We start from the raw sequence: 55,796 nt of genomic DNA on the forward strand, positions 1-55,796 counted from the left end.
AATAGAGAAAATGCCGCCGACCATTTCCACCGCCGAACTGTCGTAGTACCCCAGGCTTTCGTTGCGGGTGGAAAATCCGCCGAGCGACACGGTGGAAATGCCGTGGCACAGCGCATCGAACCACGGCATGCCCGCCAGACGAAAGGCGACGGTACAGGCCAACCCCAGCCCAAGGTAGATCAACCACAGGTTTTTCGAGGTATCGGCCAGGCGTGGCGTCAGGCGTTCCTCCTTGAACGGGCCGGGCATTTCCGACTGGTAAAGTTTGGCGCCGCCGATGCCCAGCAGCGGCAGCACGGCTACGGCCAACACGATAACCCCGAGGCCGCCGATAAAATTGAGCTGGGAGCGGTAATAGAGGAACGATTTGGGCACGTTCGAGACGTCATTCAGCACCGAGGCGCCGGTGGTGGTGATGCCGGAGACTCCCTCAAACATCGCGTCGACCAGCCGGACGTTCAGCGTGTCATCCAGCCACAGCGGCAGGGCGCTGATCGCGGAAAACAGCAGCCAAAACATCACGATGATCAGAAAACCGTCCTGGGTGCGCAGCTGCACTTTCGACTGCCGGGTGCTGAACCAGCCCAATCCGCCGAGCGTGGCGGCCACCACCAGGGTATAGAAAAATGAGAAGGCGCTTTTTTCTTTATACAACAGCCCCATCAGCAGGGGCGGGATCATTGAAAGGCTGTAAAGAAGGACCAAAAAGCTGCAAAGATGAATAACGACCAGGATCTGTTTGGTTCTGACCATACTGTTGCTCGGAATGCCTGCCGACAATGCGTCAATTTATTGAAGTGTATCAAGCATAAAGCAGGCGATATAAAAATAACGTAAAAATTCATATCGCCTAATAAGTATGGCGGGGCGTTATTCCAGCAGGTTGTTGACCGTACGGCGCACATAGTGCGTCATCTGCGCCAGATCGTCCGGCGACACCGGGCCGCCGCCGGCGCGCACCACCTGCTGTTCGATCTGGGTAATTTCCTGCTCGACCTTGTTGGCGATCTGCACTTTGACTATTTTGTCCACCGAAGACAGCAGCACCTTCAAGACCACTTTCAGCGCGATGTTCTCGCAGAACGAGTCGTAGTGATGAACCGGCGGCGGCGGGGCCGGAGCCGGCTCGGGCGCGCGCGGAGCCAGAGCCTTGAAGCTGTCTACATTTTCAATAATAAGATCCATGTCTCTTATTAGTTCATCAAAATCTTTAGACACTGACTTATTCCCTTCGCTGTGCGCAAAAAACAGAACGCCCGTCCTCAGGCTGAAAGCGGATGAGCGACGGGCAGAACGAATTCGGGCCTGGCCTTCAGACGCTGAATGGCCGGGGGAGGGGCATTCTAACCTTGCGGCGGGTCGGCAACAAGATGGGGCCGTGCGAATGCGCGGCCCTTTGAATCACAGGCGCAGGAGGGGGCTTAACTTTTCAGCTTGGCGGTGATTTTTGCCACGTGCTCGCCCTGATAGCGGGCAATGGTCAGCTCTTCGTTGCTCGGCTGGCGCGAGCCGTCGGCGCCGGCGATGGTGGTGGCGCCATACGGGGTGCCGCCGCGCACCTGCGAAACGTCAAACAGCTCTGGCGTCGCATAGCCGATCGGCACGATGATGAAACCGTGGTGCGCCAGCGTGGTCCAGGTGGAACTGATGGTGTGTTCCTGGCCGCCGCCGGTGCCGGTGGAGGAGAAGACGCTGCCTACCTTGCCGTACAGCGCGCCGGAAGCCCACAGACCGCCGGTCTGATCGAGGAAGGTGCGCATCTGCCCGGCCATATTGCCGAAGCGGGTCGGCGTGCCGAAGATAATGCCGTCATAGTTCGCCAGCTCTTGCGGGGTGGCGACCGGCGCCTGTTGATGTTGTTTGCCCCCGGCTTTGGCGAAGGCCTCCGGCGTCATGGTTTCCGGCACGCGTTTAATCGTCACGTCCACGCCGTTAACCCGATTCGCGCCTTCGGCCACCGCCTGCGCCAGGCTTTCGATATGGCCGTACATTGAGTAATAAAGCACCAACACTTTCGTCATGTTCCTTACTCCCGCTCAGATGATTAACAAAAACCCTTGATAAGCATAGAAGCGAATGACGAACTTGGTTTTGTTGGATGGCGGATTCAGGGCAAGCGCCGCAGCTTGTGCGCCAGCCGCTGTTCCTGCCAGCGTGCCGGCGGGCGGTCAGAAGGCGACGTTGCGGATAAAGCGCAGGGGCAGGTTGCCGTGGTTGGCGTAAGCGTAGCGTTGATCGCTGTTGAAGGTTTGTGCGGCGCCGGCGCTGAGCGTCAGCGTGCCTTGTTCCAGCTCCAGCGTCAGGGTACCGGCAATCACGTAGATCATTTCGCTCCAGCCTTCGGCGTCCGGGGCAGAGTCATAGCGCTCGCCCGGCATCAGCGTCCATTCCCACAGCTCGGCCCGTTGCCGCGCCGGCACGCTGGCGGCGAACAGCGCCTGGCTGCCCGGCTGCGCGCCTTGCCAGGCCAACTCGCCCACCAGATGGCTGCCGCGCGCTTCCGGCGCCTGGATAAGATCGGTGAAAGAAATCGCCAGGGCGGCGGCGATCTTGTCGAGCACCGCCAGGCTGACGTTGCGATCGCCGGCCTCGATGCCCGCCAGCATGCGGCGGCTGACGCCGGAAAGCTCGGCCAGCGCCATCTGGCTCAGGCCCGCCCGTTGGCGGTAGCCGCGCAGATTGCTGCTCAGGTATTGCAGCACCTTGGGGGGATCGGTTTTTGCGTTATGCGCCGTATTGCTCATCGCCGGACTTTATCTCATACTGGCAGGATCTGTGCATTATATTGCACTCAGCAGGAAGGGCAAGCCGGTGTCAGCAGCAAAAAAATCCTTTATTTCCGCCGTGGTTCCGCAAATCAGGTTGCCGGAAGCGGTGTTGATTTTCATCACCATGATCTGGGGCGGCACCTTTTTGGCGGTGCATCACGCGATGCAGGTCAGCGGGCCGTTCTTTTTCGTCGGCCTGCGTTTCGCCACCGCCACGCTGGCGCTGACGCTGTTTTCGCTGCGCGTGCTGCGCGGCCTGACCCGGTATGAACTGAAGGCGGGCGTGCTGATCGGGCTGGCGATCATGTTCGGTTACAGCATGCAAACCGTCGGCCTGCAGACCATCACCAGCAGCCAATCGGCGTTTATCACCGCCATGTACGTGCCGATCGTGCCTCTGTTGCAATGGCTGGTGCTGGGGCGCTTCCCCGGCATCATGTCGTGGATCGGCATTCTGCTGGCCTTCACCGGCCTGATGCTGCTGGCGGCGCCGAGCAGCACCGACATGACGCTGAGCCTCGGTGAAATTCTGACGCTGGCCGGCACCCTGGGCATGGCGGCAGAGATCATTCTGATCGGCGCCTTCGCCGGCAAGGTCAATATCCGCCGAGTGACCATTGTGCAGCTGGCGACCGCCTCGCTGGCCTCCTTTTTGATGATGGCGCCGACCGGCGAGTCGCCGCCGCCGTATTCGGATTACCTGCTGTACAGCGCCATTGGGCTGGGGCTGGCCAGCGCCTTGATTCAGCTGACCATGAACTGGGCGCAGCGCAGCGTTTCGCCGACGCGCGCCACGGTGATTTACGCCGGCGAACCGGTCTGGGCGGGCATCGTCGGGCGGTTGGCCGGCGAGCGTTTACCGGGCGTGGCGTTATTGGGGGGCGCGTTGATTGTAATCGGGGTGGTGGTCAGCGAGCTGCGCGTGCGGCGCAGGGATAAAGCGGCGGTGGCGACGGAAGCGGATTAGCGCAGAGACATAGAAAGCAGGAAGGGGCGGAGATATCCGCCCCTTTTGCATCACGCGGTTTTCTTCTTGCGCAGGAACACGTAAGACAGGCCGAGCACGATGAACCACAGCGGGGTGACGATCAGCGCCTGGCGGGTGTCTTCGCGCAGCGACAGCAGCACCAGCACGAACACGAAGAACGCCATGCACACCCAGCACATCAGCTTGCCGGCCGGCATCTTGTAGATCGATTTCTGGTGCAGCGCCGGGCGCTGTTTACGGTAGACCAGGTACGAGCACAGGATGATGGTCCAGACGAACATGAACAGAATCGCCGATACGGTGGTCACCAGGGTGAAGACCGTCATCACGTTCGGGATCAGGTAAATCAGCACCACGCCGCCCAGCAGGCAGATGCAGGAGAAGGTGAGGCCGTTGGCCGGCACCGCGCGCTTGGAAAGATTGGCGAACGATTTCGGCGCGTCGCCTTCCTGCGCCAGCCCGAACAGCATGCGGCTGGTGGAGAATACGCCGCTGTTGGCGGAAGAGGCGGCTGAGGTCAGCACCACAAAGTTGATCACGCTGGCCGCGGCCGGCAGGCCGATCAGCACGAACAGCTCAACGAACGGGCTCTTGTCCGGCACCACGGAGCTCCACGGCGTCACCGACATGATGACGATCAGGGCGAACACGTAGAACATGATGATGCGGATCGGAATCGAGTTGATGGCGCGCGGCAGCGATTTCTCCGGATCCTTGGTTTCCGCGGCGGTGGTGCCCACCAGCTCAATGCCGACGAAGGCGAATACCGCAATCTGGAAGCCGGCGAAGAAGCCGCTGATGCCTTTCGGGAACATGCCGCCGTCATTCCACAAATGGGTGAATGAGGCCACGGTGCCGGTCGGCGATTGGAACTGCATGGCGATCATCACCAGCCCGGCGACGATCAGCCCGACGATGGCGACGATTTTGATCATCGCAAACCAGAACTCCATTTCACCGAACATTTTCACCGTCGCCAGGTTAAGGCCGAGCAGCAACAGCACGCACAGCAGCGAAGCGATCCACTGCGACAGCTCGGGGAACCAGAACTGGGCGTAGGCGGTGATCGCCACGACGTCGGCGATGCCGGTGACCACCCAGCAGAACCAGTAGGTCCAGCCGGTGAAGAAACCGGCCCACGGGCCGAGCAGGTCCGCGGCGAAATCGCTGAACGATTTGTATTCCAGGTTGGACAGCAGCAGCTCGCCCATGGCGCGCATCACGAAGAACAGCATAAAGCCGATGATCATGTACACGAAGATGATCGAAGGGCCGGCCAGACTGATGGTTTTACCGGAGCCCATAAACAGACCGGTGCCGATGGCGCCGCCGATGGCGATCAGTTGAATATGTCGGTTAGTGAGGTTTCGCCGTAGATGATCTTCTGAAGCGGGCGTCGCGTCAGTCGCTATTTTAGAGTGATCTACCATCTGATGATGTCCTGTTTTACCTGTCATTAGTGAAGTCGCGAGCTCTGAAGTGGCTCTTTTTTATACATTTATCCGGTTGGTCCGGCTTTAGTAAGGTAGTGCAATAACGCCACCTTTGTGCAACATGTTTACAACATTTATACACGGGATAAAAGTCGATCAATCTTTACACGGAGGAGGCAAATCGGACGTTCAGGGAGCGGAAGATTACTCTTCAAAAGGTGGGATTAATAGACCTTATGCGGCTTATCTCGTTGATTAAACAAAGGGTTGTAAAATTCGCATGAGAAAAAGTAATGGGTGTAAGCGTTCGACAGCGGCGCCGGCGAGGAAGACAGTTTAGCGCGTTGAGTTGTTCGATCAGTCGCTAGAGCCGTTGACTCTTAATCAATGGGGCGCAGGTTCGACCCCTGTACGACCCGCCAACCAAATCAGCGTGTTACGCTCGGACTTTTCTCTGTTTGTTTCCTCATTGCGCCGTTTTAAGCGCGCATTCTGCAAAAAAATTCGCATTTTTCGACTGATGTTCAGAAAGGTGATCTGGCGCAAACTGCGATGTTGCACCGCAGTTTATACGGCAAGAGAGGCTGTGCGCTGGCGCAACGTCGGCGCATGGGCCGAACATTTGCCCAAGAATCTTTCAGGTCAAGATACGGGGAATACATGCGCAGCCGACATCAAGATCAGCGCCCAGGCGGCAGCCGAGAGCGCGGCGGTGGCATAGACGCGCCCCAGCGGCAGTTTCAGCATGCCGGCCATCAGCGGTACGGTATAGCGCATCACCGCCAGAAAACGCGAGGCGAACAGCAGCGGCAGCCCTCTCTTTTGCAAGGCGCGCTGGGCTTTGCGCAGCGGCGCGTGAAAGCGTGCCGGCAGCCGGCGGCGTAGATCGCGGCGGCATAGCAGCGCGCCGCAGTGGAACGACAAGATCGATCCCAGCGCGGCGCCGAGGGCGATGGCCGCCCAAACGGCGCCGAGGGGCAGCGCGTGCTTGCCCGCAACGATGCCCATCAGCAGCGTGACCGAAGCGGGCGGCAGGATGGAGGAAACGAAGATCACGGATTTACCCAGCGCAAACAGGAAAATCAGCAGCAGCAACATCTCCGGCTCCGGACTGTATTTGGCGATAATGTGCGTCAATTCATCCATTTAACACCTGCGGGCGAGGGGACTGAGTGCCAGTGTCCCATCCGCAGGTTCAATAAGGGTTAAATAACGCGCCGCTATCCGGCAATCTCTGCGTCTTGCTTGCTCACCTCGGCGCGCCGGTTTCTGAGCGCCCACAACAGCGCGGCGCACAGCAGCGAGAAAGCGGCCAGCACCAGCGGCCCGGCATGCGGGCTGTGAAAACGCTGTTCCGCCTCGGTGCGGATCAGCGGGGCTAAAAAGCTGAACGCGGCGCCGAGCGTAGTGCAAAAGCCGATGCCGGCCGCCAGCGCCGGGCCGGTGAGCACCTGAGCGGGAAACGTCCAGAAAATCGGCTGTACCGCCAGGAAACTGACTGCGCAACAGCTCAGGGCGACGATAGCGAGCAAAGGGCCGGCATAGGAAGAGACCACCAATCCCAGCGCCGCCGCGATCATGCAGCCGACGGCGATCGGTAATCTTCTGGCGGTGTTTCTGTCGGCAAAGCGCGGCAGGAAATAGACGCCCAGCGCAGAGAACGCCCAGGGAATGGCGGCCACCAGCGAGGCCTTGAAGCCGAGATGGGTGCCCATCAGCGAGGCGACCTGCGACGGCAGGAAAAACATCAGGCCGTACACGCCGATTTGCAGGGTGCCGTAGATCAGCGCCAGATGCCAAACTTTGCCGCTTCTCATCGCCGCTTTGACGCTGCTGGTTTCGGTTTGCTGCTGTTCGGCGGCCAACTGTGCCACCAGCGCCGCACGCTCTTCCTCGGTCAGAAAGCGGGCCTGCTGCGGGCTATCGTCGAGATAGAAAAAGGCGAAGACGCCGAGGGCGACGGCCGGCAGCCCCTCCAGCACGAACATCCAGAACCAGCCGGGTTTGCCCAGCACGCCGTGCATCTCCAGCAAGGCTCCCGACAGCGGCGAGCCGAGCGTCAGGGCCGCCGGCACGCCAAGCACGAAAATGCCGATCACCGAGGCGCGCACCTTATTGGGAAAATAGATCGACGCGAGCAGCAGGATGCCGGGGTAAAAGCCGGCTTCGGCGATCCCCAGCAGAAAGCGCAAGACGATAAACTGCTGTTCGTTGGTCACCAGCCCGGTACAGGCCGACAGCGCCCCCCACAGCGCGGTGGTGGCGCTGAGCCAGCGTTTGGCGCCCCAGCGGTTCATCAGCAGGTTGGCCGGGATGCCGAACAGCGCATAGGCGGCAAAAAATATCCCGGCGCCCAGGGCAAAGGCGGATTGCGATAGCGCGATATCGATGGCCATCGCGTCCTTGGCAAAGCCGACGTTAACCCTGTCGATAAAGGCGATGAAGTACATGGCGAACATCAAGGGCACCAGTCTGCGCCAGGTTTTGCGGATGGCGGCGTTGAGCGCTGGAGCGGCATAGGTGGCGTGATTCACTGGCGATAACCTCTCTTCTGAGAATGACAAACGTCGGTCACAGGACCGTCCTGATGCCGTTGCCCGCAACACGGCGGTAACCATGGATTTTTTCGTGAGCCTTAAAGGTCTAAAGGTCTAAAGGACTAATGGTCAGGCCTTTGGGGGCGAAAAAAACGCCGCGTATCGAGTCGGCAGATTGGTGCAGACATCACCACGGTGAATGGTGTGTTGCTTTCTTGTTAATTAAAAGTTCACACAGGGCTATGGCGCGTTCAAGCGCTTTGATCGCGATCTGTGTGCGCTATCACCGAATTGGCAACCCGGTGGTAGACCCGGAGAAAGACGCTTTCATCTCGTGAGGGGGGGATATAAGGTGAAACGCGGCAAAACAAAATACAGGAGCGCTACATGCTGAAGGTCATCGCTGAAGATTTTATCCACCCGGAACACATTGCAACCGTTATGCCATGGTATCGCGAGCTGGTGGAGAAAACCCGGCAGGAACCTTTGTGCATCAGTTATGAGCTGTGTATCGACCAGCAGGATCCCGGGCATTTTATTTTTATCGAAAGCTGGCCGGATCGCGCCGCCCTGGATGCGCATTGCCAGACCGAGCATTTCACCCGGCTGGTGCCCCAGATCAACCAGCATCAGCGCAAGCCTTGCACCTTCCTGTTTATGCAGGTATTTCCTGAAACAGGTGATAAATAGGCGAAAAAATCCCCGCAGGGGGCGGGGTCAATGGCTTCTCACTACTATCTTGTTGTGATTAAAAAATAGGCTGATAATGATTTTCATTCTCTAAGAATGCTCTTAAATAAATCAGCCTGGTGAATGATTCGCCGCCGGCTTTTCGCTGACTGTTTTAATGGCGCGCAACATACGGCGGCGTATCAGCCCGCTGACCAGGCGAATCGCATACCAATAGGGGGTAAACCGCCGCCGGCTGGCGTCGTCGGGGCAGAAGATGCGCGTTTCCGTCACCAGGCGGCAGCGGCCGTCCGGCAGAGGGCTCACGACATAACCCAGCGCCAGTTTGGCGACGCCGGGCTTAACGAAGGCCAGAAAGCCCGCCCCGTCAGCGACCTGCTCCAGACCGTATTCAGCCTGCCAAAAGCGGCCGATCAGGCCATAGACCAACGCGCTGTCATCTTGCTCAAGCAGGCAAAAGTTATGCAGGCCAAACGGCGGCGGGCTGGGTTTATTGCGTGGCATCAGCCGCGCGGGCAATTCGCGCAGCGCTATCATGCTGCGGAAAAAACGGTCGTGCTTGGGATCGTAAGCGGCCACGGCCGCCAGGATCCGCGCCTGTGGCGCGGCGATGGCGATCGCATGCCGCTCCGAGAACTGGTATTGCCCAAGGTATTTATTCAGCAGCGTCATGCTTTGCATTCTCCCGCCATTCGCTTTGCAGCAGAGCGAAACCGAATTCGTCGCCCCACGCGCCTTTGAAAAACACGTTTTGCCGCCAATGGGCCTCGCGCCGAAAACCCAGTTTGCCGAACAGCGTGGCGGCGGCAAGATTACGCGCGTCCACCACCGCAGTAATACGGTGCTTCGCCAGCGGCCCGAACAGCAGGGCGATGACGGCGTTCAGCGCCTCGCGCGCCAGCCCTTGACGCTGGTGGCTGGGCGCGAAGGTCACGCCCAGTTCAGCCTGGCGCCCCTCATCGAAGAAATGCACCGCGATATCGCCGAGCAACGCGCCGTCCTCGCGGCGTTCGACCGCCAGTTGAAACCAGCTGTCGTCACGGTTGAATTCGAGCCGCCGTTGCTGTGCGAAAAAGGCCTGCGCATCGGCGGCGCTGTAGTCGCTCCAGCTTTGGTAGCGCGCCACGTCCGGGTGGCTGCGGTAGGCGGTAAAGTCGGGCAGATCGTCGGCGGTGAACGGGCGCAGGCGAAGTCTGGGGGTCAGCAGAGGAAAATGGCGCATTGTTTTTCCTTATCAGCGCATTAGGGCTAACGGCAGTGTAGCCCAGCGCCAAGAGGCGGGCTGCGTAAAATGAGCGGTGGCGGAAAAGCGGGAAATGCCGGTTCAGGCGAACCGGCGGGAGAATTATCGGCGAGCGGCAGCCTGGCGCAGGCGCTCGACCGGGCCTTGTTGAAAAGCGAATGAGGGGGCTTCTTGCCGTGCCAGCCCCTGGCCCACGATGGCCTTCACCGTTTGGCTGGCGGCAAGATCTTTTGCGGCGATCTGTTCGGCGATGCGCAGCGCCTCTTCCCGGGCCGCCCCCTCGCTGATACGGGAAATGGCGCCGTGTGACAGCGCCTCCCGTGCGCTGACGGTTCTGCCGGTCAGCAGCCAGTCGAGTGCGACATAGGGGGAAATGCGCGTCGGCAAGCGCGCGCATCCGCCTTGTGCGGCGACTAACCCGAGCCCGGTTTCGGGGAAACTGAAGCGCGCGTTCTGGCCGGCGACGATCAGATCGCACGCCAGCGCCAGCTCAAAGCCGCCTCCGTACGCGATGCCGTCAACGGCGGCGATGATCACCTTGGCGATCTGCGCATGGATCAGCCCGCCAAACCCCTCCGGCGTGACGATGGGCAGTTCGCCCTGACGGAAGGCGTCGACATCCATGCCGGCGGAAAATACCGCCGGTTGACCGGCCAGAACGATCGCGCGCACCGAGTCATCGTTATCCGCCTGCCGCAGGTAAGTGCGGATCAGCTCGGCCATCTGCAGGTTGATGGCGTTCTTTTTTTCCGGCCGATTGAGGGTGATGACCGCAACCTGCTCGCCATGGCGCTCATAAAGCACCGGGAGGGCTTTACTCATTGCCGGTCTCTCCCCGGAAAAACAGCAGTGTCAGCAGCAGGGCGATGGCGCCGAGCGGCAGCGAAAACAGCGGCAGGTAATAGGCCGGCAGCGCGTAGAGCGTCAGGCCGCCCAGCATGCCGCCCGCCGCGATGCCGGCGTACAGCACCGAGCTGTTGAGCGACACGGTCAGCGCGCCAAAGCGTTTCGACAGCGACAACAGGTGATGCTGGATCGGCACCAGGTACATCCAGCCGGTGATGCCCCAGACCAGAAAGATGGCCAGCACCCACCAGGCGGAAGTGACATAAAAGGCCAGCAGGAACAGGGATAGCGTCTGGATCGCCACGGAAAACAGCAGCACGAACTTGCTGCCGAGGGCATCGGTTAACGCGCCGGAGGCAAAGTTGCCGATCACCGCGCCAATGCCGAACACCAGCAGCGCGAGGGGCAGGATCGCCTGCGGGCCGAACTGGGTGTTTTTCAGCAATACGCTGACGTAGCTATAGACGATGTGTTCCGAGCAAACGGCGAAAAAGGTGATCAGCAGCGTGGTCAGCACCGCCTTTTGCCGCAGCGGGGCGAGCCGCTCTTTCAGCGAATGCTTGCCCGGCGGCGCGATGGCGCGCAGCGCCAACGACAGGCCCAGCAGCGCAATCGCCCCCAGCAGGGCGATGAACAGGAAGATTTCACGCCAGCCGATCAGTTTGGCGAGAAAGGTACCGAACGGAATGCCGAGCGCAATAGCCAACGTCATGCCGCCATAGACGATGGAAATGGCCAGGCCGCGGCGTTTTTCCGCCACCAGCCCCACCGCGGCGGCGGCGGCCTGCGGCGTGTAACAGGCTGCTCCCAATGCGGCCAGCACTCTGCCGAGCGAGATCTGCAGGTAGCTGGTGGCCCAGGCGCAGGCCAGGTTGCCGGCGATGAACAGCACCAGCGCCAGCTGCAGGATATGCTTGCGGTTGACGTTGCCCAGCAGCCAGGCGGTCAGCGGCGCGAACAGCATATAAGCCAGTGCGAATACCGATATCAACTGCCCCGCTTGCGCGGGGCTGACGGCAAAGGTGTCGGAAATGTCGCTGAGTACGCCGGCGACGATAAAGGCGTCGGTGCCGATGGCGAACGTGCCGGTCGCCATCAGACAGAGCGTGACCAGATGGCCGTTATAATCCGCTAACGTCATCCCGCCCTCCGCAGATCGTTCGCCGCCCAGACCCGCCCCAGCGCGGCCAGGAACGTCTCCACGTCGGCATGGGAGTGCGCCGAGGTCGGCGTCACCCGCAGCCGCTCGCTGCCTGCGGGCACCGTCGGCGCATTGACCGGTTGCACGTAAATATCATGCTCATCGAGCAGCACTTTGCTGATGTGTTTGTTGCGGTGCGGATCGCCGACCCGCAGCGGCAGGATATGGCTGTCGGCCGACACCAGCGGGATGCCGGCGGCGCGCAGGCCGGTTTTCAGGTGATCGACGATCGCCAGCAGGTGCTTGCGCTGGGTGTCATGCTCGAGGTTGTATTTAAAACTGGCCAGCGCGGCGGCCACCACCGGCGCCGGCGACGAGGTGCTGAAGACGAATGCCGGGGCCCAGCTGCGCACCGCCTCCACCACCGAGCGGGGCGCGGCGATATAACCGCCCGCCGCACCGTAAGATTTGCCGAACCCACCCTGAATAATGGTGATTTTATCCAGCAGGCCCAGCTGTTCGGCGTAGCCCAGCCCCCGTTCGCCATAGACGCCGGCGGAGTGGATCTCGTCGAGATAGGTCAGCGCCTGATATTGCTCCGCCAGCGCCACGATCTGCGCCAGCGGGGCGAAGTCACCGTCCATGGAATACAGCGACTCGAAGGCGATCAGCTTTGGCCGCGCCGGATCGGCGGCCTGCAGCAGTTCGGCAAGGTGTGCCACGTCGTTGTGGCGGAAGATCTTTTTCTCCGCTTTGCTGTAGCGGATACCGTAAATCATCGAGGCGTGATTCAGCTCGTCGGAGAACACGATCAGATCGGGAATGGCGTCGCACAGGGTGGACAAGGTGGCGTCGTTGGCGCCGAAACCGGTGGTGAACAGCAGCGCCGACTCTTTGCCGTAGGCGCTGGCCAACAGCGTTTCCAGCTCACTGTGGTAGACCGAGGTGCCGGAAATGCTGCGGGCGCCGCAGGTGCCCAGCCCGACCCGGTTAACCGCTTCGGTGGTGGCCAGCAGCACTTTGGGGTGGTGGCTCATCGCCAGATAGTCGTTCGAGCACCAGACGTTGAGGCGGCGCTCACCGTGGTGCCCGTGGCTGGTGGCCCAGGGTTTGTCCTGCACGCCGCGTTCAAGGTTGAGGAACTCGCGAAAACGCCCCTGTTTTTTGGTTTCCGCCAGCTTTTCTTCAAGAATGTTCAGTACGCTCATCGTATGTTCCTTGTGTTAAACGGCTTTAAGGTTTAATGACAGCCCCTGACCGACGCCGACGCACATCGTCACCAATGCGTTGCCGGCCTGCCGATCGCGTAGTTCCAGCGCCGCCGACAGCACCAGGCGCGCGCCGGACATCCCCAGCGGGTGACCGAGCGCGATGGCGCCGCCGTTCGGGTTGACCCGCGCGTCGTGGGCGTCGATGCGCCAGTGTTTCAGCGCCGCCAGAACCTGTGAGGCGAAGGCTTCGTTAATCTCGATGATGTCGAAGTCGTTCAAGGTGAACCCGCCGCGCTGCAGCAAGCGCTCGGTGGAGGCGATCGGCCCCAGCCCCATCAGCGCCGGTTCAACGCCGGCGGCCGCGCTGTCGCCGATCTCCGCCAGCGGTTGCCACCCTTGGCGTTTCACGTAGCGCCCGGAAGCCAGCAGCAGCGCGGCGGCGCCGTCGTTGATGCCGGAAGCGTTGCCCGCCGTGACCGAACCGCCGGCGGAGAACGCCGGTTTCAGCGCCTGCAGCTGCTGCAGCGTGCTGAGGCGCGGGAACTCATCCTGCGCGAATGTACGCGTGGTCTTGCGATCCGCCGGCACGTCCACAGGCGTGATTTCCCGCGCCAGCCGGCCGCTGTCGATCGCCCGGCGGGCCTTTTGCTGCGAGGCCAGCGCGAACAGATCCTGCTCCTCGCGCGAGATGTGCTGCCGTTGAGCCACGTTTTCCGCCGTGATGCCGAGCGGATCGCTGCCGTAGCGCTCCGCCAGCCGCGGGTTAACAAAGCGCCATCCCAGCGTGGTGTCATACAGCTTCACCCCCTTGTCGAACGGCGTGTCGCCCTTGCTCAGCACATAGGGCGCGCGGCTCATGCTTTCCACGCCGCCGGCCAGAATCAGTTCGCTAAGGCCGCTGCGGATTTTCGCCGCGGCGTAAATCACCGCATCCAACCCAGAGGCGCAAAGGCGGTTGAGGGTGATGGCCGGCACCGACGGCTCCAGCCCGGAAAGCAGCGCCGCCATGCGGGCGACGTTGCGGTTGTCCTCGCCGGCCTGGTTGGCGCAGCCCAGCACCACTTCGTCCAGCTTCGCTTCCGCCGCCGGATGGCGCTGCAGCAGACTGCGAATGATCGTTGCCGCCATGTCGTCGGGGCGGGTATGCGCCAGGCTGCCGCCATAGGCGCCAATCGCCGTGCGCGTGCCGTCGATCAGATAAACGCCGTCATCGTTAATGCTCATCATGGATCCTTAAGGCGTGGTCGTCAGCGCCGGTTGCGCGGCGTGCAGAAGGGTGTAATGCGGCGCATAGCGTGCCGCGTGCAGCAGCTGCGCCAGGTTGCTCAGCGTCGTCCTGACGTTTTTCTCCCCCAGGCTATCGAGCCAGCCGAAAATGCCGTCGGCGTAGTTAACGCCGGCGACGGCGGCGACATCGATGTCTTCCCGGCTGCAGATGCCGCTTTCCACCATGATCACCGACTCGTTGATCAGGCTGCTGAGGACGCGGGCGACGATCAGCGCCGGGGAGTCCTTGATAAATTCAACCTGCGGGATTGCCGTGTGCAGCAGGCGTAAAAACAGCGCCTTATTGGCCGCAGAGGCGTGGCGGTTGTGCGCTGCCACCAGATACGCCGTGTCGGCGTAATTCAGGGCGACATCGACCACAAAGGCATCCGCCGCCGTCTGCTCCGCCAACTGGCTCGCCGTGCGGCCATCGGTGACGCTGACGGTGAAAGCCTCATTGATCTGGACGGCCGGCCCCAGGCCCGGTAAGGCCGGCCGTTGCTCCACGCGCAGCCGTGGCCACTGAAGCGCGGCCCGCTGTTGCAACAGGGTAAAAAAAGGGTGTTCGCCGTAAACGCGCAGCGTCTCGACGTCTGCATCGGTGGCGGCCGTTACCGGTAAGGCGTTTTCTTCGGCGGCAAAATAGGAGCGGCCGTTCTTTTTCCCCAACAGACCGGCATCGACCAGCGAACGCTGCAGATGGCCGGGGGTATAGCGCGGATCGTATTGCATGTCCTGCCAGATTTGCCGGCTGACCTGATAGTTGATGTCCTGGCCGATAAAATCGGTCAGCTCGAGCGGCCCCATGCGAAAGTGCCCGCCGGCCTTGAGGGCGCGGTCGATCTGCGGCGCGCGCGCCACGTGTTCTTCCAACAGGCGGAACCCTTCCAGGTAGTAGGGGCGGGCCATGCGGTTGACGATAAACCCCGGCGTGGCCTGGCAGACGACATCGCGTTTCCCCAACGCGGCTACCAGCTGACGGCAACGTTCGGTGGTGGCGCGTGCGGTAAAGTAGGCCGGGATGATTTCAATCAGTTTCATCAGCGGCGCGGGATTGAAAAAGTGCAAACCGATAAACCGCTCGCTGTGCGTCACCGCGGTTGCCAGCTTGTTAAGCGACAGTGAGGAGGTATTGGTGGCGATCAGCGTGTCGGGCTTGACCGCCGCGGCGATGGCCGCCAGCACCTCAAGTTTGGTTTGCTCTTGCTCGGCGATGGTTTCTATCACCAGATCGCTGTCGGCGATAGTCTCAAACACCGAGGTGAACACCAGATTGGCCAGCACTGCGCCTTTATCCTGCAGCGCGATCTTGCCCTGTTCGACTTTCTTGTTCAGGTCTTGCGCGATATATTCGCGAGCCTGATTGAGGGTATTGCCGTTGCGATTATAAAGCACCGTGCGAATGCCTTTTTGCGCGAAAAGATAAGCGATGCCTCTGCCCATCGTTCCCGCGCCGATAATCGCAGCCGATTGAATTGCCGCATTACTTTCTGCCATAGAAAATCCCCGTCACTGTATGCCATGCGAAATTCGCAAATGCTTATTATCTCTTTGGATTTACGGCGGCACCGGGTGCCTGTCTGGAAAGTAATTGGCGGTGCCCTGGCTGTCTAACGGTAGAAATGACAGGTTTACGCGCCGAGGATATTATGCTATTCGCGTAGTTTTCCTGTGCGGCGCAATAAAAAGGCTTATTTTAAGGGGAATAGCTTTTTTCGTTATAGCGTTGGTATTTTTTATTATATGAAACGGCTACTGACGCCGGACGGCGATATTCTATAGTGAGTCTGACCTATCGATAAATCGGCATCGCTATCTGGAGAACCTGCGTTATGGATACCCGCACTCAACGGCTCATGGCGGAGGTGATTGGCAGCCTGGCCGATCGCGAACGTTTTCTGACGCAGCTGGGGCCCTGCGCTGAGGCGTTGGGGTTTGATTATTTCTCCTACATCGTGTTTTCCTGTTATCCGGCCAGCCGCCCCAAAATGCTGATCGAAGGGAATTTTTCAGCGAACTATCTCGAAGATTATCGGCGGCAGCGGGTGTATTTGCAGGATCCGGTTATTGAGCGCGCTCACCATTCCACGCTGCAGTTTCAGTGGGACGAAAGCTTTTATCACGAGCGGCCGCTGCTTTGGCGGCATATGGCGCAGTTCGGCCTGTGCGCCGGTTGGTCGCAGTCAGTCAAGGATTGCTATGGCCGGCTGGGGATCCTGACGTTTGCCGGCAAAGCGCTACCCGAGCAAACGCCGCAAGCGCGGGCGGCAAATGAAACCTTCTTCCTTTGGCTGGCGCAAACCGCCCATAAAACGCTGCGTGAAGCCTTGATCTCGGTGAACGACGATGCGATAAAATATGTGCTGACGCTGCGCGAAAAAGACATCCTACGCTGGTGCAGCGAAGGGAAAACGGCGGAAGAGATCGCGCTGTTGATGGGGGTGAGCGAGCGCACGGTCAATTTCCATATCGGCAACTCGATTAAAAAACTTTCTGTCGCTAATAAAACCGCCGCCACCGCCAAAGCGGTTTATTTGCAGCTGATTTAATCTTGAGTAATAAATAATTAAGTCCCTATCCGTTATCGGCGTGATGTTTATATTTTGTTAAATTAAGAGCTGTCCTTATTCAGTATTTACCCCCCGATCACAAAAGCGTGATAAAGCGATTCACCGCCGCCGTGCGCGGCAGTATTCTGTAGGCACCCGGTTTACATAGAAAGGACGTGATATGTACAAGACTATTTTAGTGCCGATCGATATTGAAGAGGATCTGTTGACTGAGCATGCGCTGAAGCATGTGGAATATTTGGCGAAGCTGTCCGGCGCTAAAGTGCATTTCTTCCATGCGCTACCGGATGCCTCGGCTTTTGTTACTGCCTATTCGTTCGGTCTCAAGGAGTTTGAGAATCAGGCGGAAGTGAAGGCGGTGGATAAACTGAAGAAAATCATGTCGGAAATCGATCTGCCGTTGGATCGCCTCAATTACACCGTCAGCTTCGGCTCTGCACGCGATCAGGTGTTGGAACTGGCGGAAGAGATCGACGCCGATCTGATCATCATCGGTTCGCGTCGCCCGAGCGTGAAAACCTATCTGCTGGGATCTAACGCCGCCGCTATCGTTCGCCATGCCAATATTTCGGTAATGGTGGTCAGATAATCCGTCTTAAGCCCACCGTTTTCGGGCGCGTTCTGCGGTTGCCGGCCGGCAGCAGAGCGTGCCTGGCGCTTTATTGCCATCTCAGCCTGAGCTGCTACGATTTTAGCTGACGTTTTTACGCCAACCGGGTCACCGGCTTTGCGCATATTCTTCATTTCAGCCAGAAGAGGGGCAGCTATGCCATTAGAAGTCGATGGGATTATCAGAGGCGATCGGGGCAGTGAACCGAGCCGTTGGCAGCATGCGTCAACCAAGCCGCTTATTACGCTGACCTGGCATCACACCATTCCCTGGAACTGTTTGCGTAATGTCTGGAATGGACTGGTGGCGGGGCAGCATTGGGACGCGCTGGACGAGTTTATGAACCTGATCGGTGTGCCAAACCGCGCCGAGGTGCTCAAACAGATCAAAAATAAAAATCTGCAGGATCGCGATGGATTACACACTCTGGTGACCTGGCAAGGATGGAATATCGTCGAGGGGCCAGGTAACGAATATCGCGCGCAGGGGGACGATCCCGGCGAAAACTTCGACGGTTGGTCGGGTAAGGGAATGAGCAATAATCAGCAAGCGACGCTGCAGCAGGTCAACGTGTTGTATCAGGTGATGGCGCCGTTGGGAAGCCGGGCGCTGGATGCCGCCAGACAGGCGCCGCCCATTACCGCTGAGGAAGCGGGCGTCTTGCAACGGACGATTAAACAGACCCGCCCAACGTTGCGAGGAAAGGAACCGATCCGGTGGCAAGAAGATATGTGGCATCAGGTGCAGCCGGGTAAAGAGGCGAAACACTTTGCCCGCTGGGACACCAAACCGGTGTGGCGCAAGCGCCTGCACAGCGATCTGGCTCAGGCAGGATAAGCCTTTCCCCGCGCCGGGTTGCCGGCGCGGGGCATTAACCCGGCGCTAATCGCACAGCGCCACGATTTCGTCGTACAACGTCCTGGGGATTTCCACGCCGTATTGCTCGCTCTGGCGCCGCTGCCGATAACGGCGTTCGCCGGGAATGCGTGCGCCTTGCGCCTGCATATCGGCAAACATCGCCTCTGCTCCGGCGAAATATTTCGCCTTATCCGCACCGAGAAAACGCTCGGGATCCAACGCGATGATCAGCTCACCGCCGTAAGGCGACGAACCGGTGCCGTCGTCATAGGCCAGCGATTCCTTGCTGGTCATATCGCCGATCAGCGGCCCGGCCAACAACTCCACCATCGCTGCCAGCGCCGAGCCCTTATGCCCGCCGAAGGTCAGCATTGCCCCCTCCAGCACGCTGGCGGCATCGGTGGACGGATTGCCCGCCTTATCAATGCCCCAGCCTTCAGGCAGCGGGGTGCCGGCGCGGCGATGCAGTTCGATTTCGCCGCGCGCCGCCGCGCTGGTGGCCATGTCGAACAAAAACGGCGGCCGATCCGCACGCGGCCAGCCGAAAGCGATGGGGTTGGTGCCGAACAGCGGTCGCGAACCGCCGGCCGGCGTCACCCACGCGTGGCTGGGCGTGCAGGCCAAGGCCACCAACCCCTGTTCGGTTAGCGGTTCGATGTCGGCCCACAGCGCGGAGAAATGCACGCAGCGGTTGATCGCCAGCGCGGCGATGCCATTGGCGCGCACCTTCTCGATAAAGACCGGCAGAGCGGTGCGGTAGGCCAGCAGGGAAAACGCGCCGCCGGCGTCGGCGCGCAAGATGGCCGGCGCCTGGTCGAACAACCTGGGCATCGCATCGGCAGAGACCTTGCCTGCTCGCAGCGATCGCACGCAGCCCAACAGCCGGTATAGCCCGTGAGAAGCGCAGCCGTCGCGTTCACCCTGGGTGACATTTTGCGCCACCGCCTCGGCATGCGCCGGATTGAAACCGTTGCTGCGCAGCGTACGCAACGCCAGTTGATAAGCCTGTTCCAGCGACAGCACGTGCATGGATGTCATTTCGATGTCCTCCCCGAGTTCATTCTTCTTCATCGCCGATAAAATTGGCCTGGGGTAAACAGGTATAGGCGCCCCAGTAGTAAATCGCCAGCGCAATCACCGCCATGGTGAGGGTGTCCCACGGGTGGGCAATAGCGCCGATGCCGCCAAAGCTGCTGAGATAGGAAAGCCCGATCACCAGCGCATAGAAGACGATCAGCCACAGCGAGGACCAAATTTGCTGCCGGAGGCTAACGGCATGGGTCGGCACCTGATTCTTGAACAGGATGTAGATGAAGAACATCAGGATCTGCAAGCCGAGCAGCCAGGAGACGGTGTCCCAGCCGGACCAGAAGACGATCAGCGCCGAAATGATAAACGACAGCGGGCCGAGCACGCAGAAACCGCGCACCCGGAACGGACGCGGCATATCGGGCGCATTGCGCCGCAGCCCGGCGGCGGTGACCGGGGCGATGGCGTAGCTCAGCACCAGGGCGGCGGACACCACGCCGATCAGCTTTTCCCACGACGGGAACGGCAGCGTCCAGAATACCGAGAGAGCGAAGGTCAACCACAGCGCCGGGCGGGGGATGCCGGAGTCGCCATCCACCCGGGTGAACAGTTTGAAGAAGGTGCCGGCGCGCGCCCAACCGTAGATCACGCGAGGCGTGGCGTTCATATAGATGTTGCCGGTGCCGCTCGGCGAAACGATCGCGTCGCTGACCACCAGAAACGCCAGCCATCCCATGCCGAGCGTGATGGCGATGTCGCGGAACGGCAGAGAGAACTGTTGGCTGATGCCGGCCCAGCCGCCGCCCAGCATCTCGCTGGGGATACTGCCGAGAAACGCTATCTGCAGCAGCACATAGATGATGGTGGACAGCACCACCGACAGGATCAGCGCGATGGGAATGGTGCGCTGCGGCCGTTGCACCTCGCTGGCGACCGAAATGATCGGCGTCAGGCCGAGGTAGGCAAAGATGATGCCGCCGGCGGAAATGGCGGCCTCAACGCCGGCGGAACCGAAGGGGGCAAAGCCCTGGCTGTGCAGGTTTTCCGGTTTGAAAAAGCTGAACAACACCACGATCACCAGCAGCGGCACCAGAAACTTCAGCACGCTAATCAGGTTATTGGATTTGGCGAAGGTTTTGACGCTGTAATAGTTGAGCGCGAAGAAAAAGCACAGCAGCGCCAACTGCACCAGCCAGCCGACCGGGGTCGGGTCGCCGGAACCCGGCTGGCTGAGGAACGGGAACCAGGCGGCGGCGTACTGCCGGGCGGCGACGACTTCGATGGCGATCAGGCTGGAGAAGGCGATCAGCGTGATAAATCCCAGCAGATAACCCATCAGTTCGCCGTGTGAGAATACCGGATAGCGAATGATGCCGCCGGCGCGCGGCAGGGCGGCGCCCAGCTCGCAGTAGACGATGCCGAGCAGCAGCACCGCCAGGCCGCCGATCAGCCAGGAATAGATGCCGGCCGGGCCGGCGATGGAGGAGACATGGCTGGCGGCGAACAGCCAGCCGGAGCCGAAGATGGCGCCCAGACCGATGAACGTCAGATCGGTGAGCGTAAGCTGCTTCTTGAATTTGCCTTGGGTTGTCATGGTATTACCCTTTTGTTATTGAGTGGCAGGCAGATGCGGCCGGGCTAATTTTGGGCAGGTGAAACCAGGGGATCTCGGGTGTAAACGCCGTTCACCAGCCGTAGCAGGTTGAGCGGGTTGGCGTCCTGCAGCGCCGGCGGCAACAGCGCTGCGGGCGTGTTTTGCAAACAGACCGGCCGCAGGAAACGCTCGATGGCCAGCGTGCCTACCGAGGTGCCGCGCGCGTCGCTGGTGGCCGGATAAGGGCCGCCGTGCACCATGGCGTCGCACACTTCCACCCCGGTCGGATACCCGTTGAACAGCACCCGACCGGCTTTGCGCGCCAACAGCGACGTCAGCCCGGCGGCCATCGCGAGATCGTCATCGTCCGCCAGCAGCGTGGCGGTCAACTGGCCTTGCAATGCCGCCAGCGCCGCATGCAGCTGCGCTTCGTCATCCATCGCCACCAGGATGCTGACCGGGCCGAAGACCTCTTGTTGCAGCAGCGGGTCGGCCTGCAGCAGCAGCGCCCCCTCCGCCTGATAAAGCTGCGCCGCCGCGCGAAGAGCGGGCGTTTCGCTGCGGCCTGCCAGACGCCGCATACCCGGGTGGGCATCGAGGGCCGCCAGCCCGTGACGGTAGTGCTCCAGCGTGCCGGCATTTAGCATCGGCTGCGGCTCGGCGGCGTTGACCAGGGCGCTCATCGTTTCGGTCAGCCGCTCGAAGGCGGCGCCGCGCAGCGCGACGATCACGCCGGGCTTGGTGCAGAACTGACCGCAGCCGAGCGTGAAGGAAGAGACCAATTCCTGTGCGATGAGCTGCTCGCGCCGCGCCAGCGCCTTGGGCAGGATCACTACCGGGTTGATGCTCGACATTTCGGCGAAGACCGGGATAGGTTGAGGGCGTTGCGTCGCCAGATCGAAGAGCGCCCGGCCACCTTGCAGCGAGCCGGTGAATCCCACCGCCTGAATCGCCGGATGTTGGACCAAATCGGCCCCCACGCGGTTGCCGAAGATCATGTTGAAGACGCCGGCGGGCATCCCGGTGCGTTCCCGTGCGCGCTCGATCGCCTGAGCGGTCAGCTCCGCGGTGATCATATGGCCGCTGTGCGCCTTGAACACGATCGGGCAGCCGGCGGCGAGCGCGGCGGCGGTGTCGCCGCCCGCGGTGGAAAACGCCAGCGGGAAGTTGCTGGCGCCGAAGACCGCCACCGGGCCGAGCGCCGTGCGGTATTGACGCAGATCGGGGCGCGGCAGGGGGGAACGCTGCGGCAGCGCGCAGTCGATGCGCACGCCCTCGACGTCGCCGCGCCGCAGCAGCGTGGCGAACAGCCGCATCTGGCCGCTGGTTCTGGCGCGTTCGCCGCTCAACCGCGCCTGGGGCAAGGCCGTTTCCTGCATGGCGAAGGCGAAGAAAACATCATCCAACGCGTCTATCTCCTCGGCGATGGCGTCGAGAAAGTTAGCGCGTTGTTCCGCGCTGAGCTGCGAATAGGGCGCAAAAGCCGCGGCGGCGGCTTCGGCGGCGGCGGCGGTTTCTGCCGCCGTGGCCTGGTGGAAGCGGTAGCCGGTCGGCTGACCGTCGTCGGCGCGCAGGCTGAGCAGCGCCGCTTCCCCTTCGGCGCGGCGCTGGCCGCCGATAAATTGTTGGCCGCTGATGGCGGCATAGCGAGCGTTGGGCATCGGTTCCCCCGGTAGAGAAAGCATGACGCCCGGCATGGCCGGGCGGTGAAGGCGTTACAGGCCGACGTTCGGCAGCGCTGGGCGAGTGGCCAGCGCTTTATCGATCATGGCGTTGATCTCGCTGAGCGTTTCCCCCTGCAGCGCCAGGCGCGGCGGACGAGTGACGGCGCTGCCGCGGCCGACTCGCTGCTCGCAAAGCTTGATGCACTGCACGAGGTCAGGGCGGGCATCGAGGTGCAGCAGCGGCATGAACCAGCGGTACAGCGCCAATGCTTCCTCATAGCGTTTTTCCTTCGCCAGCCGGAACAGGGTTTCCCCTTCGCGCGGGAAGGCATTGGACATGCCGGAGATCCAGCCTTGCGCGCCGACGGCGATGCTTTCCAGCACCACATCGTCCAACCCGGCGAACAGCACGAAGCGATCGCCGACTTCGTTGCGCAGATCGATAAAGCGGCGGGTGTCGCCCGACGAGTCTTTGAAGCACACGATGTTCTCGCAGTCGACCAGCGAGGTCAGGATGTCGGGCGTGACGTCATTTTTGTAAATGGGAGGGTTGTTGTAGACCATGATCGGCAGATCGGTCGCGCCGGCGACGCTGCGGAAATGCGCGGCGGTTTCGTGCGGCTTGGCGGAGTAGACCAGCGCCGGCATCACCATAATCCCGTCGACGCCGGCCTTTTGCGCTTCACGCGCCATATTCTGCGCGAAGGCGGTGGTGAACTCGGCGATGCCGGCGATCACCGGCACTTTACCGTCGGCGGCGTCTCTCGCTACTTCGATCACCGCCAGCTTTTCCTGCACCGTCATTGAGGTATTTTCACCGACGGTGCCGCACACCACCAGGCCGGAGACACCGTCGCGCACCAGGTTTTTGATCACCGTATGAGTGGCGTCGAGATCCAGAGAGAAATCGTTGCGGAACTGGGTCGTCACCGCCGGGAATACGCCGCTCCAGCTTATGGCTTTATGGCTCATCGTGTTTGTCCTGTCATCCGTAAGTGTTAATGAAAAGTGAATCTTTGGTAAGGCTCACCGACAGATTGACCGGTATTGCGCAGGGAGGCTTGACGCTTTTCGCCGATTGCCGCGACGAAATTGGCACAATGCCGGCGGAACGCGGGCGTGAAAAATCTGGGCGCCGGCGCACCGTGAAAAGAGGGGGATAACCAGGTAAATCAGCGCGTTAAGCGGAAAGCGTCAGGCGGAAATCGCGCGGCGTGGAGCCGGTCATCGCTTTGAACTGACGGCTGAAGGCGCTGTGATCGGTGTAGCCGCACTGCAGCGCGATGTCGGTGATCGGCAGATCGCCGGCCAGCAGTTCCGTGGCCTTTTCCAGCCGCACTTTATGGATCATCTGGCGCGGGGTGAGGTGGAAGATACGTTTGCAGTAGCGCTCGATCTGCGCCACCGACAACCCGGTCAGTGCCGTCAGCTCCTCAAGCGCGATCGGCCGGGCATAGTGGCGGCGGATGTGTACGTCGATCGCTGCCAGCCGTTGGTAGGCCGGGTGATTGGCCCTGGCCTCCTGCAGATCGTGAGAAATACCCGCCATACCGATGATTTTTCCCTGCGCATCATACAGCGCCAGCTTTTGCGTCAGGCACCAGCCGGTTTCTCGGCCGTTGTACAGGTGCATTTCCAGTTGATCCTGGATCAGCACGCCGTGGCGCAATACCCGCAGATCCTGTTCGGTATAGCCGGATCCGAGCTGAGCGGGAAAAACGTCGGCGGAGGTTTTGCCCAGCAGCGGCGTGACGGTTTTGAAACCGCAGCGCCTGGCCAGCGTGAGGTTGGCCAGCAGGTAGCGGGCCTGGGCGTCTTTGATAAAGAACACCACGTTGGGGATCGCGTTCAGCAACGGCGCGATCAGCGCCAGCGTATTCAGCAGATCGCGCAGGTTGTTCGGGCGCTGCTGCGCCAGCCCGTCGCACAGGCGTGACAGATGTTCGACGGCAAAAACGTCCTCCTGCTCCGGCAGCCCCACGAGTGAAGGCGGCGAGAGAGAAACCGGAGGCTGATAGTCTGAAGTGGATCTCATAGCAGTCCCTTTTCGGTCGTTAGCCGGGAAAACAGGCGGGTCAGGTTGATGTCTTCGCATCAATATTAACTTTTCTGTAACGAATCAAGCGCTATTTCCGGCCACCTGCCAAATATGCGGATTGCCGCATACTTTTGCCGGACGGCGCGTGGCGGTTGCTTGAAAACTGCGGCGTTTCTCGTCATGCGGAGATTTAGCATGAAAGTAACACCATGATAAATAAGTTATTGTTATGGCATTCGTTAATATCATGCCCGCAACGCGTCAGGCCTGACTTTTGTCACTATGCTGATTTCTTCATTCGCCGCGCCGAAACGCATCAAGCCGTTAAGCCCACATTCGTTCAGGCTAACGCTATTGGTAACATCTCATTAACTCAGGAGACGCCGATGGCACTTTCTGCGCATATCACCGCTTTGCGGGCGATCGATTCTCATACCGGCGGAGAGCCGACCCGCCTGATCGTGGAAGGTTTTCCCGATCTCGGCGCGGGCAGCATGGCGGAACGGCGGGCGCGCTTCGCGCAACATTATGATGATTGGCGCTGCGCGGTGATGCTCGAACCGCGCGGCAATGACGTGCTGGTGGGGGCGTTGCTGTGCCGACCTTGCTCGCCACAGGCCACCGCCGGGGTGATCTTCTTTAACAACAGCGGCTATCTGGGCATGTGCGGGCACGGCACTATCGGGCTGATCGCTTCGCTGGCGCACCTGGGGCGCATCCACGCCGGGCGCCATCTGATAGAAACCCCGGTCGGCCCGGTAAACGCCACGCTGCACGAGGACGGCAGCGTCACGGTAGAGAACGTGGCGGCTTATCGTTACCGCCGCCAGGTGCGGCTTGAGGTGGCGGGTTACGGGCCGGTGACGGGTGACATCGCCTGGGGCGGCAACTGGTTCTTCCTGATCGGCGAGTCGCCGTTGTCCATCGATAAACAAAATCTGGAGGCGTTGACCGCGTTCACCTGGGCGGTGCGGCAGACGTTGGAACTGGCGGGCATTCACGGTGAAGACGGCGGAGCGATAGACCATATCGAACTGTTCGGTGACGATCCGCAGGCCGACAGCCGCAGCTTCGTGCTGTGCCCCGGTAAAGCCTATGATCGTTCCCCGTGCGGCACCGGCACCAGCGCCAAACTGGCGTGTCTGGCGGCGGACGGCAAACTGCCGCCGAACACGCAGTGGCGGCAGGCCAGCGTGATCGGCAGCGAATTCCAGGCCTATTATCGTTGGAAAGGCGATCGCATCGCCCCCTTTATTCGCGGGCAGGCCTACGTGTGCGCCGATAGCCAGCTGCTGCTCGACGAACGCGATCCCTTCGTCTGGGGAATACGCTGATGGGCGCCGAGCGGGGAGCCGATGTCATCGTGGTCGGCGCCGGCATCATCGGCGCCGCCTGCGCCTGGCGGTTGGCGCGGGAAGGCTATCGCGTCTCGGTGGTGGACGATCGCCGCGCCGGCGCCACCGCCGCCGGCATGGGGCATCTGGTGTGCATGGACGATAATCCGGCCGAGCTGGCGTTGAGCGCTTATTCGCTGCGGTTATGGCGTGAAGTGGCGGGGCGCATGCCGCAAGCGTGTGCCTGGCGCGGCTGCGGAACGCTATGGCTGGCGGATAAAGCGGATGAAATGGCCATCGCCGAGCAAAAGCGGGTGCGGCTGGCGGAGCAGGGCGTGGCCGCGGAATTGCTGACGGCGGAACAGATCGCCGCCATGGAGCCGATGCTGCGGCACGGCCTGGCCGGCGGACTGCGGGTGCCGGGCGACGGCATTCTGTATGCGCCGCTCGCGGCTCGCTGGCTGTTGGCCGACGGTGGTGCGGCAATCGACGTGGTGCACGGCGAAGCGGCAGCGCTGGAAGAGGGAGCCGTGCGGCTGGCGGACGGCAGGCGCCTGGCCGCGCCGGTGGTGCTCCTGGCCTGCGGCCTTGGGGCCAATGGCCTATTGCCGCAGACTTTGCTGCACGCCAAAAAGGGCCATCTGGCGATCACCGATCGCTACCCACCGCGGGTGCGGCATCAACTGGTGGAGTTGGGGTATGGGGCCAGCGCGCATGCCAGCGACGGCACGTCGGTGGCATTCAATGTGCAGGCACGGCCCACCGGGCAATGGCTGATCGGTTCTTCTCGCCAGTTCGGCGCCGTCGATTCGGCGTTGGACATGCCGCTGTTGGCGGCGATGCTTGCGCGTGCGCAGCATTTCTTGCCCGCACTGGCGCAGATGAACATCATTCGCTGCTGGACCGGGCTGCGCGCCGCCTCCGCCGACGGGCTGCCGCTGTTGGGCGCGCATCCACGGTATTCCTGGCTGTGGCTGGCACTGGGGCACGAGGGATTGGGCGTCACGACCGCCCTCGGCAGCGCTGCGCTGATCGCTGCGCAGATCGGCCGGCAAACGCCGGAGATTGACGATTCCCCGTATTTGGCGGCGCGGGCGTTTGCCGCCGAGGAGCTGCCTGTATGAATGAAAGACAAAACACGATCACGTTGAGCATCGATGGCGAGCACCGGCGGGTGCCGGTTGGTCTCAGCGTTGCTGCGGCGCTCAGCCTGTGCGGTGACGATCGTTGTCGGTTGTCTGTTTCACATCAACCGCGCGCTCCCTTTTGCGGCATGGGCGTTTGTCAGGAATGCCGTGTGACCATTAACGGTCTGCGTCGCCTGGCGTGCCAAACGCTGTGCCAAGCCGGCATGCGCATTGAGAGGAGCGATGATGAGTAACTTAGACTGTGAGGTGCTGATCGTCGGTGCCGGGCCGGCCGGCATGGCGGCGGCGCTGGCCGCGGCGGAAAGCGGTGGCCAGGTGCGAATGATTGATGATAATCCGCATCCCGGCGGGCAAATTTGGCGCGATGGGCCACAGGTGGTTTTGCCTGAAACGGCGAACCGCTATCGGCAGGCGGTGGCGACGAAGGAAAATATTGCGCTGCAGCCCGGTTGCAAGCTGGTGGCGCAGTGTGGCGCTAACCGATTGGCATATGAAGACGCCGAAGGCTGCGGCGTGATTCGCTATCAAAAGCTGATTCTATGCAATGGCGCGCGTGAACTTCTGCTGCCGTTCCCCGGCTGGACGCTGCCGGGGGTGACCGGCGCCGGTGGTCTACAGGCGCAAATCAAGCAAGGGCTGGCTATCCGCGGCGAACGAGTGGCGATAGCCGGCAGCGGGCCGCTGCTGTTGGCGGTGGCGAACAGCGTGAAACAGGCCGGAGGCGAGGTGGTGCTGGTGGCTGAGCAGGCGCCGCTTTGGCGGTTGGCGGCGTTCACCGGCGGCCTGTGGCGTTGGCCAGGCAAGCTGCGTCAGGCGTTTTCTCTGATGCCGCATCGTTACCGTGCCGGCAGCCGGGTGCAGGCGGCGTTGGGGCAAGAACGTTTAACCGCGGTGCGCGTCAATAACGGCGGGCGGGAAAGAACGATCGCCTGCGACAGGTTGGCCTGCGGTTTTGGTCTGGTGGCGAACATTGAGTTGGCGATGCTGCTGGGGTGTCGGATAGAACACGACGCCGTAGCGGTGGATCATTGGCAGCAAACCAGCCAGGTGCAAATTTTTGCTGCTGGGGAATGTACCGGCATCGGCGGCAGTGAATTGGCGCTCACCGAGGGCACCATCGCCGGTTATGCTGCCACCGGGCAGCGGGAAAAGGCGGATCGCCTGGCGGCGCAGCGGCGGCGATGGCGGCGTTTCGCCATGGCGGCGGCCAGTGCCTTCGCTCTCGATGAGCGTTTGGATTCGCTGGCCAAACCACAAACGCTGCTGTGCCGCTGTGAAGACGTCATGCTGGAACAGGTGCGTCATCAACCGGATTGGCACACGGCCAAGCTGGGCAGCCGCTGTGGCATGGGGGCATGTCAGGGTAAAGTTTGTGCGACGGCGGCGAGGCAGCTTTTTGGCTGGCCTTTGCCGCCGCCGCGTGTGCCTTTAACGCCGGTCAGAGCGGAAACGTTGGTTGCGCTGGGGCTGCTTGGCGATGACGACGACGGCTGAATGGGTTAGCGGGCATTCCGCACCCGGCAAACGCCGCTATATCACCATTGCGGCCAATAGTAGGTTTTCTCTCGCCAGCCTTTGCCGTACATGCAGGCTTCGATGGTGGCGTCTCGTGCGGACTGATTGCGATCGGTTTGCACTGTTTTAATCGACGGTTCCTTGTCATAGCGGTATCCCGATGGACAGTCTTTCTTATTTTTCTCGCAAGGAATGTATTTGTTTTCGTAGCTGAACTCCACGTCCCGCACCACGTCCGGCGGAAAACGTTCGTAGCCGCGACTGCGGCATTCGGCATATTCGGCATTTCGGGTACTCTCAACCGCGCCGGGCCTTTCCCATTGGGTGCAGGCGGTCAACATCAATAACGGCAAGGCAATCAAACAACGGCAATTCTTCATGGTGTCCCTAACTCTTTCTCTATCCTGAGGCTCGCTGACTAGGAATGTTCCTAACCGGTGAGGTAGGGCAGTGTAATAAACTGGCGCAATAATTGGAAATGATAATGGTTATTGTTTAGGTATGATTGAGGAAGTGCCGCTTTGAGAGAGGATGTGGCGCATTGAGTGAAGTCTGTAGGAAGCGGCGACCTCATGGCGAGGGCAGGCCGATGTGGCGCTGGTTTTATTCATTCTCTTTTTGCCGCAAGGATCCGAGCTTCATTGCATCGTTATGAGTAGAGAAATAATATGCAGGCTAAGTATTTTCTTGGCTGGTTTGAATATTATCTTTATTTAGGATATTTACCCATGCCAAGAATTTAATTCTCGGTATTAATACCCTATTTTTTTATTTCTGTTTTTTTAATGGGGTTTTATTTTCGGATTTTATCCAGAAGAGAATTTTTAGTTACAGGGAATTCATTTGCATTTTAATTTTGGATTTTTTAAATTCAGTTCAGAGGAAGGATAACCGTTCGCGACAGCTACAAAAAAGGAGTTTATTTTGTCAGGGATAAAGAAAACGCCTGAAAGTCATGACGGTTTACCTGCACCATCAGAGGATTATGATACTTTTAAGCACCTCTCCGATGTTGGCTCCGTGTTGGGATATGGGCGAACTCGCTTTTATCAGTGGTGCCGTAGCCGCGGATTTCTAACTCCGATGAACGTTCCGTCTCATGAAATGATCGCCCTGGGATATATGGTGGCGGTGTTATCAGAGACCGGCCATACCCGGGTTTACGTCACGCAGGATGGTTTCAGTTACGTCAGTGGCGCTTTTGCTGCAGATATCCAACGTGGCATGATCAAGTTTTAAATCTGCAATAATCGCCTTTATTTCAATGGCTTTAATGCAGAATCTTCTTATCCCTGCAGGTTCGTGGGAGGAGTGGGAAGTTATCCGATTTTTTCGTCTCTGCGGTATGAATGCTACTGGATACAGCTATTCTCTTGTTACGATAAGCATTATTTTCTTCAGGAGCCAAGGATGAAGCATTACGCCGCGTTGTTATTTGCCTCTGCACTGTTGACGGGATGTGCGACCCAAGCCGTGCCGCCGCAACAGGCTGAGTTGCCCCCCCCAAGCCGTCTGATGCTCTATCAGAATATCCCGGATACGCCTTACGCCACGGTGGTGGTGGTGCGCGACAGCGGAATGCTGGCGGGCAGCTGCCGCACCGGCGTCTATGTGAATGGGGAGTTTGCCGCTTCGCTGGAGGCGAAAGAAAAAGCAGAGTTTCGCGTGCCGCCAGGCAATGTTTCGGTCAGTATCGGGCAAGATATGATCGAGAATCACCTGTGTATTTGGCGTGAGACCGGCGGCAGTATACCGATGACGCTGCGCGCCGGTGAAAGCCGCTATCTGCGTATCGCCGGCGATCGGCAGCGTGGCTTCATTTTGCAGGCGGGGCGACCGTAATCTGCCCTGGCAAGGGCGTTAACGCCCTTGCCACCATCCCCACAGCGTAATGAGTAGCCACGCTGCCGCAATCCAGCACAGTACCGCCGCCCCCAGAGCCAACGACAGCCGCAGACTGTTGATCAGGAAATACAGCGAGATCAAATACACCAGGTAGGGTAGCACCGCCCACATGCCAAAAATCAGCGTGGTTTTCAGCGCCGCAATGGAACGCTCGTTGCCGACAATGTAATGCGCAATCAGGGCGAAAGTGGGAAAGAGCGGGACTAAACCGGCGATATAATAGTTGCGCGTTTTGGCCAACAGGCCGATCAGAACCACGACCAGCGCGCCGATCAGCGCTTTGACAAGGATGGCCATAACGGTCTCGGGTGTGGGGGAAAGTCAACACACTGCCCGAAAGCACGTGCAAGATCAATGGGGTGTGGCGTAGCGCGGTGAAAAGCAGACCCACAAGAAGTGCGGGTCTGGGATGCAACGCTTACTGACGGTAAGCGTGCTTGATTTGCTGAATGCTGTTCTTGAAGATTTCCGCCTGGGTAGGATCTTCAATCTGGGCGATGAAACGTTCCATGTTGATGATGACTTTCCCGGCGTCGGCCTGGCCGATCGACTTCAAGATCAGCGTCAGCGTAGCTTTGAGGCAGGCAACCTCGGTCGCCAAGATTTCCGGGTTTGCAGACGTAGTGAAATCAACGTTGCTCATTTTCTCTCCTGATTTTTTGAGGCCGTAGCCTGATACAAGCTGCTTTGGCGCACCGCGCGCGGGCTAAACGTTGCCCCGCGCGCAGCGGCGAATTTAACTGGGCGCGGAGTATAGCATAGCATGCGTCCGTCATCTGCACCGGGCTTGCTCCGGTCATGCGGGTGGGCAACGTTCGCTCATTGCCATGCTGAATCATCCGCTGTCGGCCAGTTATTTCGAGGTGGTTAACAAGTATTTGTCCGGCACGTTATTGTTGAACAATGGGGGGGATTATAATTATTTGGGCGGGGAACACCGATTTTACCGGCGTTTGCCGAGAATAATAGTTTCGAACGCGGGTTGCCAAACCCACGTTGGCGGCGGATTTTGTTACGCCTTTAAATATCAAATGATTACAAACAGCCAACGGCCGTGTTAATATTATGCATGTCGCGATTGCTTACACAGATTTCTCACGCGCAACATGATTGCCGCGCTATCCTGTGTTTGGTGCAGCGCCGCGCAATTATTTTCGTCGTCCGATCTTTTCCAACGTGACGATTTATCGGCGGCATAGACGGCTAAAATTGAAAAATCAGCTCTGCTCCGCAAAGTTATTCGAAAGTATGTATTAATCTGTGTTCATTCTTGTCTGAAAAACAAGTAATATCTCTGGCGAAAACAGAGGCCGATTGCGTTACTCCCTTTTTTTGGAGATTTTTCCTTGATTAGCGTTCTTCTTGTTGATGACCACGAACTGGTGCGCGCAGGGATACGACGCATTCTTGAAGATATCAAAGGTATAAAAGTTGTCGGTGAGGCTCAGTGCGGTGAAGACGCCGTAAAATGGTGCCGTGGCAACGCTGTCGATATCGTGCTGATGGACATGAATATGCCGGGCATTGGCGGGCTGGAAGCCACGCGCAAGATTGTGCGTTATGCACCCGACGTCAAAGTCATCATGTTGACCATCCATACTGAAAATCCTTTGCCCGCGAAGGTGATGCAGGCGGGTGCCGCCGGTTACCTGAGCAAGGGCGCCGCGCCGCAGGAAGTGATTAACGCCTTGCGTTCCGTGCATGCGGGGCAGCGCTATATCGCGTCTGATATCGCCCAGCAGATGGCCCTGAGTCAGCTGGAGCCGCAGGCTGAAACGCCGTTCAGTTGCCTGTCTGAACGCGAGTTACAGATCATGTTGATGATCACCAAAGGCAAAAAGGTGAATGAGATCTCGGAGCAACTGAGTCTCAGCCCGAAAACGGTGAACAGCTACCGTTACCGCATGTTCAGCAAACTGAATATCAGCGGCGACGTCGAATTGACTCACCTGGCCATCCGACATGGATTGTTCAATGCGGAGACGTTGTTAAGCAGTGAATGACCGTTTTGATGCCAAAGCCTTCCTGAGTACCGTCACCAGCCAGCCCGGCGTCTACCGTATGTACGACGCCACGGGTACGGTGATCTACGTCGGTAAAGCCAAAGACCTGAAAAAGCGTCTCGCCAGCTATTTTAGGCAGCAGGTCAGCAGCCGTAAAACCGAGACGCTGGTTAAAAATATCGCGCAAATAGACGTAACGGTTACCCATACCGAAACAGAAGCGCTGCTGTTGGAACATAACTACATTAAATTGTACCAACCGCGATATAATGTTCTTTTGCGAGACGATAAATCTTACCCACTGATTTTTCTCAGTGCGGATACCCATCCCCGTTTGGCAGTGCACCGCGGCGCCAAACACGCCAAGGGCGAATATTTCGGGCCTTTTCCCAACTCTTACGCCGTACGCGAAACGCTGGCGCTGCTGCAGAAGCTGTTCCCGATCCGCCAGTGCGAAAACAGCGTATATCGCAACCGGTCGCGCCCGTGCCTGCAGTATCAGATCGGCCGCTGTCTGGGGCCTTGTGTTGCCGGCCTGGTGAGCGAAGAAGAATACCGGCAGCAGGTGGACTACGTACGGCTGTTTCTTTCGGGCAAAGATCAGCAGGTATTGCACCAGCTGATTGCGCGTATGGAAGAAGCCAGCAAACTGCTTAATTTCGAAGAGGCGGCGCGCATTCGCGATCAAATTCAGGCCGTGCGCCGCGTCACCGAGCGGCAGTTCGTGTCGGGCGACAGCGACGATCTGGACGTGATCGGCGTGGCGTTCGATGCCGGTATGGCGTGCCTGCACGTGCTGTTCATCCGTCAGGGCAAGGTGCTGGGCAGCCGCAGCTATTTCCCTAAAGTGCCGGGCGGCACGGATATGGGCGAAGTGGTGCAGACCTTTGTCGGTCAGTTCTATCTGCAGGGGAGCCAGGCGCGCACGCTGCCCGGCGAGATCCTGCTGGATTTCAGCCTGCCGGAAAAAGACCTGCTTGCGGAGTCGCTCTCCGAGTTGGCGGGGCGCAAGATCCAAATTCAAAGCAAACCGCGCGGCGACCGCGCCCGTTATCTGAAGCTGGCGCGTACCAACGCGGCAACGGCGTTGACCACCAAGCTTTCGCAACAGTCGACTATTCATCAGCGGCTGGCGGAATTGGCCAAGGTGCTGAACCTGACGGAAATCAACCGCATGGAGTGCTTCGATATCAGCCACACTATGGGCGAACAGACCGTGGCTTCGTGCGTGGTGTTCGACGGTAACGGCCCGGTGCGAGCGGAGTATCGGCGCTACAATATCAGCGGCATCACTCCCGGCGATGACTACGCGGCGATGACGCAGGTGCTGAAGCGCCGTTACGGCAAGGCGCTGGAAGAGAAAAAGATCCCGGATGTCATCTTTATCGACGGCGGTAAAGGGCAGCTCGGCATGGCGATCGACGTCTTCAAATCGCTGAACGTCACCTGGGACAAGAATAAGCCGCTGCTGATTGGTATCGCCAAAGGCGCCGATCGCAAGGCCGGATTGGAAACGTTGTTCTTCGTGCCGGAAGGCGAGGGGATTTCGCTGCCGCCGGATTCGCCGGCGCTGCATGTGATCCAACATATCCGCGACGATTCGCACAATCATGCGATTACCGGCCACCGGCAGAGAAGGGCGAAAGTCAGAAATACCAGCGCATTGGAGCTGATTGAAGGCGTAGGGCCGAAACGGCGCCAGGTGCTGTTGAAGTATATGGGCGGACTGCAACCTTTGTTGAACGCCAGCGTGGAGGAAATTGCAAAAGTGCCGGGTATTTCACAAGCATTGGCAGAAAAGATCTACAATGCATTGAAACACTGAGGGCAATGTAGCAACATACTCTTAATTTCCACTCTAGCCAGATAGTTACCGTAGCATTATGCAATTGAATATACCGACTTGGCTTACCCTGTTTCGCGTAGTTCTGATCCCATTCTTTGTGCTGGCGTTTTATCTGCCGTTCAACTGGGCTCCGATGGTTTGCGCCGTTATCTTTGTGTTCGCCGCCGTCACCGACTGGTTTGACGGCTTTCTGGCACGCCGCTGGAAACAAACGACGCGCTTCGGGGCGTTTTTGGATCCGGTCGCCGACAAAGTGATGGTGGCGGTGGCACTGGTGCTGGTGGCGGAGCACTACCACAGCTGGTGGATCACGCTGCCGGCGGCCACCATGATCGCCCGTGAAATCATCATTTCGTCGCTGCGCGAGTGGATGGCGGAAATTGGCAAGCGCAGTAGCGTGGCGGTATCCTGGATCGGCAAAGTGAAAACCATGGCGCAGATGATGTCGCTGGTGGGTTTGCTGTGGCGGCCGGATCGCTCCGTAGAGTATGTGGCGATTGGCTTGCTGTATATCGCGGCGGTGCTGACTTTCTGGTCGATGTTCCAATATTTGAAAGCGGCGCGCAACGATCTGCTGGAACCGTGATCGATACGCTGCAAAAATCGGCAAACGATCGTGATGAGCCAACAATTTTATTGACTCATCACGTCAGGCAAGTAGAATGCATCGCATCAGACGACAACGATGAATTGCCGAAAGATAGCAAATAAATCAGTCAGTTCTGGTAATGCGGGAATAGCTCAGTTGGTAGAGCGCAACCTTGCCAAGGTTGAGGTCGCGAGTTCGAGCCTCGTTTCCCGCTCCAAACATTATCCTGTTGAATCCCCGTGATTCGGCAGGTAAGCGAAAAGGGGCTTCGGCCCCTTTTTCGTTTTCTATTCCTTTGCCGTCCGGTGAAACCCTTCTTCATCCTGCTACCTCGATTATTGCCACTATATCTGCTGTCGTTTTCATACCCCAGGATGCATCCGTTGCATGGTGCAATCAGGCGCATTTGATTGGGCGCCGTACGGTGCACAATCTGACGTCAGTCTCCAGCCTTGCAGTTGCGTTGGCCGTTCGGGGCAGCGGCACCGGAGATTCATGATAATGTTATGCCTGATATCCCATCACCATAAGCAAGTGAAAAGCCGCAGAGGGCGCGGGTAAGCGATTCCTGCCGAGAAAAAAGATCCGATTTGCCCGTGAATCCCTGAACCGATGCATATAAAATCAACATTCCGCTTGCCTTTCCGTTGGCATTGTGAACAGTGCGCCCACAAAATAAGCAGTTGAAAGCGTTAGAGAACTTTTTGCTATTTCGGGGGGTTGCCAAGGTGGGGGGTTTAGTCCATAATGCAGTCCATCGATTCGGCGGTAACGAAATAAATTACTTAAGAATCAGATGATTAAGATAAGCGATTTCAACATCGCCGATCAAAAGAACAAAACGAAGTGGGTGAATCACCGGCTTTGGCCTGAAAAGGCAAACAGAATAAAGGCGCGTTAACAAAGCGGTTATGTAGCGGATTGCAAATCCGTCCAGTCCGGTTCGACTCCGGAACGCGCCTCCAACTTTCCCGAGCCCGGGTGGTGAAATCGGTAGACACAAGGGATTTAAAATCCCTCGGCTTATGGCTGTGCGGGTTCAAGTCCCGCCCCGGGTACCAGGGAACAAAAATACCGAATAATCAAAGCAATAAGTAGTAATGTCGTAGACCGCCGAGAGGCGGTTTTTTTGTGCCTGAAATTCGCGTTACACCTGTATTCTTCCCTTTTTTGTCATACCACATGCCCATGGATTGTCATCCTGCTTGCAGGGAGCCCCGCAGGGCTCCGCAGTACCAATTATAAGAAACCGAACGCCGCAGCGAGGATCCAGCCGAAGACGCAGGAGACGCTAACGCCGATCAGGCCGGGCAGAATAAAGCTGTGGTTGATCACGAAGCGGCCGATGCGGGTGGTGCCGGAGCGGTCGAACTGGATTGCCGCCAGATCGCTGGGATAGGTTGGCAGAATGTAATAGCCGTAGCAGGCCGGCGCCGAAGCGACGATATAGGCCGGGTTGACGCCGATCGCCAGCGCCACCGGCACCAGTGCCGCCAGCGCGGCGGCCTGCGAGTTGACGAATTTCGACACCAGCAGCAGGATCAGCGCATAGGCCCAGGGGTACTCTTTCACCAGCACGCCCAGCGTGGCTTCGATCTGCGCCAGGTGCGCGCCGAACATGGTTTCCGCCATCCAGGCGACGCCATACACCGCCACAATGGCGATCATGCCGGAGCGGAACACTTCGTTTTTAGAGATAGACGCCGGGTTGGTGCGGGTGATGATGACGATCAGCGCCCCGGCCATCAACATGCACATCTGGATCACCAGGACCATGGAGAGCGGCTTGCCGCCGAAGCTGGGCCGCAGCTCGGAAAATGCCCCCAGCACCGCCACCAGGGCGATGGTAGCGAGGAAAATCCACATGGCGATCCAGTTGCTGCGCGGCAGCACCCGGTCCAGCAAGGTGGCGGCATCGCCATAGACGTAGCGATGGTTCTCCGGCACCGAGATGAACGTCTGGAACTCCGGGTCTTTGTCCAGATCTTTGCCGCGGAACCAGCTGAAGATGCCGATCGCCAGAATGCCGCACAGGGTAGAAGGAATGGTGATCGACAGCAGATCGAGGAATTCCAGATGGCGGCCATTGAAGGTATAGCTGCTGAGCATCGCCACCAGTGAAACGACCGCTACCGAAACCGGGCTGGCGATAATGCCCATCTGCGCGCCGATCGAACTGGCCGCCATCGGCCGTTCCGGGCGGATGTTATTTTTGATCGCCACGTCATAAATGATCGGCAAGATGGTGTACACCACGTGCCCGGTGCCGCACAGAATAGTGAGAATGCAGGTCACGAACGGTGCGATGATCGAGACGTAGCGCGGGTTGCGCCGCAGCATCCGTTCGGCGATTTGCAGCATCACGTCCAGCCCGCCCGAGGCCTGCAGGGTGGCGGAGGCCGCCACCACCGCGATGATCACCAGCATCACGTCTACCGGCGGTTTGCCGGGCTGCAGGTGAAAGCCGAACACCAGGATCATCAACCCGATACCGCCCAGTAACCCCAGCGCAATGCCGCCCTTGCGCGCCCCATACAGCAGGCATGCCAATATAACCGCTAATTGCAGAAAGAAATCCATGATAGATACGCCTTAATAATGTTGAACTTAACTGCGTTCAGTTTCCTGCGGCGGTTACAACAGAAAATTGTTTTAAATCTAAAGGCGCTAAAAAATTGTGGTTATTAACGCTAAAGAGTGATGGTGCTCACACTCAGTGAATCAAGGGGGAAGAAGCCACCAGCACGAAAAAGCAAGCCAACAGGTCAGACCTCTACTATATGAGAGGTTTACTGATCCGAGGAGAAAACCATGGACCCGACAAAAATGACCGGGCTGGCGCTGTTACAGGCTGCAATGGCCGGCAAGATCCCAGCGGCCTCGATCGCTGAAACCGTGCCCATGAAGCCGGTTGCGGTGGAAGAAGGGTATATCCGTATCGTGGCGCGGGCAGACGGGCGCCATCTGAATCCGCTGGGTGGCGTACATGGCGGCTTTGCCGCCACGGTATTGGACTCGGTGACCGGTTGCGCGGTGCACAGTACGCTGGGCGCAGGCGTAGGTTACGGCACCGTCGATCTGCAGGTAAAAATGCTGCGCCCTGTGCCGAAGGAGAGTGACCTGATCGCCGAGGGGCGTCTGGTCTATGCGGCGAAGAGCGTCGCTTTCGCTGAAGGCACGCTCAAAACGGCGGAAGGGAAGCTGCTGGCTTCGGCAACCGCCACTTGTTTTATCATTCGCCCCACCGAACAAGCACCGCAATAACCTGCTCGTTATCGGGCTTCGGGCTATCAACCCGGGGCCCGATGCATTTCTCTTCGGCTGCATAGATTGCTACGCTACGATGACAGGCGCGATACGCCATTGTGGTCTAGTATTCTTGGGTAAAAATTTATCGGAGTGATTATGCAGCCGTATAAAGAGGTTGAGTTTGATCATGAGCTTTGTCTGGCGATCGGCAAAGCCGTATTAGACGTGGTGGCGCAGGGGGAGGAAACCAGCGCTCCGGCGGTGATGAACGCGATTGAGCGGTCGGTGGAACAGGGGTTGAATGACGACGAAACGGCCATCGCCGACGACGCCCTGGATTTGATGGCTCGTCTCGTCCACGGCTTCAGCTTCATAAATCTAGCGGATGAAGAGGATACTTCCCATGCATTGGTTGAATTTCAAACGCTACAAGAGTGACGTTGCCAAACAGGCCGTGCCGCCGCATTTGAATGCGGCTGAATTTGCGCGGCATTACGCCGACAAGCCGCAAGCCGATACGGAAGAGTATCTTTCGCTGAGCGGGGAGATGTGCTGGGATGCGGTGGTGCTGTGCGCCCACCGTTCAGGCGCGCTTAGCAAGGCGAAATACAAGCAGCTGTGGCAGACGGTATTCGATAAGCAATACAAACATTTCGTCAGCCCTGACGATACCGAGATCCGCACCATGGCCGATATGTTGCGCGCGCCGCAGGGATGTTTTATCGGCATATTTTCCCTGCGTGACGCGACGGCGCCCCGTTTGCTGCATGCCATGATCGGCACCGGTGCAGGCTTTGCCGCCGGCAATAAAAATCTTTGCATCGGCGTGGGGGGCGCGGTCGGCTGGGAAAATCTCAATCTGGCGCGCGATCTGCGCTGGCAGCCGGAAGGCGGTTTTTTACGCCAGGGCGACAACGAAGTGCTGCGCATTTTTTACCGGCCTTTCCCCGCCTGAGCCGGTTCGCCCGCTTTTAGAGTAAAAAAACCGCCGTCTGGCGGTTTTTTGTTGGCGGGTATCCCCCTTATTTGAACCCGCCGTTGCGAATGAACTCGAGACCGGCGGCGGTGATCCGCGTTTGATGCGGGTCGATATCATAGTTGTTCTCGTCGATGTCGCTCATCACATAGGCCTGTATCAGGCCCTTGGTTTTGAGATAGGCGAAGGGATCGGCGAAGGCGTGCGGGCTGGTGGCGTCTTGTTTCCACAGTTCATAGGTTTTTTCATCCAGCGTGCCGGGGTGATTGGCGGCCAGCCGGGTCAGGATCTGATTGTAGAACGCATAGTCGGTCATGATGCGGTCCTCTTTATCGCGAGCGACAGTCTCGGAAAATGGCGGTAAGGTCTTTCAATCATAGCCGATGTTTTCCGCCGTCGGCATGGGGTTAGCCGCGTTGGCTTTCAATCCAGTGGAACAGACGTGAAATGCTCAAGGTGATATCACCGATGTTGAAGAGTGCGCCAAGCCACAGGGCGAGCATAACCAGGATGCCGATGATGATGGAAAGATCCATCGTGCTCATGATTATGTTCTTCATTAATAAAGGCGTGCGGCAAAGCGTGCCACCAATCCCGCTTGCCATAAAATGCGCTGCGCATTATTCCTTTTGAAATCAAAGTAAAAAAGCCACCCAAACGGGTGGCTTTTGTGTTTTCGCGCCGATCAATCCAGCTTGGGATGCTGGTCGATCAGGATCTGCTTTTTCTTTTCCAATTCGGCGATCTGAGCGTTGATGTCCTCGACTTTCTGTTCGATGTTGTCGTAGGTCTCCTGCAGCAGCTCTTTCGCTTCTGAGCGATCCGAAGCGGCCGGCGTCGCGCCGCGCAGCGGCTTGTTGGCGGTTTCTTTCATGTACAGACCGGTGATAAGACCGATCACCGCCACAACCATCAGGTAGTAGGCCGGCATGTACAGGTTGCCGGTCGCTTCGACCAGCCAGGCGGCGGCGGTCGGCGTCGCACCGGCGATCAGCACCGAAATATTGAACGAAATTGCCAGCGCGCTGTAACGGATGTGCGTCGGGAACATCGCCGGCAGAATCGAGGCCATCACCCCGGTGAAGGAGTTGAGCAGCACCGCCAGCACCAGCAGACCGACGAAGATCAGGCCAATCACGTTGCTGTTGATCAGAATGAAGCACGGGATCGCCAGCGCCAACAGGCCGATGCTGCCGCCGATAATGAACGGCTTACGGCCGATGCGGTCGCTGGTCAGGCCGATTACCGGCTGTACGAACAGCATGCCGATCATGATGGCGATGATGATCAGAACGCCGTGATCTTCCGAGTAGTGCAGGTTATGCGACAGGTAGCTCGGCATGTAGGTCAGCAGCATGTAATAGGTCACGTTGGTGGAGATGACGATACCGACGCACACCAGCAAACTTTTCCAGTGTTTGGCCGCGATCTCTTTGAACGAGGTTTTCGGCGGATTTTCGATGGCGTTGCGGTCATCTTTTTCCATCTTGTCCACGTGCTGCTGGAACGCCGGGGTTTCTTCCAGCGCATGGCGCAGATAGAGACCGATCAGGCCCAGCGGTGCGGCGATGAAGAACGGGATACGCCAGCCCCAGTCGAGGAAGTTGGCTTCGCCGACGATGCTGGAGATCAGCACCACCACGCCTGCACCCATCACAAAGCCGGCGATGGAGCCGAAGTCTAACCAGCTACCCATAAAACCGCGTTTGCGATCCGGCGAGTATTCGGCGACGAAGATCGCCGCACCGGAATATTCACCGCCGACGGAGAAGCCCTGCGCCAGTTTGGCCAGCAGCAGCAGGATCGGCGCCCAGATGCCGATCGACGCATAGGACGGGATCAGGCCGATACAGAAGGTGCTGACCGCCATAATGATAATGGTGATCGAGAGCACTTTCTGGCGACCGAACTTGTCGCCCATGGCGCCGAAGAACAGGCCGCCGAGCGGACGCACCAGGAAGGGCACGGAGAAGGTCGCCAGCGCGGCGATCATTTGCACGCCGGGAGAGGCGCCGGGGAAGAAGACCTGGCCAAGCGCATAGGCGACAAAGCCGTATACGCCGAAGTCGAACCACTCCATCGCGTTGCCCAGGGCCGCCGCGGTGATCGCCTTCTTGAGTTTGCTGTCATCGATGATGGTGATGTCGTTAATGTGCATCGGTTTATGTCGTTTTTTTCTTAACTTCATATAATCATCCCTTAATGAATTATTCGTTGTTCGTGAAAGCGTAATCTCCGTTCACTGTTGTTTTCGAGTTATCAAATCGGCTAATCGAATCGCGGTTCAAGACGATTCATTATCCACATTTAAGTTGGGATGTGGATCACAAAATACGGCCGTTTATGCCAAGGTTATGTCATTTAGGTGACTAATTATTTTGCATCTATAGCTTAACGTTATATCTTGCGCCGATCAAATCCAGCAGTTTAACTTAAGTGTTTGCACCGATTTGGTGCGAGAATGGTCTAATAATTGTGCGATTTGACGGTTTTTCGTCTGATTAGGAATGTTTGAAGTATAGAGAGTACGGGAGATAAAACAGGAAAAATTGATGTGTTCACCGCTAAAAAATCACCTGGCCGGAGGATGGCCAGGCTGTTTGGTTTAGGGTGCCGACGAACCGCCGAATTCCAGATAGATTTTCGCCAGGTTCTGGTACTGCGCGAAGCGGTTCTCGTCCATCGCCAGTTCCGCCTGACGGCGCTGCTCCTGAGCATTTAGCCAGTCGGTAATGGTGACGGCGCCCTGCCGGTAACGTACCTCGTTCAGCCGCTCCGATTTGCGCGCCAATGCCAGCGAGGCCTGCAGCTGCGTCTCTTGCGCCCGCAGCTGTGCGCGCAGCGACAGGACGTTATTCACATCGCCCATCGCCTTGTACAGCGCCTGCCTGAATTCCAGCACCTGCTGTTCGTAGTCGTTACGGGCGATCTTGATATCCACCCCCATTTGCCGCCATTGCAGGAACGGCAGCGTCAGGCCGGCACCGAGGCTGCCCGTCGGGTTGCGCAGGAACTCCAGCAGCGCGCTGCTGCTGGCGCCCAGCGAACCGGTCAGGCTGAACGCGGGATAGTACTGCAGACGTTTCTCGTCGACGTTGGCCAGGGCGGCGCGCAACCGCAGCTCTTTGGCGCTGAGATCCGGGCGCCGGCTCAAGACGCTGGCGGGAATGCCGGTGTTGATCTGCGGCATCGCCGTCGTCGGCAGGCGTGCGGGCGCTATGGTGGCCTGGCCTGAAGGCGCGCCCAGCAGCACCGCCTGTTCATTCAGCGCCTGTTGACGATCGTGTTGCAACGCCAGCAGCCGGCTTTCCTGCGTCAGCACGTTTTGTTCCGCGTTCACCACGTCCAGCGCCGAGATGCTGCCGGCCCGGTAGCGGGCGTTGGCCAGCCGCAGCGTCTGTTTGGCGTAGGCGATGCTCGCCTGGCTGACGCCGATCTGCTGATTGAGGAAGCCGATGCGCCAGTAATTCGTGGCGGCGTTGGCCAGCAGCGTCAGACGCGCCGTCTGCAGATCCTGCTCGGAAGCCTGGCTGGCCCACTCGGCGGCATCGCGCTGGCGCGCCAGTTTGCCCCAAAGGTCGACTTCATAGCTCGTAGAGAGCGTCGCGCCGCTGGTTTTATTCCAGGCGGAGGACTCCGACAGCGGGCGATTGATGCCGCTGTTCAACGAGGCGTTGACGTCGGGGGCGGTACTGATGCCGACGCGTTCCGCCTCGAGCCGCGCACGGTAGACGCGCAGCACGGCGACGGCCAGATCGTTGTTGCTGGCCATCACCTGTTGCAGCCAGCGATCGAGCTCGGGATCGTGGAAATCGCGCCAGTCGAACGGCGTCGGCGCGGCGTTGTCGGCGGCGTGCTGCCAGCTCGTCGGATAGTTGACCTGCGGCGCCCGGTAGTCGCTTTTCAGGGCATTGCCGCAGCCGGCGGTGAGCAGTGCGGCGAGGCTTAACGCCAGGGGAGATAAAATTTTCATGGGTTACTCGCTGGCCAATGAAACGACCGGATCCATCCTTGCCGCTTTGCGGGCGGGGAGATAACCGAAGATCATGCCGATTAAGGTTGAACAGAAAAACGCCGTCGCGGCGGCTTGCCAGGAATAGATGGCGGTGAACATGCCGCCCGCCAGCGAGGTGAACAGCGACCCGGCGGCGAACGACAGTGCGATGCCCAATGCGCCGCCGATCAAACAGACCAGCACCGCCTCGATCATGAACTGTTGCATGATGTCGCCGCGCCTTGCGCCGACCGCCATGCGCACGCCGATCTCATGGGTGCGCTCGGTCACCGAGACCAGCATGATGTTCATCACGCCCAGGCTGCCGATCACCAGCGAGATCGAGGCCACCATCAGGATCAGCAAACTGAGCGTCATCGAGGTGCGCTCGATCGATTTACGGAACTGATCGCGGTTGAACGTCATGAAATCTTTTACGCCATGGCGCTGAGTCAGCAACTGCGTGATGGCGCTGACGGCGGCTTCGCTGGCGACGTCATCCTTCAAGCGCACGGTGATGCCGCTGAGCGTGGTTTTGCCGACCATACGGTACATCACCGTGCTGTAAGGCATCCAGACGCTGATGCGGTTGGGCGCGTAGCTGTGTTCGCTTTTGGCGACGCCGACCACCCGTGCCGGCACCGAGCCGAGAAACACGATCTGGCCGAGCGGCTCGACGCCGAAATCGCCGAACAGCGCCTGGCGCGCATTGTCGTCGATGATCACTTCCTGCAGCGCGTTGCGATCGTCGCGGAAGGTGGCGCCTTGCACCAGCGTGATGCCGTTGACGCGGAAATAGTCGCGGCCGACGCCGGTGATTGACGCGGTGGCGGATTTGCTGCGAAAACGGATGCTGTCGGACGCGCTGACTTCCGGGCTGACGCTGTCGACGAAGCTTTGCTGCGCCAGCGCGTCGGCATCGGCCGGCACCAGGGTGCGGATGCTGTCGATGGCGTCGTCGAAGAAGTCACGCCCCGGATAGATGCTCACCACGTTGGTGCCGAGCCCCTTGATATTCTCCAGCGTGCGCTGTTTGGCGCCTTCGCCCAGCGCGACTACCGTGACCACGGCGGCGATGCCGAAGATAATGCCGGTCATGGTCAACGCGGTGCGCAGGCGGTGGGCGTTCATCGCCTTCAGCGCCATGTGCAGCGACTCGCGGGTGCGGTCGATAAGACTTTGCCAGCCGCTTTGCCGGCTGCGGTTCGGCGGCGGTAGCGCGACGGCGGGTGCCGATTGGCGGCCGCTGTCAGCGATGATTTTGCCGTCTTGCAGTTCGATGACGCGCTGCGCATGTTGCGCCACTTTCATATCGTGGGTGACGATCACCACGGTGTGGCCGCGTTGGTTCAGCTCGCTGAGGATCGCCAGCACTTCCTGGCCGGATTGGGTGTCCAGCGCGCCGGTCGGTTCGTCCGCCAGGATAATTTCGCCGCCGTTGATCAGCGAGCGCGCGATGCTGACGCGCTGCTGCTGGCCGCCGGAAAGCTGGCCGGGCTTGTGGTCTTCGCGCCCCTCCAGGCCCAACCGCGCCAGCAGTTGCGCCGCTCGCTGCCGCCGCTGATCGCGCCGGGCGTTGGCGTAGATAGCCGGAATTTCAACGTTGCCCAGCGCGCTGAGATCGGGCATCAGGTGGTAACGCTGGAAGATAAAGCCGATATGCTCGCGGCGCAGGCGAGCCAGTTCGTCCGGCGACAGGTGGGCGGCGTTCTGGCCGCTGATGTAGTAGTCGCCGCGATCCGGCACATCGAGGCAGCCCATGATGTTCATCAGCGTCGATTTGCCGGAACCGGAGGCGCCGATGATAGCCACCAGTTCGCCGGCGGCGATGGTCAAATCGATGTCTTTCAACACCGTCAGCGCCTGGCCGCCGTTGGTGTAGGTTCGGCTGATGCCTTTTAGCTCGATGATCGCGTTCACAGGAAGATGCCATCCTCAGCCGGCTTGGCGGCGGGCTGCGACAGCACCACGGTTTCACCGGCTTTCAGGCCGCTGAGGATCTGAATGTCGACGTTGTTGGTGATGCCGGTGGTCACTTTGCGCATTTCCAACCGCTGGTCTTGGGTCAGCACCTGCACCTGCTGCTCTTTGCCATCGATTTTATGCACTGCCTGGATCGGCACCAGCAGGGTGTGCTTCGCTTCGCCGAGCAGCAAGGACACCTGTGCGGTCATGGCGATGCGCAGGCGGTTTTCCGGGTTGGGCACGTCCAGCAGCGCGTTGTAATAGACCGACGCGTTCGAGGTGCCGGAGCCCGAAGCGGAGCTGGTGCCGGCGAGCGAGTCGTCTTTCATTACCGATTCCGGTGCCAGTTCGATGGTGCGCAGCGTGGCGTCGTAGCGTTTATCCGGATCGGAGAAAATGGTGAAGTACGCCTTTTGCCCCGGTGAAATGCGGGTGATGTCGGCTTCGGAGATCTGCGCCTTGATGGTCATCATATCCAGCCGCGCCAGCTTGACGATGGTCGGCGCGCTTTGGCTGGAGTTGACCGTTTGCCCCTGCTGCGTAACCACGGCGATGACGATGCCGTCCATCGGCGCGACCACGCGGGTATAGCCCAGATCGATTTTTTTCTTGTCGACTTCAATCTGCGCCTGCACCAGGCGGGCATTGAGCGAAAGCTGCTCGGCGCGGGTGGTGGCGAGCGTGGCTTCGGCGGTTTCGAAGTCCTCCCGCGAGCTGGCTTCGTCGTTCAGCATGCGGCGCTGGCGTTTGAAACGCGACTCGGCCTGTTTCAGCTGCGCTTGTTTGGCCAGCAGTTCGGCCTTGATGACGTTCAGCGCCGCCTCGGCGTTGCGCAGATCGTTGCGCTGTTGCAGATCGTCGATGTCGGCGATCGGTTGCCCTTTGGTGACGCGATCGCCCAGTTTGACCTTCAGCGATTTCACTTCACCGGAGACCCGCGCCCCGACGTTAACGCGTTCGACGGCATCCAGTCGCCCGGTGGCCAGCACGGCGTTCTCGATATCGCCCAGGCGGGCCGTTGCGGTAACGTAATCCTGCTGCGGCGGGCGTTGCCAATAGAGGGCCAGCGCGATGGCGACGCAGATGAAAATGATGACGGCGATCAACGTCAGACGACGGGGTGTGAGTTTCAGTGAAGTCATGCCCAGGTTTTCCATAACGATAAAAGCGGCGGTTCCAGTCTGCCATCATGGCAGCGCCAGCTTGAACTGGCGCTAAACGTGAGGCGCTTTCCCGCTGGAAAGGGGATAGTAAAGGCTTTCCCGCTAAAGATCACGGCGAGTTATTATCCTTCGGGGTGCAACCGGCTGTGTGGCGCGTTATACTGGCTAAAAAACCAGTATTCATTCATCAGCAGGATAACGCCGCCGCCATGATGCCAAACCGCCTCGAGCCGGAACTCGACATTTACCAATACCCGGAGCACCTGCGCGCCTGTCTGGCGCCGTTGCCCAAGGGGCCGGGCGTCTATCTGTTCCACGGCGAGAGCGAAAGCCTGCCGCTTTACATCGGTAAAAGCGTCAACGTACGCAGCCGCGTAATGGCGCATTTTCGCGCGCAGGACGAGGCGAAAATGCTGCGCCAAACCCGGCGCATCAGCTTTATCGAGACCGCCGGCGAGTTGGGCGCATTGCTGCTGGAGGCGCAGTTGATCAAGCAGCAACAACCGTTGTTCAACAAACGCCTGCGGCGCTCGAAACAGCTGTGTGCGCTGCGTCTGCAGGCGGACACGGTGACGATTGCCCACGCCAAAGAGATCGATTTCGCCGTCACTCCCCACCTCTACGGGCTGTTTGCCAATCGCCATGCCGCGCTGGAAAAATTGCGCGCCATCGCCGACGAGCATCGTTTATGTTATGGCAAGCTGGGGATCGACAAGCTGCCCGCGGGGCGAGCCTGCTTCCGCTACAGCCTGCGCAAGTGCGCCGGCGCTTGCTGCGGCGTGGAGTCGGCGCAGGAACATGCGCGGCGGCTCAGCGCGGCGCTTGAACAGCTGCGCATCGCCTGTTGGCCATTCGCCGGGCGCGTGGCGTTGGAAGAACAGGGCGAGACGCTGCGTCAGTACCATGTGATTCACAATTGGTTTTATCTGGGCTCGGTCAGCTGCCTGGCGCAGGCGCAGCGACTGCAGAGTGCGGCCAGCCATTTTGACAGCGATGGCTACAAGATTTTGTGCAAGCCGCTCATGGCCGGCGATTATCGGATTATTGAGCTGCCGTAATGCCATAACGCTGTCGATAGCCTAAGACTTATCTGTAAATTCAGCGCATTATGCTAAAAAAGCTTGAGTCCATAATGTTGTTATGGATAATGGCGCCCCGAAGCGAAGGAACGCGCTATTAACTCAGTTGGCAGAGTGATTGGTTTTATAATGGCTTGTTTTGGCTTGAAAATTGATAGACGCGGGTTCGAGTCCTGCATAGCGCGCCAGCTTTCTTCCCTTCATCTCACCGCGCTTACCGTAAAGCGCACCCGGGTTGATTTGCACTATCGGCTCCTCGTTGGGATTTTCGGGTGTGCTTTACCGTAACCGCTGGCTTTCCTTCCTCTTTCTCTTTCGATCCTTTGCTAAACTGTAATCAGGCAGGCTTGCTGCCCGGCAACAGGAGGTCGATATGTCTCACTCCGAGCAACTGCAGGAACTCTTGCAACGCGTCGCCGCCCTCGAGGCGAGAGAGAAAGCGCTGAGCGCCGCGTCCAACGCTTATCAGGCGATTATCACCACCATGTTGGGCAATATGGAAAAGACCGAACGCGATCGGATCATCGCGATGATCGATCAGGCCCATGAAATCGCCTACGCCCGCGCCATTCAACGCAGCAACGAACCGCAAAAGCAGAAAATCAAACAGGCCGACGATGTGGCCCAGCGCATGTTCATGTTTGCGCAAGGCAAGGCCGCCCAACCGCGCTGAAGCCGAACTATAACAGTTGCAGCCATTAAGTTGGCTAACTGATCTACCTGGCGAAACTGTACTTGTGTTACTTTTAGCGGTGAGATTTGATGGCAATGCTGTTTCCAGCATAAGGTTGTAACGATGGACGCGATTAAAAGCATCTTGGTTAAAGAGATTGAACAGATCAATCGGCGCGAAGGGCGTGACGGCAAGCCGCGCTTCAACAGCGAATTCGCTCGCACTCACCGCTATCTGTGCCTTGCCATGTTCGCCGGTTATTTCGCGGTGATCGCCGTGATGTACCAGGTGCCGTACATGGGGATATATGCCTTCCTGGGCTTCACCGCTTTTGTGCTGTTCATGTTCGCCATGCTGCTGATCGAGATCCGGCCGGTATACCGCTTCGAGGACATCGGGGTGCTCGATCTGCGGGTTTGCTACAACGGCGAGTGGTACTTTACCCGCGCGCTGTCGCCCTATGCGGTGCAGCAACTGCTGGAGGAGCCGTCCATCGGCGCCGCGCTGAAACAGAAGATGCGCGTGATCATCGGCAACAAGGGCGAAATCGACTTCTACGACGTGTACGACATGGCGTACGGAAAAAAGCCGCAGGATGAGGAGCCGCAGCTGGCGGCGGCAAACTGAAAGGTTTCCGGCCGGCGGCTTGTCGATTATACTCAGCGTTTGAACGCGAAGCAGAATGAGGATCAAGCGATGAGTGATGATATTTTCGATTTTGATATCGATGCCGAACTGGCGAAAGCCGAAGAAAAAGCGGCGCAGAAGGTAAAAGAGGTCCCTGAGTTCCTCGAAGACGAAGCGGACTGCGAAGGTTGCAAGATCTGATCGCCTGCCCCATAAAAAAAACCGCCGCGGCGGTTTTTTTTATGTCTGAGCGTCGTGGGGTGTCAATCCAGCACGAATCCCCAGATCAGCAACGTCGCCACCAGAATCAGGCAAAGCGCGGACACCGTCACCAGTATTTTCCCCAGAATGTCTTTTTCTTGTTCCTGCTGCGTCACGTTGAAATTATCCAATTAAAAGTCTATGGACCAAACCGGCGATGCTGAGATCGAGCGCCGCTACGCCCAGCGCCATAAGCATCATTACCGAAAGAAATCGAGTCTTGCCGTTCACGTCCTTAATCCCTGTGGACGCCGCTGTTAAGTTTTTATATCAAAGGGATATAATTCAGCGACGCCCTATTTCATGCATCATGATAGTGATTAAGAACGTTCTTAAGGCCAGAAGTTCCCTCGTCTGATAACGCAGCCGGTGCGGCAGCGTCAGTCGGTTACGATACGCACGCCTATCTTGCTGACTTGATTGCCGTCCATTTCGGCGATGGTCCAGGTCAGGCCGTCCCATTCCACCTGGTCGCCGATCACCGGTTCGCCGCCGATCAACTGAATGACGAACTGGCCCAGCGTCTGCTGCTCGTCCACGTCGTCTTGCAGATTGAGGCCATAAAGCTGCGAGATGTCGCTTAAACGGGCATCGGACTGCAGGATAAAGTCGCCGAAGAAGCGCTCGTCGAGCGTCACGGCCGGCGCCTGGCTGAACAGTTTGCCGAGGATGGGCAGGTCGTGCTCATGGCCGATAACGCACAGAATATCGTTCTCCCGCAGGCGGGTACTGCCGCTTGGGTGCAGCAGTTCTTTGCCGCGGAACAGGGCGGCGATGCGGGTATTGGGTGGCATCTTCAGCTCTCGCAGCGCCGCGCCGACGCACCAGTTTTCCGCCGAAAGCTGATACACGAACTGTTCCCACTGGTTTTCCGGATGTACGTCCAGCCCAACGCGGGAGATCGGCGTCAGCGCCGGCGGCACGATCACCTTGGCTTTTTTGGCGGCAAACGACAGCGTGGTGCCTTGCAGCAGCAGGGAGACTAGCACCACGAAGAACGCCACGTTGAAAAACAGCTGGGCGTTGGGCAGCCCGGCCATCATCGGGAACACCGCCAGGATCACCGGCACCGCGCCGCGCAGGCCGACCCAGGAAATAAAGCCGCGTTCGCGCAGGGTAAAACTGCGGAACGGCAGCAGGCCGATAAACACCGACAGCGGACGGGCGAACAGGATCATCCACAGCGACAGCAGCAGGGCAGGGATGGCGATCGGCAGCAGCTCGTGCGGGTTGAGCAGCAGGCCAAGCACCAGGAACATGCCGATCTGGCTGAGCCATGCCAGGCCGTCGAAGGTTTGTACGATGCCGTGCCGGTTGCGGATCGGCCGGTTGCCCAGCAGCAGGCCGCACAGATACACCGCCAGAATGCCGCTGCCGTCCAGCGCGGTGGTCAGCGCAAAAATAAGAATGCCGCCGCTCACCGCCAGCAGCGGATAGAGGCCGTCCGCCAGTTTGATGTGGTTGATCAGCGTCAGCAGCAGCCAGCCGCCGCCCAGACCGAAGACGATGCCCATACCGAACTGCTGCATCAGATGCAGCGGGAAGGCCCAGCTCAGCGCGGTTTCCCCGGCGGCGATCATCGCAATCAGCGTGATGGTGAGAAACACCGCCATCGGATCGTTGCTGCCGGATTCGATCTCCAGCGTTGCGCTGACGCGTTCGTTCAAACCTTTGCCCCCCAAGAGGGAGAATACCGCGGCGGCGTCGGTGGAACCGATAATGGCGCCGATCAGCAGCCCCTGCAGCAGATCGAGATTGAACAGCCAGGCGGCGGCCATGCCGGTCAGGCCGGCGGTGATCACCACGCCGATGGTGGCAAGAGACAGCGCCGGCCACAGGGCGACGCGGAAAGAGCTGACCCGGGTACGCATGCCGCCGTCGAGCAGGATCACCGCCAACGCGAGGTTACTGACCAGATAAGCGACAGGATAATTGCTGAAGACGATGCCGCCGGGGCCATCGACGCCGGCCAACATGCCGATCGCCAGAAAGATCACCAGGATCGGAATGCCGAGCCGGGAAGAAAATGAGCTGAGCAGAATGCTTGCCCCCACCAGCACGGCACCGATGACGAACAAACTGTTAATGGTGCTGGCATCCAAAATATCGCTCTCCTGAGGCTGGGGGATAGGGGGCACTGCGAGTGTGTCGATGATAACGTGTTTAGTGGGTAAAACGCCAAGGCTGATTGCGAAAACAACCGATCAATTATTGCCCTTTGGTGTGATTAAACGAAGAAAGTGAGGAGAAGAGGGAGATTCCTGCCTTTTATCCAACATTATCAGGCTGCTGTATTTCTGATTCGGCAATAATGTTCGATCGTGGCTGAGGGAAAAACCATTAAGCCCGCGCAGGCAGGCTTAATGGTTTGCAGGCGCGGTAGTATTAATGATCGAGCGATTCCAGCGCCCGTTTGATCAGCTCGGAGGCCAGCTTGCTTTCCGCTTCGGAAATGCCGTCGAGATTGAAGTTGGAGAGCTCAGCGACCAGAATGCTGCGTTCTTTGCCGCTGATTGAGGCGTCCAGCGCGGACAGCAACCTGCCGAGGATCTTCAGCAGTGTGGCGTTTTCCGCTATGGCTTCCTGAGCCGGGGTGTTCTTGTCGGTCATTCAAAATCCTCTCTGTCGTGACGGAAGGGAGATGCAGCTAACGCCATCGAATGAATTAAACGATCGCGCAGCCCTTCGGGGGTGTTGAGCCCAATCACTACCGTAAGGCAGGGATCCGGATTTCTACTTATGCATTGCAGTTATAACGGCTAGGTTATCTATGCAGCCGTATCACTTTGCCCTAACGGGCGACGTCAGGCTGAGCAATGTGTGCTCTGCATGGCAAGAGAGATGGCGCAACCGCGAGGTTGCGCCATCAAGTATAGCGTCGGGAGGAAAATGTGAAGGCGGCGGAACCGCCCTCAGGAGATTTTTTCTTTTCGCAGACGGTTATTGAAGCGAGGACGATCCAAGAGAAAAGTAAGATGCAGACGCTGTATCAGCGCATAGGCGATAACAGGGGCGATCAGCCCGAATAGCGTGCCGGCGATCGCTTGTGTTGGCCAATGGTCGATATGCATAAATTTGGTCAGTATGATGCGTAAGCCGCTGGCCGCGAGGATGTGCATCAAATAGATGACCATGCTCAATTCGCCGAGTCGTCTCAGCCAGGAAAGATTCGTCTTGGCCAGCAGAACCGACAGGCTGACGATCAAGAAGATGGCTTCAACCGCCAGTAACAGGGAGAAACTGCCGGTATCGGTATACAGCAAGCCAGAATAGCCGTGGAATCCCCACTGCAGCGCGATGAACGCGATCAAGGAGGCCAGCAGCGAACCGAAACCCAGATTGGCGATGAGGGAAGCGTAGCGAATGGCAAAAGCGCCAAGCAGGAAGAAGATCAAGAATCGGGTAATGTAATCAAAATGGAAGGCTTTGGTTAGGCTGTCTTGGTAGAGATACAGCCCCGCGCTGATAACGATCAATACCGGCAGGAGATAACGGTATTTTTCTTTGCTGTACAGCAAGGTGGCCAAAACAAAGACCATGAACAAGGCGTACAGGAACCAAAACTGCGCGCGTGGATGCGTAAACAGCGACAGGACATCGCCCAGGCTGGAAGGGTTATTGGTATAGCGCGACAACAGTACTTCCACCATGCCTTGCAGTAACGACCAGACAACATAGGGATAAACGATGGTGTCTATCTTGCTGATCACAAAGCTGGTTTTTCCCTTTTTATCCAAGGATTGCGTAAAAAACAGACCGGAAAGGAAGAAAAACAGCGGCATATGAAAACTGTAGATAATGCTGTCCGTCAGTAGATAGGATGAACCGGAAAGCTGAATGCCCGCGCTGTATAGACCCCGATTGACGTGGCCAAAAACCACGAGAATGATGCCGATTCCCTTGGCATAATCGACCCATGCTTCTCTCATATGTGTACCTAGCCCAGAAGTAACGCAACTGATTTATAAGTATGAATATGAGCGTAACAGGCAGTTGCCGTTTTGCAATGTATCCCGGGGATTAGGAATAATATTAGGAAAATGCTCAGGGCAGCTACCGCCGCGCCGAGGTAGTGAGGCGTATTATCATTGATGAGGTTAATTTCTGGATGAAAAATCATCACCCAGAAATGGGGTGGGAAGCCTAACGCGGCTTGCCGGAGAACAGGAAGCGCAGCAGCGGAACGCGTTTGTGCAGTTCATATAACGCGAAGGCCAGCGAGAACACAAACAGCAGGCCCAGCAAGAATCCCAACAGGTTGCTGCCGATATAAGGCGTCACGAAAGCGCCATATATCAGGGTCAACGGATGGTGCACCAGATATATAAACAGCGAGGCGTTGACCAGATAGGTGATGCGCGGCGAGTGATAATTCAGCAGGTTATGCCCGAAAGAGAACGCCACGTTGGTCATCAGGATCCCCATTAGGGTTTTGATCACCACTTCCAGCTCGAACATATAGCTGCTGTGCGCCAGCAGCTTTTGGTTCAGCATATATGCGATAAACAGCAGCAGCGAACCGAGCAGCGCCAGCGGTGAGCGGCGCAGAAAAATCTCCTTAAGCCACACATACTTAAACGCATAAGCGCCGAGGATGAAGAACGGCAGGTAGAACATCGTCTCCATCACCACGAAATTGAACAGGCCGTTGGATAATAGCTGCGGTGCAAAAATTAAAATAATGCGGTGCGCGGCCGAATAGCATATCGCATAAATAAAGAAATACAGTGAGATGTTTCCTAATCCACGCATTCTGTTTATTAATGCAGGAATATGTTCACGGGGTTGACGCTTGATGTTGCGGAACACATAAAAGCAGGCGCAGGTTAACAATGACAGGGTCAATAAGAACCAAAGATGAGACACCAATTCCCAAACTGTTACATTTATTTTCTGATAGAGAGAAAACTCATCCCAGCCGTTTAATTTATCGGTGAAATATTTCAGCATGAAAAACTGCGGCACCGTGATTAGCGGGATGGAACTCAACAGCGGGATCGCCACCCGCTCCAGCCTGACCTTCAGCCACTGGTGGCGCTCGTAGCGCTCGTAAAGCATGTAGGAGAAGTAGCCGGAGATCACGAAGAACACCTGCATGCGGAAGGCGTGGATGAAGTCGTTCAGCACCGTGAGCGAGAAAGAGGGCGACGGGCTGTTCACCGCCCAGGCGTGGCTGGAATAGATCAGGGAGAGGTGAAACGGGATGCCGAGCAACATCAAATAGGCTCTGATGGAGTCGAGAAAAAACTCGCGCTGTTTGCTGCCTTTAGTCATAGATTACCGCTGGTGATTTAATCGAGTGTTCATTAACACGCTTAATAAGTCGTCAAACGTTAAATTGTTATCCGGAACCCTACTATAGCCCCCCGCATTTTTCCATAGCGTCTTGTTGCGCGGCTTGCTACGCTGGTGTTCCATCAGCTGCTTAAACAATGAGCCGTAAACATGAACCATCCATTTATCATGTTGTCGGAAAGCTGAGTAATCCATTAATATGGATTTAAATGATTTGAGCACACGAATAGGGGGGGATGTGCTAGTTAATATATTATCCGGACAACCACGCGCCGCGAGCGTTCGTTGGTTAGGTGCTACCGTATTGTTCACGCTGTTCAGTTCGCCGGCATGGGCCTTTTCTATTGATGATGTGGCCAAGCAGGCGCAGGATCTGGCGGCGAAAGGTTTCGAAGCCCCGAAGAGCAACCTTCCTTCTCAGTTCCGCGAGATGAAGTTCGCAGACTATCAGCAGATTCAGTTCAATCACGATAAAGCCTATTGGAGCAAGCTGAAAACCCCTTTCAAGCTTGAGTTTTATCATCAGGGGATGTATTTCGACACGCCGGTGAAAATCAATGAAGTCACCTCCACCAGCGTAAAACAGATCAAGTACAGCCCGGATTACTTCAACTTCGGTTCGGTCAAACACGATCCTGAATCGGTGAAAAATCTCGGTTTTGCCGGCTTTAAGGTGCTCTACCCGGTCAACAGCGCCGACAAAAACGATGAGATCATGAGCCTGCTTGGCGCGAGCTATTTCCGCGTGGTGGGTAAAGGGCAGGTTTACGGGCTTTCCGCTCGCGGCCTGGCCATCGATACCGCTTTGCCGTCCGGCGAAGAGTTCCCGCGTTTCCGCGAATTCTGGGTTGAGCGTCCGAAGCAGGGCGACAAGCACCTGGTGATCTATGCGCTGCTGGATTCCCCGCGCGCCACCGGCGCTTACCGTTTCACGGTGATCCCGGGCCGCGACACCACCGTGGACGTCGAGTCCAAAGTGTTCCTGCGCGACAAGGTGGGCAAACTGGGCCTGGCGCCGCTGACCAGCATGTTCCTGTTCGGGCCGAACCAACCGTCGCCGACGTTGAACTATCGTCCGGCGTTGCACGACTCCAACGGCCTGTCTATCCATGCCGGCAACGGCGAGTGGATCTGGCGCCCGCTGAACAATCCTAAACACCTGTCCGTCAGCACCTATACCGTCGAGAATCCGAAAGGCTTCGGTCTGCTGCAGCGCGGCCGCAACTTCAAAGAATATGAAGATCTGGACGATCGTTACGATCTGCGTCCGAGCGCCTGGATCGAACCGAAGGGCGACTGGGGCAAAGGCAAGGTTGAGCTGGTGGAGATCCCGACGGCGGATGAAACCAACGACAACATCGTCGCGTTCTGGACGCCGGATACGCTGCCGGAAGCCAAAAAGCCGCTGACGCTGAGCTACCGCCTGAACTTCACCCGCGATGAAGACAAACTGCATTCGCAGGACATCGCCTATGTGGCCCGCACCATGCGTTCGACCGGTGACGTGAAGCAGTCCAACCTGATTCGCGAGCCAGACGGCAGCGTGGCCTTCCTGGTCGACTTCGTCGGCCCGGTGCTGAAAGGGCTGGACGCTAATACCCCGGTCGCCTCTCAGATCAGCATCGGCGACAACGGTGAAATGGTGGAAAACAACGTCCGCTATAACCCAGTGACCAAAGGCTGGCGCC

Annotated in this window: 56 protein-coding genes and 5 tRNA genes (2 of these 61 running past the window's edge); 27 read left to right on the plus strand and 34 right to left on the minus strand. The window is 58.6% G+C overall.

What is annotated here, in order from left to right:
* The 4 genes from SSARUM2_RS08865 to SSARUM2_RS08880 form a co-directional block, all read right to left on the minus strand.
* Positions 1-753, minus strand: partial view of a TrkH family potassium uptake protein gene (locus SSARUM2_RS08865; protein ID WP_033654205.1) — the 5' portion only. Its footprint begins 708 nt before the window's first position; the window shows 753 of its 1,461 coding nt (coding positions 1-753); its start codon is at positions 751-753; its stop codon lies off the left edge, out of view.
* A 117-nt stretch (positions 754-870) separates the two neighbouring features.
* Complete coding sequence (locus SSARUM2_RS08870; RefSeq protein WP_033646551.1) at positions 871-1,185, minus strand: hypothetical protein; 315 nt, start codon at positions 1,183-1,185, stop codon at positions 871-873.
* A 236-nt stretch (positions 1,186-1,421) separates the two neighbouring features.
* Entirely contained in the window at positions 1,422-2,021 is a 600-nt protein-coding gene (gene wrbA / locus SSARUM2_RS08875; protein ID WP_049195817.1) for an NAD(P)H:quinone oxidoreductase, read from the minus strand.
* A 147-nt stretch (positions 2,022-2,168) separates the two neighbouring features.
* A complete protein-coding gene (locus SSARUM2_RS08880) occupies positions 2,169-2,744 on the minus strand; it encodes an XRE family transcriptional regulator (RefSeq protein ID WP_033654204.1) in 576 nt (191 codons plus the stop codon).
* 67 nt (positions 2,745-2,811) lie between these two features.
* On the opposite strand from SSARUM2_RS08880, the gene SSARUM2_RS08885 reads away from it, so the two are divergent.
* Positions 2,812-3,735, plus strand: a complete 924-nt coding sequence (locus SSARUM2_RS08885; RefSeq protein WP_033637926.1) for a DMT family transporter — start codon at positions 2,812-2,814, stop codon at positions 3,733-3,735.
* Positions 3,736-3,785: 50 nt separating this feature from the next.
* Here SSARUM2_RS08885 and cycA read toward each other — a convergent pair whose 3' ends face one another.
* Positions 3,786-5,186: a D-serine/D-alanine/glycine transporter gene (cycA, locus tag SSARUM2_RS08890; RefSeq protein ID WP_033637927.1), complete on the minus strand. Its 1,401-nt coding sequence runs from the start codon at positions 5,184-5,186 to the stop codon at positions 3,786-3,788.
* A 349-nt stretch (positions 5,187-5,535) separates the two neighbouring features.
* Between cycA and SSARUM2_RS08895 the strand changes: the two genes are divergently transcribed.
* Positions 5,536-5,611, plus strand: a tRNA-Lys gene (locus SSARUM2_RS08895).
* A gap of 220 nt (positions 5,612-5,831) precedes the next feature.
* Here SSARUM2_RS08895 and SSARUM2_RS08900 read toward each other — a convergent pair.
* Both SSARUM2_RS08900 and SSARUM2_RS08905 read right to left on the minus strand, forming a co-directional pair.
* The gene (locus tag SSARUM2_RS08900) at positions 5,832-6,335 is read right to left on the minus strand and encodes a VTT domain-containing protein (RefSeq protein ID WP_049195815.1); all 504 of its coding nucleotides are present in this window, start codon (positions 6,333-6,335) and stop codon (positions 5,832-5,834) included.
* A gap of 74 nt (positions 6,336-6,409) precedes the next feature.
* Positions 6,410-7,723: an MFS transporter gene (locus SSARUM2_RS08905; RefSeq protein WP_033646546.1), complete on the minus strand. Its 1,314-nt coding sequence runs from the start codon at positions 7,721-7,723 to the stop codon at positions 6,410-6,412.
* Positions 7,724-8,113: 390 nt separating this feature from the next.
* Here SSARUM2_RS08905 and SSARUM2_RS08910 point away from each other — a divergent pair, with 390 nt between their 5' ends.
* Positions 8,114-8,416 (plus strand): putative quinol monooxygenase, encoded by a 303-nt coding sequence (locus SSARUM2_RS08910; RefSeq protein ID WP_033637930.1) that lies wholly within the window; start codon positions 8,114-8,116, stop codon positions 8,414-8,416.
* 111 nt (positions 8,417-8,527) lie between these two features.
* On the opposite strand, the gene SSARUM2_RS08915 is transcribed toward SSARUM2_RS08910, so the two are convergent.
* The 7 genes from SSARUM2_RS08915 to SSARUM2_RS08945 all read right to left on the minus strand — a co-directional run bounded on the left by SSARUM2_RS08915 (position 8,528) and on the right by SSARUM2_RS08945 (position 15,620).
* Positions 8,528-9,088 carry a hypothetical protein gene (locus tag SSARUM2_RS08915; protein ID WP_033638722.1) on the minus strand — a complete coding sequence of 187 codons (561 nt, stop codon included), beginning with the start codon at positions 9,086-9,088 and terminating at the stop codon, positions 8,528-8,530.
* The gene (locus SSARUM2_RS08920) at positions 9,072-9,638 is read right to left on the minus strand and encodes a GNAT family protein (RefSeq protein WP_060438854.1); all 567 of its coding nucleotides are present in this window, start codon (positions 9,636-9,638) and stop codon (positions 9,072-9,074) included. The genes SSARUM2_RS08915 and SSARUM2_RS08920 overlap by 17 nt, the downstream gene beginning before the upstream one ends.
* A 123-nt stretch (positions 9,639-9,761) precedes the next feature.
* Complete coding sequence (locus tag SSARUM2_RS08925) at positions 9,762-10,481, minus strand: enoyl-CoA hydratase-related protein (RefSeq protein WP_060438853.1); 720 nt, start codon at positions 10,479-10,481, stop codon at positions 9,762-9,764.
* Entirely contained in the window at positions 10,474-11,646 is a 1,173-nt protein-coding gene (locus tag SSARUM2_RS08930) for an MFS transporter (protein ID WP_060429045.1), read from the minus strand. The genes SSARUM2_RS08925 and SSARUM2_RS08930 overlap by 8 nt, the downstream gene beginning before the upstream one ends.
* Positions 11,643-12,854, minus strand: a complete 1,212-nt coding sequence (gene hemA, locus SSARUM2_RS08935) for a 5-aminolevulinate synthase (protein ID WP_033637936.1) — start codon at positions 12,852-12,854, stop codon at positions 11,643-11,645. Before hemA ends, SSARUM2_RS08930 begins: the two co-directional genes overlap by 4 nt.
* Positions 12,855-12,869: 15 nt before the next feature.
* Complete coding sequence (locus SSARUM2_RS08940; RefSeq protein ID WP_060438852.1) at positions 12,870-14,081, minus strand: acetyl-CoA C-acyltransferase; 1,212 nt, start codon at positions 14,079-14,081, stop codon at positions 12,870-12,872.
* Positions 14,082-14,090: 9 nt separating this feature from the next.
* Complete coding sequence (locus SSARUM2_RS08945; protein ID WP_125460752.1) at positions 14,091-15,620, minus strand: 3-hydroxyacyl-CoA dehydrogenase NAD-binding domain-containing protein; 1,530 nt, start codon at positions 15,618-15,620, stop codon at positions 14,091-14,093.
* Positions 15,621-15,955: 335 nt separating this feature from the next.
* On the opposite strand from SSARUM2_RS08945, the gene SSARUM2_RS08950 reads away from it, so the two are divergent.
* The 3 genes from SSARUM2_RS08950 (at position 15,956) to SSARUM2_RS08960 (ending at position 18,140) form a co-directional block, all read left to right on the plus strand.
* Positions 15,956-16,672, plus strand: coding sequence for an autoinducer binding domain-containing protein (locus SSARUM2_RS08950; RefSeq protein ID WP_060438850.1), 717 nt, complete (start codon positions 15,956-15,958; stop codon positions 16,670-16,672).
* Positions 16,673-16,853: 181 nt separating this feature from the next.
* Positions 16,854-17,282 carry a universal stress protein gene (locus SSARUM2_RS08955; RefSeq protein ID WP_033637941.1) on the plus strand — a complete coding sequence of 143 codons (429 nt, stop codon included), beginning with the start codon at positions 16,854-16,856 and terminating at the stop codon, positions 17,280-17,282.
* Positions 17,283-17,459: 177 nt separating this feature from the next.
* Complete coding sequence (locus SSARUM2_RS08960) at positions 17,460-18,140, plus strand: hypothetical protein (protein ID WP_047568129.1); 681 nt, start codon at positions 17,460-17,462, stop codon at positions 18,138-18,140.
* Positions 18,141-18,185: 45 nt separating this feature from the next.
* On the opposite strand, the gene SSARUM2_RS08965 is transcribed toward SSARUM2_RS08960, so the two are convergent.
* The 5 genes from SSARUM2_RS08965 to SSARUM2_RS08985 all read right to left on the minus strand — a co-directional run bounded on the left by SSARUM2_RS08965 (position 18,186) and on the right by SSARUM2_RS08985 (position 24,483).
* Complete coding sequence (locus SSARUM2_RS08965) at positions 18,186-19,199, minus strand: Ldh family oxidoreductase (RefSeq protein WP_033654194.1); 1,014 nt, start codon at positions 19,197-19,199, stop codon at positions 18,186-18,188.
* A gap of 19 nt (positions 19,200-19,218) precedes the next feature.
* The gene (locus SSARUM2_RS08970; protein ID WP_060429904.1) at positions 19,219-20,784 is read right to left on the minus strand and encodes an APC family permease; all 1,566 of its coding nucleotides are present in this window, start codon (positions 20,782-20,784) and stop codon (positions 19,219-19,221) included.
* A 44-nt stretch (positions 20,785-20,828) separates the two neighbouring features.
* On the minus strand, positions 20,829-22,445 hold the full coding sequence (locus SSARUM2_RS08975; RefSeq protein WP_060453022.1) for an aldehyde dehydrogenase (NADP(+)): 1,617 nt from the start codon (positions 22,443-22,445) through the stop codon (positions 20,829-20,831).
* A gap of 54 nt (positions 22,446-22,499) precedes the next feature.
* Complete coding sequence (locus tag SSARUM2_RS08980; protein ID WP_033654192.1) at positions 22,500-23,420, minus strand: dihydrodipicolinate synthase family protein; 921 nt, start codon at positions 23,418-23,420, stop codon at positions 22,500-22,502.
* A 208-nt stretch (positions 23,421-23,628) separates the two neighbouring features.
* Complete coding sequence (locus SSARUM2_RS08985) at positions 23,629-24,483, minus strand: AraC family transcriptional regulator (protein WP_033637947.1); 855 nt, start codon at positions 24,481-24,483, stop codon at positions 23,629-23,631.
* 389 nt (positions 24,484-24,872) lie between these two features.
* On the opposite strand from SSARUM2_RS08985, the gene SSARUM2_RS08990 reads away from it, so the two are divergent.
* The 4 genes from SSARUM2_RS08990 to SSARUM2_RS09005 are packed head-to-tail and all read left to right on the plus strand — an operon-like array spanning position 24,873 to position 28,462.
* Positions 24,873-25,820, plus strand: coding sequence for a 4-hydroxyproline epimerase (locus SSARUM2_RS08990; protein WP_060453021.1), 948 nt, complete (start codon positions 24,873-24,875; stop codon positions 25,818-25,820).
* On the plus strand, positions 25,820-26,944 hold the full coding sequence (locus SSARUM2_RS08995) for an FAD-dependent oxidoreductase (protein WP_060418427.1): 1,125 nt from the start codon (positions 25,820-25,822) through the stop codon (positions 26,942-26,944). Before SSARUM2_RS08990 ends, SSARUM2_RS08995 begins: the two co-directional genes overlap by 1 nt.
* A complete protein-coding gene (locus tag SSARUM2_RS09000; protein WP_033637952.1) occupies positions 26,941-27,201 on the plus strand; it encodes a (2Fe-2S)-binding protein in 261 nt (86 codons plus the stop codon). The genes SSARUM2_RS08995 and SSARUM2_RS09000 overlap by 4 nt, the downstream gene beginning before the upstream one ends.
* Positions 27,194-28,462, plus strand: a complete 1,269-nt coding sequence (locus SSARUM2_RS09005; RefSeq protein ID WP_060438847.1) for an FAD/NAD(P)-binding oxidoreductase — start codon at positions 27,194-27,196, stop codon at positions 28,460-28,462. The genes SSARUM2_RS09000 and SSARUM2_RS09005 overlap by 8 nt, the downstream gene beginning before the upstream one ends.
* Before the next feature lie 41 nt (positions 28,463-28,503).
* Here the strand turns inward: SSARUM2_RS09005 and SSARUM2_RS09010 are convergent, their stop codons facing one another.
* Positions 28,504-28,863, minus strand: a complete 360-nt coding sequence (locus SSARUM2_RS09010; protein ID WP_033637955.1) for a hypothetical protein — start codon at positions 28,861-28,863, stop codon at positions 28,504-28,506.
* A 544-nt stretch (positions 28,864-29,407) separates the two neighbouring features.
* On the opposite strand from SSARUM2_RS09010, the gene SSARUM2_RS09015 reads away from it, so the two are divergent.
* Positions 29,408-29,722, plus strand: coding sequence for a hypothetical protein (locus tag SSARUM2_RS09015; RefSeq protein ID WP_033637956.1), 315 nt, complete (start codon positions 29,408-29,410; stop codon positions 29,720-29,722).
* Positions 29,723-29,893: 171 nt separating this feature from the next.
* Positions 29,894-30,325 carry a hypothetical protein gene (locus SSARUM2_RS09020; RefSeq protein WP_033654185.1) on the plus strand — a complete coding sequence of 144 codons (432 nt, stop codon included), beginning with the start codon at positions 29,894-29,896 and terminating at the stop codon, positions 30,323-30,325.
* Positions 30,326-30,343: 18 nt separating this feature from the next.
* Here the strand turns inward: SSARUM2_RS09020 and SSARUM2_RS09025 are convergent, their stop codons facing one another.
* Positions 30,344-30,685, minus strand: coding sequence for a GlpM family protein (locus tag SSARUM2_RS09025; protein WP_033637958.1), 342 nt, complete (start codon positions 30,683-30,685; stop codon positions 30,344-30,346).
* A gap of 121 nt (positions 30,686-30,806) precedes the next feature.
* On the minus strand, positions 30,807-31,031 hold the full coding sequence (locus tag SSARUM2_RS09030; RefSeq protein WP_004927950.1) for a DUF2594 family protein: 225 nt from the start codon (positions 31,029-31,031) through the stop codon (positions 30,807-30,809).
* 703 nt (positions 31,032-31,734) lie between these two features.
* Here SSARUM2_RS09030 and uvrY point away from each other — a divergent pair.
* From uvrY to SSARUM2_RS09060, 6 genes are all read left to right on the plus strand, one after another.
* Entirely contained in the window at positions 31,735-32,391 is a 657-nt protein-coding gene (uvrY, locus tag SSARUM2_RS09035) for a UvrY/SirA/GacA family response regulator transcription factor (RefSeq protein WP_004927947.1), read from the plus strand.
* On the plus strand, positions 32,384-34,216 hold the full coding sequence (gene uvrC, locus SSARUM2_RS09040; protein ID WP_033637959.1) for an excinuclease ABC subunit UvrC: 1,833 nt from the start codon (positions 32,384-32,386) through the stop codon (positions 34,214-34,216). Before uvrY ends, uvrC begins: the two co-directional genes overlap by 8 nt.
* A gap of 58 nt (positions 34,217-34,274) precedes the next feature.
* Positions 34,275-34,823, plus strand: a complete 549-nt coding sequence (gene pgsA, locus SSARUM2_RS09045) for a CDP-diacylglycerol--glycerol-3-phosphate 3-phosphatidyltransferase (protein WP_033637960.1) — start codon at positions 34,275-34,277, stop codon at positions 34,821-34,823.
* A gap of 144 nt (positions 34,824-34,967) precedes the next feature.
* A tRNA-Gly gene (locus SSARUM2_RS09050) sits at positions 34,968-35,043 on the plus strand.
* A gap of 674 nt (positions 35,044-35,717) precedes the next feature.
* Positions 35,718-35,791 (plus strand) — tRNA-Cys (locus tag SSARUM2_RS09055).
* 10 nt (positions 35,792-35,801) lie between these two features.
* Positions 35,802-35,887: transfer RNA gene (locus SSARUM2_RS09060), tRNA-Leu, on the plus strand.
* 178 nt (positions 35,888-36,065) lie between these two features.
* On the opposite strand, the gene SSARUM2_RS09065 is transcribed toward SSARUM2_RS09060, so the two are convergent.
* Entirely contained in the window at positions 36,066-37,406 is a 1,341-nt protein-coding gene (locus tag SSARUM2_RS09065; protein ID WP_060438846.1) for an anaerobic C4-dicarboxylate transporter, read from the minus strand.
* 231 nt (positions 37,407-37,637) lie between these two features.
* On the opposite strand from SSARUM2_RS09065, the gene SSARUM2_RS09070 reads away from it, so the two are divergent.
* The 3 genes from SSARUM2_RS09070 (at position 37,638) to SSARUM2_RS09080 (ending at position 39,030) form a co-directional block, all read left to right on the plus strand.
* On the plus strand, positions 37,638-38,090 hold the full coding sequence (locus SSARUM2_RS09070; RefSeq protein WP_060438845.1) for a PaaI family thioesterase: 453 nt from the start codon (positions 37,638-37,640) through the stop codon (positions 38,088-38,090).
* A 141-nt stretch (positions 38,091-38,231) separates the two neighbouring features.
* The gene (locus SSARUM2_RS09075; RefSeq protein WP_033638003.1) at positions 38,232-38,513 is read left to right on the plus strand and encodes a hypothetical protein; all 282 of its coding nucleotides are present in this window, start codon (positions 38,232-38,234) and stop codon (positions 38,511-38,513) included.
* Entirely contained in the window at positions 38,479-39,030 is a 552-nt protein-coding gene (locus SSARUM2_RS09080; RefSeq protein WP_033638004.1) for a hypothetical protein, read from the plus strand. The genes SSARUM2_RS09075 and SSARUM2_RS09080 overlap by 35 nt, the downstream gene beginning before the upstream one ends.
* Positions 39,031-39,097: 67 nt before the next feature.
* Here SSARUM2_RS09080 and SSARUM2_RS09085 read toward each other — a convergent pair whose 3' ends face one another.
* The 6 genes from SSARUM2_RS09085 to SSARUM2_RS09110 all read right to left on the minus strand — a co-directional run bounded on the left by SSARUM2_RS09085 (position 39,098) and on the right by SSARUM2_RS09110 (position 46,167).
* Complete coding sequence (locus SSARUM2_RS09085; RefSeq protein ID WP_033646469.1) at positions 39,098-39,367, minus strand: hypothetical protein; 270 nt, start codon at positions 39,365-39,367, stop codon at positions 39,098-39,100.
* A 91-nt stretch (positions 39,368-39,458) separates the two neighbouring features.
* The gene (locus tag SSARUM2_RS09090; RefSeq protein WP_162062229.1) at positions 39,459-39,596 is read right to left on the minus strand and encodes a hypothetical protein; all 138 of its coding nucleotides are present in this window, start codon (positions 39,594-39,596) and stop codon (positions 39,459-39,461) included.
* A gap of 140 nt (positions 39,597-39,736) precedes the next feature.
* Positions 39,737-41,239 carry a glycine betaine/L-proline transporter ProP gene (gene proP / locus SSARUM2_RS09095; protein ID WP_033638006.1) on the minus strand — a complete coding sequence of 501 codons (1,503 nt, stop codon included), beginning with the start codon at positions 41,237-41,239 and terminating at the stop codon, positions 39,737-39,739.
* A 417-nt stretch (positions 41,240-41,656) separates the two neighbouring features.
* Entirely contained in the window at positions 41,657-43,024 is a 1,368-nt protein-coding gene (locus SSARUM2_RS09100; protein WP_060438844.1) for an efflux transporter outer membrane subunit, read from the minus strand.
* Between the two features lie 3 nt (positions 43,025-43,027).
* Positions 43,028-44,965 carry a MacB family efflux pump subunit gene (locus tag SSARUM2_RS09105; RefSeq protein WP_033646466.1) on the minus strand — a complete coding sequence of 646 codons (1,938 nt, stop codon included), beginning with the start codon at positions 44,963-44,965 and terminating at the stop codon, positions 43,028-43,030.
* Positions 44,962-46,167, minus strand: coding sequence for an efflux RND transporter periplasmic adaptor subunit (locus SSARUM2_RS09110; RefSeq protein ID WP_080437570.1), 1,206 nt, complete (start codon positions 46,165-46,167; stop codon positions 44,962-44,964). The genes SSARUM2_RS09105 and SSARUM2_RS09110 overlap by 4 nt, the downstream gene beginning before the upstream one ends.
* A gap of 215 nt (positions 46,168-46,382) precedes the next feature.
* On the opposite strand from SSARUM2_RS09110, the gene cho reads away from it, so the two are divergent.
* From cho to SSARUM2_RS09135, 5 genes are all read left to right on the plus strand, one after another.
* On the plus strand, positions 46,383-47,231 hold the full coding sequence (gene cho / locus SSARUM2_RS09115) for an excinuclease Cho (RefSeq protein ID WP_060453041.1): 849 nt from the start codon (positions 46,383-46,385) through the stop codon (positions 47,229-47,231).
* A gap of 112 nt (positions 47,232-47,343) precedes the next feature.
* Positions 47,344-47,440: transfer RNA gene (locus tag SSARUM2_RS09120), tRNA-OTHER, on the plus strand.
* Positions 47,441-47,625: 185 nt separating this feature from the next.
* Entirely contained in the window at positions 47,626-47,925 is a 300-nt protein-coding gene (locus SSARUM2_RS09125; protein ID WP_016928230.1) for a sigma-S stabilization anti-adapter protein IraP, read from the plus strand.
* Between the two features lie 123 nt (positions 47,926-48,048).
* The gene (locus SSARUM2_RS09130; RefSeq protein ID WP_049232205.1) at positions 48,049-48,552 is read left to right on the plus strand and encodes a YlaC family protein; all 504 of its coding nucleotides are present in this window, start codon (positions 48,049-48,051) and stop codon (positions 48,550-48,552) included.
* A 69-nt stretch (positions 48,553-48,621) separates the two neighbouring features.
* Entirely contained in the window at positions 48,622-48,753 is a 132-nt protein-coding gene (locus SSARUM2_RS09135; RefSeq protein WP_015377413.1) for a hypothetical protein, read from the plus strand.
* 62 nt (positions 48,754-48,815) lie between these two features.
* Here the strand turns inward: SSARUM2_RS09135 and SSARUM2_RS09140 are convergent, their stop codons facing one another.
* The 5 genes from SSARUM2_RS09140 to mdoC form a co-directional block, all read right to left on the minus strand.
* The gene (locus tag SSARUM2_RS09140) at positions 48,816-48,944 is read right to left on the minus strand and encodes a hypothetical protein (RefSeq protein WP_033638010.1); all 129 of its coding nucleotides are present in this window, start codon (positions 48,942-48,944) and stop codon (positions 48,816-48,818) included.
* A gap of 249 nt (positions 48,945-49,193) precedes the next feature.
* Positions 49,194-50,915: a potassium/proton antiporter gene (locus SSARUM2_RS09145; protein ID WP_033638011.1), complete on the minus strand. Its 1,722-nt coding sequence runs from the start codon at positions 50,913-50,915 to the stop codon at positions 49,194-49,196.
* Positions 50,916-51,198: 283 nt separating this feature from the next.
* Positions 51,199-51,423, minus strand: coding sequence for a hypothetical protein (locus SSARUM2_RS09150; RefSeq protein WP_033638012.1), 225 nt, complete (start codon positions 51,421-51,423; stop codon positions 51,199-51,201).
* Positions 51,424-51,725: 302 nt separating this feature from the next.
* Positions 51,726-52,742: an acyltransferase gene (locus SSARUM2_RS09155; RefSeq protein WP_033638013.1), complete on the minus strand. Its 1,017-nt coding sequence runs from the start codon at positions 52,740-52,742 to the stop codon at positions 51,726-51,728.
* Between the two features lie 214 nt (positions 52,743-52,956).
* Complete coding sequence (mdoC, locus tag SSARUM2_RS09160) at positions 52,957-54,087, minus strand: glucans biosynthesis protein MdoC (RefSeq protein WP_060438843.1); 1,131 nt, start codon at positions 54,085-54,087, stop codon at positions 52,957-52,959.
* A gap of 259 nt (positions 54,088-54,346) precedes the next feature.
* On the opposite strand from mdoC, the gene mdoG reads away from it, so the two are divergent.
* Positions 54,347-55,796, plus strand: partial view of a glucans biosynthesis protein MdoG gene (gene mdoG / locus SSARUM2_RS09165; protein ID WP_170310366.1) — the 5' portion only. It continues 119 nt past the right edge of the window; the window shows 1,450 of its 1,569 coding nt (coding positions 1-1,450); its start codon is at positions 54,347-54,349; its stop codon lies off the right edge, out of view.

Source organism: Serratia sp. K-E0102 (assembly GCF_029962625.1).
Classification (GTDB): Bacteria; Pseudomonadota; Gammaproteobacteria; order Enterobacterales; family Enterobacteriaceae; genus Serratia; species Serratia sarumanii.

Coding starts and splice junctions, on each gene's coding strand:
- cho (WP_060453041.1), top strand. CDS start 46,383: ATGATGCCAAACCGCCTCGAGCCGGAACTCGACATTTACCAATACCCG.
- SSARUM2_RS09065 (WP_060438846.1), bottom strand. CDS start 37,406: ATGGATTTCTTTCTGCAATTAGCGGTTATATTGGCATGCCTGCTGTAT.
- SSARUM2_RS08925 (WP_060438853.1), bottom strand. CDS start 10,481: ATGAGTAAAGCCCTCCCGGTGCTTTATGAGCGCCATGGCGAGCAGGTT.
- SSARUM2_RS09130 (WP_049232205.1), top strand. CDS start 48,049: ATGGACGCGATTAAAAGCATCTTGGTTAAAGAGATTGAACAGATCAAT.
- SSARUM2_RS09030 (WP_004927950.1), bottom strand. CDS start 31,031: ATGAGCAACGTTGATTTCACTACGTCTGCAAACCCGGAAATCTTGGCG.
- SSARUM2_RS09000 (WP_033637952.1), top strand. CDS start 26,941: ATGAATGAAAGACAAAACACGATCACGTTGAGCATCGATGGCGAGCAC.
- SSARUM2_RS09155 (WP_033638013.1), bottom strand. CDS start 52,742: ATGAGAGAAGCATGGGTCGATTATGCCAAGGGAATCGGCATCATTCTC.
- SSARUM2_RS08965 (WP_033654194.1), bottom strand. CDS start 19,199: ATGACATCCATGCACGTGCTGTCGCTGGAACAGGCTTATCAACTGGCG.
- SSARUM2_RS09110 (WP_080437570.1), bottom strand. CDS start 46,167: ATGGAAAACCTGGGCATGACTTCACTGAAACTCACACCCCGTCGTCTG.
- SSARUM2_RS08880 (WP_033654204.1), bottom strand. CDS start 2,744: ATGAGCAATACGGCGCATAACGCAAAAACCGATCCCCCCAAGGTGCTG.
- SSARUM2_RS09150 (WP_033638012.1), bottom strand. CDS start 51,423: ATGACCGACAAGAACACCCCGGCTCAGGAAGCCATAGCGGAAAACGCC.
- wrbA (WP_049195817.1), bottom strand. CDS start 2,021: ATGACGAAAGTGTTGGTGCTTTATTACTCAATGTACGGCCATATCGAA.
- SSARUM2_RS08870 (WP_033646551.1), bottom strand. CDS start 1,185: ATGGATCTTATTATTGAAAATGTAGACAGCTTCAAGGCTCTGGCTCCG.
- proP (WP_033638006.1), bottom strand. CDS start 41,239: ATGAAGTTAAGAAAAAAACGACATAAACCGATGCACATTAACGACATC.
- cycA (WP_033637927.1), bottom strand. CDS start 5,186: ATGGTAGATCACTCTAAAATAGCGACTGACGCGACGCCCGCTTCAGAA.
- SSARUM2_RS08915 (WP_033638722.1), bottom strand. CDS start 9,088: ATGACGCTGCTGAATAAATACCTTGGGCAATACCAGTTCTCGGAGCGG.
- SSARUM2_RS09025 (WP_033637958.1), bottom strand. CDS start 30,685: ATGGCCATCCTTGTCAAAGCGCTGATCGGCGCGCTGGTCGTGGTTCTG.
- SSARUM2_RS09090 (WP_162062229.1), bottom strand. CDS start 39,596: ATGAGCACGATGGATCTTTCCATCATCATCGGCATCCTGGTTATGCTC.
- mdoC (WP_060438843.1), bottom strand. CDS start 54,087: ATGACTAAAGGCAGCAAACAGCGCGAGTTTTTTCTCGACTCCATCAGA.
- SSARUM2_RS09075 (WP_033638003.1), top strand. CDS start 38,232: ATGCAGCCGTATAAAGAGGTTGAGTTTGATCATGAGCTTTGTCTGGCG.
- hemA (WP_033637936.1), bottom strand. CDS start 12,854: ATGAGCGTACTGAACATTCTTGAAGAAAAGCTGGCGGAAACCAAAAAA.
- SSARUM2_RS08920 (WP_060438854.1), bottom strand. CDS start 9,638: ATGCGCCATTTTCCTCTGCTGACCCCCAGACTTCGCCTGCGCCCGTTC.
- SSARUM2_RS08970 (WP_060429904.1), bottom strand. CDS start 20,784: ATGACAACCCAAGGCAAATTCAAGAAGCAGCTTACGCTCACCGATCTG.
- SSARUM2_RS08910 (WP_033637930.1), top strand. CDS start 8,114: ATGCTGAAGGTCATCGCTGAAGATTTTATCCACCCGGAACACATTGCA.
- SSARUM2_RS08955 (WP_033637941.1), top strand. CDS start 16,854: ATGTACAAGACTATTTTAGTGCCGATCGATATTGAAGAGGATCTGTTG.
- SSARUM2_RS09100 (WP_060438844.1), bottom strand. CDS start 43,024: ATGAAAATTTTATCTCCCCTGGCGTTAAGCCTCGCCGCACTGCTCACC.
- SSARUM2_RS09020 (WP_033654185.1), top strand. CDS start 29,894: ATGAAGCATTACGCCGCGTTGTTATTTGCCTCTGCACTGTTGACGGGA.
- SSARUM2_RS08950 (WP_060438850.1), top strand. CDS start 15,956: ATGGATACCCGCACTCAACGGCTCATGGCGGAGGTGATTGGCAGCCTG.
- SSARUM2_RS08900 (WP_049195815.1), bottom strand. CDS start 6,335: ATGGATGAATTGACGCACATTATCGCCAAATACAGTCCGGAGCCGGAG.
- pgsA (WP_033637960.1), top strand. CDS start 34,275: ATGCAATTGAATATACCGACTTGGCTTACCCTGTTTCGCGTAGTTCTG.
- SSARUM2_RS08995 (WP_060418427.1), top strand. CDS start 25,820: ATGGGCGCCGAGCGGGGAGCCGATGTCATCGTGGTCGGCGCCGGCATC.
- SSARUM2_RS08960 (WP_047568129.1), top strand. CDS start 17,460: ATGCCATTAGAAGTCGATGGGATTATCAGAGGCGATCGGGGCAGTGAA.
- SSARUM2_RS09005 (WP_060438847.1), top strand. CDS start 27,194: ATGAGTAACTTAGACTGTGAGGTGCTGATCGTCGGTGCCGGGCCGGCC.
- SSARUM2_RS09135 (WP_015377413.1), top strand. CDS start 48,622: ATGAGTGATGATATTTTCGATTTTGATATCGATGCCGAACTGGCGAAA.
- SSARUM2_RS09010 (WP_033637955.1), bottom strand. CDS start 28,863: ATGAAGAATTGCCGTTGTTTGATTGCCTTGCCGTTATTGATGTTGACC.
- SSARUM2_RS09085 (WP_033646469.1), bottom strand. CDS start 39,367: ATGACCGACTATGCGTTCTACAATCAGATCCTGACCCGGCTGGCCGCC.
- SSARUM2_RS09070 (WP_060438845.1), top strand. CDS start 37,638: ATGGACCCGACAAAAATGACCGGGCTGGCGCTGTTACAGGCTGCAATG.
- SSARUM2_RS09080 (WP_033638004.1), top strand. CDS start 38,479: ATGCATTGGTTGAATTTCAAACGCTACAAGAGTGACGTTGCCAAACAG.
- SSARUM2_RS08985 (WP_033637947.1), bottom strand. CDS start 24,483: ATGAGATCCACTTCAGACTATCAGCCTCCGGTTTCTCTCTCGCCGCCT.
- SSARUM2_RS08940 (WP_060438852.1), bottom strand. CDS start 14,081: ATGAGCATTAACGATGACGGCGTTTATCTGATCGACGGCACGCGCACG.
- SSARUM2_RS08980 (WP_033654192.1), bottom strand. CDS start 23,420: ATGAGCCATAAAGCCATAAGCTGGAGCGGCGTATTCCCGGCGGTGACG.
- SSARUM2_RS08975 (WP_060453022.1), bottom strand. CDS start 22,445: ATGCCCAACGCTCGCTATGCCGCCATCAGCGGCCAACAATTTATCGGC.
- SSARUM2_RS08990 (WP_060453021.1), top strand. CDS start 24,873: ATGGCACTTTCTGCGCATATCACCGCTTTGCGGGCGATCGATTCTCAT.
- SSARUM2_RS09125 (WP_016928230.1), top strand. CDS start 47,626: ATGTCTCACTCCGAGCAACTGCAGGAACTCTTGCAACGCGTCGCCGCC.
- SSARUM2_RS08930 (WP_060429045.1), bottom strand. CDS start 11,646: ATGACGTTAGCGGATTATAACGGCCATCTGGTCACGCTCTGTCTGATG.
- SSARUM2_RS08945 (WP_125460752.1), bottom strand. CDS start 15,620: ATGGCAGAAAGTAATGCGGCAATTCAATCGGCTGCGATTATCGGCGCG.